The sequence below is a fragment of the Vibrio sp. TBV020 genome, from assembly GCF_046056895.1.
Taxonomy (GTDB): domain Bacteria; phylum Pseudomonadota; class Gammaproteobacteria; order Enterobacterales; family Vibrionaceae; genus Vibrio.
This window is the reverse complement of the sequence record NZ_JBEEAQ010000003.1, coordinates 2,940,605-2,998,275: the sequence shown is the minus strand read 5'-3', so window position 1 is coordinate 2,998,275 and position 57,671 is coordinate 2,940,605. Positions and strand designations below refer to the sequence as shown.

The 57,671-nt window shown below is 44.8% G+C and carries 50 protein-coding genes and 1 other annotated feature (2 of these 51 running past the window's edge); of the genes, 34 read left to right on the top strand and 16 right to left on the bottom strand.

What is annotated here, in order from left to right:
- Positions 1-908 carry the 5' portion of a tRNA-modifying protein YgfZ gene (gene ygfZ / locus AAFX28_RS21685; protein ID WP_408690618.1) on the bottom strand. The gene continues 61 nt to the left of window position 1, outside the view, so only the first 908 of its 969 coding nucleotides appear in the window; the start codon lies at positions 906-908; its stop codon lies off the left edge, out of view.
- A 201-nt stretch (positions 909-1,109) separates the two neighbouring features.
- On the opposite strand from ygfZ, the gene AAFX28_RS21680 reads away from it, so the two are divergent.
- Together AAFX28_RS21680 and AAFX28_RS21675 are read left to right on the top strand one after the other, a co-directional pair.
- The gene (locus AAFX28_RS21680) at positions 1,110-1,370 is read left to right on the top strand and encodes a succinate dehydrogenase assembly factor 2 (protein WP_408690617.1); all 261 of its coding nucleotides are present in this window, start codon (positions 1,110-1,112) and stop codon (positions 1,368-1,370) included.
- Positions 1,339-1,737, top strand: a complete 399-nt coding sequence (locus tag AAFX28_RS21675; protein WP_408690616.1) for a hypothetical protein — start codon at positions 1,339-1,341, stop codon at positions 1,735-1,737. The genes AAFX28_RS21680 and AAFX28_RS21675 overlap by 32 nt, the downstream gene beginning before the upstream one ends.
- A gap of 28 nt (positions 1,738-1,765) precedes the next feature.
- On the opposite strand, the gene nadB is transcribed toward AAFX28_RS21675, so the two are convergent.
- A complete protein-coding gene (gene nadB, locus AAFX28_RS21670) occupies positions 1,766-3,379 on the bottom strand; it encodes an L-aspartate oxidase (protein WP_408690615.1) in 1,614 nt (537 codons plus the stop codon).
- Positions 3,380-3,786: 407 nt separating this feature from the next.
- Here nadB and rpoE point away from each other — a divergent pair, with 407 nt between their 5' ends.
- The 11 genes from rpoE to acpS all read left to right on the top strand — a co-directional run bounded on the left by rpoE (position 3,787) and on the right by acpS (position 12,955).
- Positions 3,787-4,365 carry an RNA polymerase sigma factor RpoE gene (gene rpoE, locus AAFX28_RS21665; protein WP_004415624.1) on the top strand — a complete coding sequence of 193 codons (579 nt, stop codon included), beginning with the start codon at positions 3,787-3,789 and terminating at the stop codon, positions 4,363-4,365.
- A 25-nt stretch (positions 4,366-4,390) separates the two neighbouring features.
- Positions 4,391-5,005, top strand: coding sequence for an RseA family anti-sigma factor (locus AAFX28_RS21660; protein WP_408690614.1), 615 nt, complete (start codon positions 4,391-4,393; stop codon positions 5,003-5,005).
- Entirely contained in the window at positions 5,002-5,967 is a 966-nt protein-coding gene (gene rseB / locus AAFX28_RS21655; protein WP_408690613.1) for a sigma-E factor regulatory protein RseB, read from the top strand. Before AAFX28_RS21660 ends, rseB begins: the two co-directional genes overlap by 4 nt.
- Positions 5,964-6,434, top strand: a complete 471-nt coding sequence (locus AAFX28_RS21650; RefSeq protein ID WP_408690612.1) for a SoxR reducing system RseC family protein — start codon at positions 5,964-5,966, stop codon at positions 6,432-6,434. Before rseB ends, AAFX28_RS21650 begins: the two co-directional genes overlap by 4 nt.
- Positions 6,435-6,560: 126 nt before the next feature.
- Positions 6,561-8,354, top strand: a complete 1,794-nt coding sequence (lepA, locus tag AAFX28_RS21645; RefSeq protein WP_408690611.1) for a translation elongation factor 4 — start codon at positions 6,561-6,563, stop codon at positions 8,352-8,354.
- Positions 8,355-8,458: 104 nt separating this feature from the next.
- Positions 8,459-9,355, top strand: a complete 897-nt coding sequence (gene lepB / locus AAFX28_RS21640) for a signal peptidase I (RefSeq protein ID WP_408690610.1) — start codon at positions 8,459-8,461, stop codon at positions 9,353-9,355.
- A gap of 20 nt (positions 9,356-9,375) precedes the next feature.
- The gene (gene rnc, locus AAFX28_RS21635; RefSeq protein WP_004415613.1) at positions 9,376-10,053 is read left to right on the top strand and encodes a ribonuclease III; all 678 of its coding nucleotides are present in this window, start codon (positions 9,376-9,378) and stop codon (positions 10,051-10,053) included.
- Positions 10,046-11,023 carry a GTPase Era gene (gene era / locus AAFX28_RS21630; protein WP_408690609.1) on the top strand — a complete coding sequence of 326 codons (978 nt, stop codon included), beginning with the start codon at positions 10,046-10,048 and terminating at the stop codon, positions 11,021-11,023. Before rnc ends, era begins: the two co-directional genes overlap by 8 nt.
- Before the next feature lie 92 nt (positions 11,024-11,115).
- Positions 11,116-11,841 carry a DNA repair protein RecO gene (gene recO, locus AAFX28_RS21625; RefSeq protein ID WP_408690924.1) on the top strand — a complete coding sequence of 242 codons (726 nt, stop codon included), beginning with the start codon at positions 11,116-11,118 and terminating at the stop codon, positions 11,839-11,841.
- Positions 11,838-12,569, top strand: a complete 732-nt coding sequence (gene pdxJ / locus AAFX28_RS21620; RefSeq protein ID WP_408690608.1) for a pyridoxine 5'-phosphate synthase — start codon at positions 11,838-11,840, stop codon at positions 12,567-12,569. The genes recO and pdxJ overlap by 4 nt, the downstream gene beginning before the upstream one ends.
- Positions 12,570-12,574: 5 nt before the next feature.
- A complete protein-coding gene (acpS, locus tag AAFX28_RS21615; protein WP_408690607.1) occupies positions 12,575-12,955 on the top strand; it encodes a holo-ACP synthase in 381 nt (126 codons plus the stop codon).
- A 41-nt stretch (positions 12,956-12,996) separates the two neighbouring features.
- Here the strand turns inward: acpS and barA are convergent, their stop codons facing one another.
- Positions 12,997-15,786 carry a two-component sensor histidine kinase BarA gene (gene barA / locus AAFX28_RS21610; protein WP_408690606.1) on the bottom strand — a complete coding sequence of 930 codons (2,790 nt, stop codon included), beginning with the start codon at positions 15,784-15,786 and terminating at the stop codon, positions 12,997-12,999.
- 177 nt (positions 15,787-15,963) lie between these two features.
- On the opposite strand from barA, the gene rlmD reads away from it, so the two are divergent.
- The 5 genes from rlmD (at position 15,964) to eno (ending at position 23,854) form a co-directional block, all read left to right on the top strand.
- A complete protein-coding gene (gene rlmD / locus AAFX28_RS21605; protein WP_408690605.1) occupies positions 15,964-17,283 on the top strand; it encodes a 23S rRNA (uracil(1939)-C(5))-methyltransferase RlmD in 1,320 nt (439 codons plus the stop codon).
- Positions 17,284-17,356: 73 nt separating this feature from the next.
- Complete coding sequence (relA, locus tag AAFX28_RS21600) at positions 17,357-19,576, top strand: GTP diphosphokinase (protein ID WP_408690604.1); 2,220 nt, start codon at positions 17,357-17,359, stop codon at positions 19,574-19,576.
- Positions 19,577-19,878: 302 nt separating this feature from the next.
- A complete protein-coding gene (mazG, locus tag AAFX28_RS21595; RefSeq protein WP_408690603.1) occupies positions 19,879-20,691 on the top strand; it encodes a nucleoside triphosphate pyrophosphohydrolase in 813 nt (270 codons plus the stop codon).
- Positions 20,692-20,837: 146 nt separating this feature from the next.
- Positions 20,838-22,478 carry a CTP synthase gene (locus tag AAFX28_RS21590; protein ID WP_252028236.1) on the top strand — a complete coding sequence of 547 codons (1,641 nt, stop codon included), beginning with the start codon at positions 20,838-20,840 and terminating at the stop codon, positions 22,476-22,478.
- 77 nt (positions 22,479-22,555) lie between these two features.
- Positions 22,556-23,854 (top strand): phosphopyruvate hydratase, encoded by a 1,299-nt coding sequence (gene eno, locus AAFX28_RS21585; protein ID WP_408690602.1) that lies wholly within the window; start codon positions 22,556-22,558, stop codon positions 23,852-23,854.
- A 306-nt stretch (positions 23,855-24,160) separates the two neighbouring features.
- On the opposite strand, the gene AAFX28_RS21580 is transcribed toward eno, so the two are convergent.
- Positions 24,161-25,372 carry a multifunctional CCA addition/repair protein gene (locus tag AAFX28_RS21580; protein WP_408690923.1) on the bottom strand — a complete coding sequence of 404 codons (1,212 nt, stop codon included), beginning with the start codon at positions 25,370-25,372 and terminating at the stop codon, positions 24,161-24,163.
- 88 nt (positions 25,373-25,460) lie between these two features.
- Here AAFX28_RS21580 and AAFX28_RS21575 point away from each other — a divergent pair, with 88 nt between their 5' ends.
- On the top strand, positions 25,461-27,077 hold the full coding sequence (locus AAFX28_RS21575) for an AAA family ATPase (RefSeq protein WP_408690601.1): 1,617 nt from the start codon (positions 25,461-25,463) through the stop codon (positions 27,075-27,077).
- Positions 27,070-27,828 (top strand): general secretion pathway protein GspB, encoded by a 759-nt coding sequence (locus AAFX28_RS21570; RefSeq protein WP_408690600.1) that lies wholly within the window; start codon positions 27,070-27,072, stop codon positions 27,826-27,828. Before AAFX28_RS21575 ends, AAFX28_RS21570 begins: the two co-directional genes overlap by 8 nt.
- A gap of 83 nt (positions 27,829-27,911) precedes the next feature.
- Here the strand turns inward: AAFX28_RS21570 and AAFX28_RS21565 are convergent, their stop codons facing one another.
- The 3 genes from AAFX28_RS21565 to AAFX28_RS21555 form a co-directional block, all read right to left on the bottom strand.
- Positions 27,912-28,523 (bottom strand): TIGR04211 family SH3 domain-containing protein, encoded by a 612-nt coding sequence (locus AAFX28_RS21565; protein WP_408690599.1) that lies wholly within the window; start codon positions 28,521-28,523, stop codon positions 27,912-27,914.
- Between the two features lie 180 nt (positions 28,524-28,703).
- The gene (locus AAFX28_RS21560; protein ID WP_408690598.1) at positions 28,704-29,963 is read right to left on the bottom strand and encodes an inorganic phosphate transporter; all 1,260 of its coding nucleotides are present in this window, start codon (positions 29,961-29,963) and stop codon (positions 28,704-28,706) included.
- Positions 29,964-30,095: 132 nt separating this feature from the next.
- Positions 30,096-30,776, bottom strand: coding sequence for a TIGR00153 family protein (locus AAFX28_RS21555; RefSeq protein WP_053440248.1), 681 nt, complete (start codon positions 30,774-30,776; stop codon positions 30,096-30,098).
- Between the two features lie 206 nt (positions 30,777-30,982).
- Here AAFX28_RS21555 and AAFX28_RS21550 point away from each other — a divergent pair, with 206 nt between their 5' ends.
- Positions 30,983-32,500 carry a CYTH domain-containing protein gene (locus tag AAFX28_RS21550; protein WP_408690597.1) on the top strand — a complete coding sequence of 506 codons (1,518 nt, stop codon included), beginning with the start codon at positions 30,983-30,985 and terminating at the stop codon, positions 32,498-32,500.
- Positions 32,501-32,525: 25 nt separating this feature from the next.
- Here AAFX28_RS21550 and AAFX28_RS21545 read toward each other — a convergent pair whose 3' ends face one another.
- Positions 32,526-33,296: a potassium channel family protein gene (locus tag AAFX28_RS21545; RefSeq protein WP_408690596.1), complete on the bottom strand. Its 771-nt coding sequence runs from the start codon at positions 33,294-33,296 to the stop codon at positions 32,526-32,528.
- Positions 33,297-33,409: 113 nt separating this feature from the next.
- Here AAFX28_RS21545 and AAFX28_RS21540 point away from each other — a divergent pair, with 113 nt between their 5' ends.
- The 3 genes from AAFX28_RS21540 to hldE all read left to right on the top strand — a co-directional run bounded on the left by AAFX28_RS21540 (position 33,410) and on the right by hldE (position 39,108).
- On the top strand, positions 33,410-34,666 hold the full coding sequence (locus AAFX28_RS21540; RefSeq protein WP_408690595.1) for a methyl-accepting chemotaxis protein: 1,257 nt from the start codon (positions 33,410-33,412) through the stop codon (positions 34,664-34,666).
- A gap of 118 nt (positions 34,667-34,784) precedes the next feature.
- The gene (gene glnE / locus AAFX28_RS21535; RefSeq protein WP_408690594.1) at positions 34,785-37,625 is read left to right on the top strand and encodes a bifunctional [glutamate--ammonia ligase]-adenylyl-L-tyrosine phosphorylase/[glutamate--ammonia-ligase] adenylyltransferase; all 2,841 of its coding nucleotides are present in this window, start codon (positions 34,785-34,787) and stop codon (positions 37,623-37,625) included.
- Positions 37,626-37,677: 52 nt separating this feature from the next.
- The gene (gene hldE, locus AAFX28_RS21530) at positions 37,678-39,108 is read left to right on the top strand and encodes a bifunctional D-glycero-beta-D-manno-heptose-7-phosphate kinase/D-glycero-beta-D-manno-heptose 1-phosphate adenylyltransferase HldE (protein ID WP_408690593.1); all 1,431 of its coding nucleotides are present in this window, start codon (positions 37,678-37,680) and stop codon (positions 39,106-39,108) included.
- 107 nt (positions 39,109-39,215) lie between these two features.
- Here the strand turns inward: hldE and arcA are convergent, their stop codons facing one another.
- A complete protein-coding gene (gene arcA / locus AAFX28_RS21525; RefSeq protein WP_408690592.1) occupies positions 39,216-39,932 on the bottom strand; it encodes a two-component system response regulator ArcA in 717 nt (238 codons plus the stop codon).
- 327 nt (positions 39,933-40,259) lie between these two features.
- On the opposite strand from arcA, the gene AAFX28_RS21520 reads away from it, so the two are divergent.
- Positions 40,260-40,646 (top strand): DUF3293 domain-containing protein, encoded by a 387-nt coding sequence (locus AAFX28_RS21520; protein WP_408690591.1) that lies wholly within the window; start codon positions 40,260-40,262, stop codon positions 40,644-40,646.
- Between the two features lie 28 nt (positions 40,647-40,674).
- Complete coding sequence (locus AAFX28_RS21515; RefSeq protein WP_408690590.1) at positions 40,675-41,160, top strand: putative 4-hydroxy-4-methyl-2-oxoglutarate aldolase; 486 nt, start codon at positions 40,675-40,677, stop codon at positions 41,158-41,160.
- Here the strand turns inward: AAFX28_RS21515 and AAFX28_RS21510 are convergent.
- Positions 41,157-41,618, bottom strand: a complete 462-nt coding sequence (locus AAFX28_RS21510) for a hypothetical protein (RefSeq protein WP_408690589.1) — start codon at positions 41,616-41,618, stop codon at positions 41,157-41,159. The two genes, AAFX28_RS21515 and AAFX28_RS21510, sit on opposite strands and share 4 nt — an antisense overlap.
- A gap of 278 nt (positions 41,619-41,896) precedes the next feature.
- Positions 41,897-42,015, top strand: a sequence feature (Thr leader region).
- 29 nt (positions 42,016-42,044) lie between these two features.
- Between AAFX28_RS21510 and thrA the strand changes: the two genes are divergently transcribed.
- From thrA to thrC, 3 genes are read left to right on the top strand one after another with little or no spacing between them, the layout of a single operon-like run.
- Positions 42,045-44,504, top strand: a complete 2,460-nt coding sequence (thrA, locus tag AAFX28_RS21505; protein ID WP_408690588.1) for a bifunctional aspartate kinase/homoserine dehydrogenase I — start codon at positions 42,045-42,047, stop codon at positions 44,502-44,504.
- A 16-nt stretch (positions 44,505-44,520) separates the two neighbouring features.
- Entirely contained in the window at positions 44,521-45,477 is a 957-nt protein-coding gene (thrB, locus tag AAFX28_RS21500) for a homoserine kinase (RefSeq protein WP_408690922.1), read from the top strand.
- Positions 45,474-46,757, top strand: a complete 1,284-nt coding sequence (gene thrC, locus AAFX28_RS21495) for a threonine synthase (RefSeq protein ID WP_408690587.1) — start codon at positions 45,474-45,476, stop codon at positions 46,755-46,757. Before thrB ends, thrC begins: the two co-directional genes overlap by 4 nt.
- 228 nt (positions 46,758-46,985) lie before the next feature.
- Here the strand turns inward: thrC and AAFX28_RS21490 are convergent, their stop codons facing one another.
- From AAFX28_RS21490 to mtnN, 4 genes are all read right to left on the bottom strand, one after another.
- A complete protein-coding gene (locus AAFX28_RS21490) occupies positions 46,986-47,606 on the bottom strand; it encodes a TRIC cation channel family protein (RefSeq protein ID WP_408690586.1) in 621 nt (206 codons plus the stop codon).
- Positions 47,607-47,679: 73 nt separating this feature from the next.
- Positions 47,680-48,504 carry a vitamin B12 ABC transporter substrate-binding protein BtuF gene (gene btuF / locus AAFX28_RS21485; RefSeq protein ID WP_408690585.1) on the bottom strand — a complete coding sequence of 275 codons (825 nt, stop codon included), beginning with the start codon at positions 48,502-48,504 and terminating at the stop codon, positions 47,680-47,682.
- Positions 48,505-49,458: a cobalamin biosynthesis family protein gene (locus tag AAFX28_RS21480; protein ID WP_408690584.1), complete on the bottom strand. Its 954-nt coding sequence runs from the start codon at positions 49,456-49,458 to the stop codon at positions 48,505-48,507. It lies immediately after the preceding gene.
- A 27-nt stretch (positions 49,459-49,485) separates the two neighbouring features.
- Entirely contained in the window at positions 49,486-50,181 is a 696-nt protein-coding gene (gene mtnN / locus AAFX28_RS21475) for a 5'-methylthioadenosine/S-adenosylhomocysteine nucleosidase (RefSeq protein ID WP_408690583.1), read from the bottom strand.
- A 407-nt stretch (positions 50,182-50,588) separates the two neighbouring features.
- On the opposite strand from mtnN, the gene rpsO reads away from it, so the two are divergent.
- From rpsO to vmrA, 5 genes are all read left to right on the top strand, one after another.
- Entirely contained in the window at positions 50,589-50,858 is a 270-nt protein-coding gene (gene rpsO, locus AAFX28_RS21470) for a 30S ribosomal protein S15 (protein WP_134835425.1), read from the top strand.
- 324 nt (positions 50,859-51,182) lie between these two features.
- Complete coding sequence (pnp, locus tag AAFX28_RS21465) at positions 51,183-53,315, top strand: polyribonucleotide nucleotidyltransferase (protein WP_408690582.1); 2,133 nt, start codon at positions 51,183-51,185, stop codon at positions 53,313-53,315.
- A gap of 128 nt (positions 53,316-53,443) precedes the next feature.
- A complete protein-coding gene (gene nlpI, locus AAFX28_RS21460; RefSeq protein ID WP_408690581.1) occupies positions 53,444-54,361 on the top strand; it encodes a lipoprotein NlpI in 918 nt (305 codons plus the stop codon).
- A gap of 106 nt (positions 54,362-54,467) precedes the next feature.
- Positions 54,468-54,881, top strand: coding sequence for a MarR family winged helix-turn-helix transcriptional regulator (locus tag AAFX28_RS21455; protein ID WP_408690580.1), 414 nt, complete (start codon positions 54,468-54,470; stop codon positions 54,879-54,881).
- Positions 54,882-54,938: 57 nt separating this feature from the next.
- Entirely contained in the window at positions 54,939-56,285 is a 1,347-nt protein-coding gene (vmrA, locus tag AAFX28_RS21450) for a sodium-coupled multidrug efflux MATE transporter VmrA (protein WP_408690579.1), read from the top strand.
- Between the two features lie 59 nt (positions 56,286-56,344).
- Here vmrA and AAFX28_RS21445 read toward each other — a convergent pair whose 3' ends face one another.
- Both AAFX28_RS21445 and AAFX28_RS21440 read right to left on the bottom strand, forming a co-directional pair.
- Positions 56,345-57,223, bottom strand: coding sequence for a U32 family peptidase (locus AAFX28_RS21445; protein ID WP_408690578.1), 879 nt, complete (start codon positions 57,221-57,223; stop codon positions 56,345-56,347).
- A 34-nt stretch (positions 57,224-57,257) separates the two neighbouring features.
- Positions 57,258-57,671, bottom strand: the 3' end of a protein-coding gene (locus tag AAFX28_RS21440; RefSeq protein ID WP_408690577.1) for a peptidase U32 family protein. Its footprint extends 600 nt past the window's final position; the window shows 414 of its 1,014 coding nt (coding positions 601-1,014); the start codon falls outside the window, past its right edge — the gene reads right to left on this strand; the stop codon is at positions 57,258-57,260.

The following is a 57,671-nucleotide window of genomic DNA, read 5'->3' as shown; positions in this document are numbered from 1 at the left end:
GCTTTTAAGCGCAGTTGAACATCATCATCTAAGTTGTTTGGTAGCACAACTAACGCTAAGGCTACGTTATCTGTAAAACGGTAACTCGCAAGTAACTTACCTGCAGCACGCCAGTTTTCACCAACGGCACGTTCTAATTCTGCATTTTTTTCAATATCACTATCAGCGGTACCTTGAACAATAAACAGCGCACGCTTGTTCATACCACGATACTTTGCACGAGCAACGGTTTCTTGACCTGTATAGCAACCCTTAGTAAAGCTAATACCGTCAACTGCTTGGACGTTAATCGCTTGAGGGATATGCTCATTTTGCTGTTCGGCGTTAAGTAGAGGAGTCGCTGCTTTGATGTCATGCAGAGTCCATAACTCTTCAGACACTTTAGTCGCATTACTTGAAGAGATGATTTGCTCAGCGTTTTGCTCTGACACTAATAGTAACCAACGCTGGTCATCAATCTTAACTGCGCTCCCACCTTCAATAGTACGGACATCACCTGTATCGCTTGAAAGCGTATCAACAAACGCGTTTGCATTGTTGCCCATGACCCCTAAAGCGATATCGTTGCTTTTCGACATTTCGACTTTGGAAAAAATGGCATATTTCTTTAGCTCTGCAAGTTCTTTCTCGATAACAGATTTAGGCTGGAACATCGCGTAGCCACCATTATGGTGAAATAGGCGAAATACACTCCAAACTTTACCTTTGGCATCGCAGTGGGCACCAAATGTGGATGCTTGCTCACTCAGTGTCACCACATCACAAGTTACTTGGCCTTGTAGATATGACTTTTTATCGTCACCCGCCATTACGATTGCGCCCCAAGAAGTGAGTGGTGCAATTGCTAACTCAGGTGCTTTGTCAGTTGATGCTAAATGTAAAGGAGCAAAGTCTTTTTGCCAGTCCATGATCGTTACCTAATAGAATCTGAATAGACGTATGTTATCGCCTAATCCTATCGATAAACAACCTTTAGAGTTATGTGTCATTAAATCCCTTAATATCAGGGAAAATGTTGACCTTGCTCGGGAGTGTGACTGGCGTACTAGTTGCAAACCAATTTGCTTGTTACACTCGGCCAAAATCAACCGATTAGGTGAGGAATTAGAATGTATACCGCAGAAGAAAAAGCGCGTATCAAATGGGCGTGTCGTCGTGGAATGCTAGAACTCGACGTTGTAATCATGCCATTTTTTGAAGAGTGTTTTGAAAGCCTTAAAGATAATGAGCAACGAGACTTTGTGTCACTACTAGAGTGTGATGACCCAGACTTGTTTACGTGGATCATGGGCCATGGCCGTAGTGAGAACCTAGGTCACGCATCTATGGTTGATAAGATTGTCGCTCACAACCTCAGTAAAGTGCGTTAGGCTTTTCCTAACTCGCTCTTACCTTTCTTTACTGGCCAATTACTTCATTCTTATATTGGCCAGTTCATACGTTATCCTATCTGATTTGCCGCTTCTTGCTCTCTTCCCCATCATTTATCTATTAGTTAAGCTAACCCAAACAGAAGGGTTTCTCATACCGCCATTACTGGGGGATGTGACGTTCCGCTCCGCTAAAGAGTACCAGTTAAATGGCTCGACCATCGCGATTAAACAGGTTGTGTTTGCTGTTTTACCCTTAGGCTTGCTCATTATTCATGAAGATAACCGCAGAGTATTCTTGTGGCGTGATAGCGTTAACGATAAGCAGTATCGAGATTTAGTGGTGATGTTAAAAAGGGAGCACTAGGCCCCCTTTAGACGTACAGAACTGAACGCTATTTTAGTTTTTCTGGGACTAAAATAGTTGGATGACTTTCTTCGGCTAATTCCGGATAGTCGAGAGTATAATGAAGACCACGGCTCTCTTTTCTTTCCATCGCACAACGAACCATTAGTTCAGCTACCTGAAGTAAGTTACGCAACTCCAATAGATTGTTGGATACTTTAAAGTTGCTGTAATACTCCAGCGTCTCTTGCTGTAATAATTGGATTCGGCGCAGTGCACGTTCTAAGCGGCGATCCGTTCGCACAATTCCCATGTAGTCCCACATAAATAGACGCAATTCATGCCAGTTATGCTGAATGACGACTTCTTCGTCGGAGCAACTTACTTGGCTTTCGTCCCAAGCTGGTAGTGCTGGTGGTAAGGTCGCATTATCAAGGTTGGCGATAATGTCATTGGCAGCAGCCCAAGCATAAACAACGCACTCAAGGAGTGAATTTGACGCCATGCGGTTAGCACCATGCAATCCGGTGTAGCTCACTTCACCAATGGCATAGAGTTGAGATAAATCCGTTTGGCCTGTTTTATCGACCATGACACCACCACAGGTGTAGTGCGCCGCTGGGACAACAGGAATCGGCTCTTTAGTCATATCAATACCAAGATCGAGCAAACGAGTATTGATGGTCGGGAAGTGTTTCTCGATGAAGTCTGCCGGTTTGTGACTGATATCTAGGTACATGCAGTCTGCACCAAGGCGCTTCATCTCGAAGTCGATGGCGCGCGCAACGACATCGCGGGGAGCAAGTTCTTCACGCTCATCAAAGTCAGGCATAAATCGTGTACCGTCAGGACGACGAAGATAAGCGCCTTCTCCACGTAAAGCTTCCGTCAATAGGAAGTTTCGTGCTTCTGGGTGATACAGACAGGTTGGGTGGAACTGGTTGAACTCTAAGTTGGCAACACGACAGCCTGCGCGCCATGCCATAGCGATACCATCACCAGATGAGACATCAGGGTTTGAGGTGTATTGATACACCTTAGATGCACCGCCAGTAGCGAGAACAACATATTTTGCTCTTACTGTCTCAACGTTTTCATCATTGCGGTTCCAAATATAGGCACCAACAATCTTATTGCTATCGCCACCCACCTTATCTTCGGTGATAAGGTCAAGAGCATTATGGCGCTCCAGTACCGTGATATTAGGGTGATTGTGAACGTTATCTTGTAGCGATGTTTGCATGGCCATGCCGGTAGCATCTGCAGCATGGAGAATACGGCGGTGGCTATGTCCCCCTTCGCGTGTGAGATGATAACGAGGTGCTTCATCGCTATCATTTTCTTCACGGTCGAAAGGTACACCGCCATCGATTAACCACTGAACGCACTCTTTAGCGTTCTTGGCAATAAATTCAACGGTGTCTTGTTCACACAGGCCAGCACCAGCAATCAGGGTATCTTCTACATGAGACTCGATACTGTCTGACTCATCAAATACTGCTGCTATACCACCTTGTGCGTAGTAGGTTGCCCCTTCACTACGTGGTCCTTTGCTTAGTACGATGACTTTGCCGTGTTCTGCTACACGTAACGCTAACGATAGACCAGCTGCGCCACTACCCACCACTAACACATCACATTGATGTTCACGGTTTGCGTTCATAAAACTTTTAAATTCCCGAGTTAATTTGTACCACTGGCGGCTTACATCGTAAGAAACTCACCAGAGGCCACTGAGCGATCCCGCTCATAAATCTGTCATTGATTGAACAATGCGACTCTGAATATAAGAGAGTCAATCCACTATAGTACCATTGAGCGAGTTGCTTTGCATTGAGTGCAATTCTTCGTAAAGGGCATTGCTTTTCTTTACTCTCATCCTCACAATCTGAGCAAGAGGTAGATTTGACGCTTCATTGTGTAAAATAGTTTGAAGAAAGTTTGAACTTATATTTATTTACTAGGTCACAATAGTGCTCAAGTAAGCAGTGGTGTCAATACTACATTTTGCATAATTAATGCTCATGTCTGATAAGGCAAGGGCTAATAACAATAGGAGTACCCGCTCGAATGAACGAGCAGCTGACCGATCAAGTATTAATTGAGCGAGTTCAGAATGGGGATAAGCAAGCATTCAACTTATTGGTGACAAAGTACCAGAACAAAGTCTGCAACCTTATTTCTCGCTATGTGAATAATCCTGGTGATGTTCCCGATGTAGCGCAAGAAGCATTTATTAAGGCGTACCGAGCGATTCCAAGCTTTCGTGGTGAAAGTGCCTTCTATACTTGGTTATATCGGATTGCCGTTAATACTGCAAAAAACCATCTTGTGGCTCAAGGGCGTAGGCCGCCGGCACAAGATGTGGATACTGAAGATGCTGAATATTACGAAACGGGTAGTGCATTAAAAGAAATATCGAACCCTGAGAACTTAACGTTGTCCAACGAATTGAAACGTGTTGTTTTCAGTGCGATTGAAGCACTGCCTGATGACTTAAAAACCGCAATGACGTTGCGTGAGCTTGATGGCTTAAGCTACGAGGAAATTGCAGCGGTTATGGATTGCCCTGTAGGAACGGTACGTTCGCGTATCTTCCGAGCTCGTGAAGCGGTTGAGAAAAAGATCCAACCCCTTTTGCAACGCTAGACCAGTAACATTAATGGTGAAAATAATGGCTGACAAAGAGAAACTTTCAGCACTCATGGATGGAGAGTTGGTTGATAAAGCTCTGATTACAGAATTAGAGCAAGACCAAGAAAGCCTACAATCATGGCAAAACTACCATTTGATTGGTGATGTTATGCGTGGTGAGGCTCCGGAGAAACCGGAGTGGAATATTGCTGAAAGCGTAGCGTTAGCGCTCGAAGATGAGCCTGCGCACTCCACAGTAACTCAGTTAGAACAACATCGTCGTGTTGAGTCTCAACCAACACCGTCTCAAGCTCGTAAGCAAATGCCTGCGTGGTTGAGTCAGTTTGGTCAAGTCGCAATGGCTGCGTGTGTTTCATTGGCTGTGATCTTAGGTGTGCAACAGTATGGCGGCAGTGATCCAAGTGCGCCAGAAGCCGAGACGCTTCCAGTTTTACAGACGATTCCATTTTCTGGCAGCGCCGAGCCAGTTAGCTTAACGCGTTCTTCTGTTGAGCCGCAAAGCGCTAACGAAGTCAACGTTCAAGAACAACGTCGTCGTATAAATGCGATGCTGCGAGACTACGAATTACAACTACGCTTAAATAGTGATAATACTATTGAGCATAGCGATAATCCTGAAACGGTAGTTGAATGAAGAAATTTCTGATCAGTGCGCTGACACTGTTCAGTTTGAACACACCATTGGCCTTTGCAGAAGACAACGCTGCAGAGGCTTTGTTGTATCAAATGAACGAGGCAAGTCAGCATCTTAACTATGAACTGTCTTACATACTGATAAAGAAAAACAGTATCGAACCTTTGCTGTACCGCCATGCAGTATCTGATGATAAACAGCTCGCACACCTAGTGTACTTGAGTGGGCCAGTTCGTGAAGTGATTCGCCGAGGTGATGAGATAAGCTACCTTGAACCTGGTGTTGAACCTTTCACTATTGAATCTGGCAACATGGTTGCACCTACCATTCCGATGCTTAACTCCGACGTGAGTCAATTAAAAGAGTTTTACGACTTTGTTCAAGTTGGTCGTGCTCGTGAGGCCGGAGTTGCCTGTCAGGTTTTGAGAGTTGTACCAAAAGATGGTCAGCGTTATTCCTATGTCTTGTGGGTTGATGAAAACAGTAAACTGCCACTGCGTGCGGACTTGGTTGATCGTGATGGTGAAGTGTTAGAGCAATATCGAACCATCTCTTACAATGTGAATGAAAAAATTGAGCAGGCTTTGAGTGGTCTAAACCAAGCAAAACTGCCAGAAGTGCTCTCATTACCTAAAGGGCAAATCGAAAATGCACATTGGACGGTTTCGTGGGTTCCAAATGGTTTTGAGCCAAAAGAGCTCAATCGCTACCGTATGAATGACACCGAGCGTATGGTTGAAAGTCAGATGTATAGCGATGGCTTGTTTAGCTTCTCAGTCTATATCTCTCAAAGCGATAACTTGTCGTTAAAAGGCCAGTTGGTTCGTCAAGGGCGCCGAACCTTACATAGCTTTGTTCGGGGGGAGCATGAAATCTCTGTGATTGGTGATGTACCACCTGCGACAGCGAAACGTATTGCTCAATCTGTAAAATTTGCCAACTCTGCGAGTGATTCACAATGATGACCGCATTGGCAACAGTTGCTCACGTTAAACCTCTTTCAAAGGGGTTTGACGTTGAGTTAGCGTGCGAACAGCAAACCAGTTGCAGTAGCTGTTCTTCGCAAAAAAGTTGTGGAACGGGCATTGTTTCTAAAGCTGTTGGCAATAAGTCTCTGAGTTGGCACTTAAAGACGAACAAGTCAGTTAAACCAGGTCAGGTGGTCGAAATTGGCCTACCAGAAAAGAGCATTTTACAATCTGCGGCGGTTGTTTATCTTGTGCCACTTTTTGCTATGATCCTCGGGGCTTTCATTGCTCATTGGTGGATTGCGCCGCTTTTGGCAGCAGGAGAAGGCATCGTAATTCTATCTTCTGCCCTCGCAACGGCTGCGGGCATTTATCTCGCCAAGCGATTATCTGCACGATTAGAGCAGCAATCTTCTCAGCAAGTCATATTATTAAGGATATTGGGCGAACCAATTAGCTAGTGCGAAGCGGCTAGAAATTGGGTAGAATCTGCCAACTTGATTGAAATGCCGTCGCTCAGTGTATTGAACCAGAGCGAATAAACGGCTTTCTTGTCCCTATTTATAAGAGTTTAGTCACACCAAATCATGAAGCACATTCGTAACTTTTCGATTATCGCCCACATCGACCATGGTAAGTCGACCCTATCAGACCGTTTGATCCAAGTATGTGGTGGATTGAGCGACCGTGAAATGGCCGCACAGGTTTTAGACTCCATGGATCTAGAGCGTGAGCGTGGTATCACAATCAAATCACAGAGTGTGACGCTTAACTACACAGCAAAAGATGGTGAAACTTACCAACTAAACTTCATCGATACCCCAGGACACGTTGACTTCGCATACGAAGTTTCTCGTTCTCTAGCGGCGTGTGAAGGTGCTTTGCTTGTAGTCGATGCCGGCCAAGGTGTAGAGGCTCAAACTCTTGCTAACTGTTACACAGCAATCGAAATGGACCTAGAGGTTGTGCCAATCCTAAACAAGATTGACCTTCCTGCTGCGGATCCTGAGCGTGTATCAGAAGAAATTGAAGAAATCGTTGGTATCGATGCGATGGAAGCGACTCGTTGTAGTGCGAAGACAGGTATCGGTGTTGATGACGTTCTAGAAAACATTGTTTCTGCGATTCCAGCACCTGAAGGTGATCCAGAAGCGCCGCTACAAGCATTGATCATTGACTCATGGTTCGATAACTACTTGGGTGTTGTTTCTCTAGTTCGAATCAAGAACGGTGTTCTTAAGAAGAACGACAAGATCAAAGTAATGAGCACTGGTCAGGTTTGGGGTGTTGACCGTCTTGGTATCTTTACACCGAAGCAAGTCGATACAGATATTCTGCGTACTGGTGAAGTAGGCTGGGTTGTTTGTGGTATTAAAGACATTCTAGGGGCACCTGTAGGTGATACGCTAACACTGGCTAAAAACGGCAGCGAAGTTGCTCTACCAGGCTTTAAGAAAGTAAAACCTCAGGTATATGCAGGTCTATTCCCAGTATCTTCTGACGATTACGAAAGCTTCCGTGATGCACTAGGTAAACTAAGCCTGAATGACGCATCGCTATTCTACGAGCCAGAAAACTCAGCAGCGCTTGGTTTTGGTTTCCGTTGTGGCTTCCTTGGTATGCTGCACATGGAGATCATTCAAGAGCGTCTAGAGCGTGAGTACGATCTAGACCTGATCACAACAGCACCAACGGTAGTGTACGAAGTTGAAGAAACTAACGGTAACACACTGTACGTTGATAGCCCGGCTAAACTGCCAGCGGTTAATGACATCGAAGAAATTCGTGAGCCAATTGCTCGTTGTAACATCCTTGTGCCATCAGATTACTTAGGTAACGTAATCACACTATGTGTTGAGAAGCGTGGTGTTCAGGTTGATATGGTTTACCACGGTAACCAAGTTGCAGTGACTTACGATATTCCTATGGCAGAAGTAGTTCTAGATTTCTTCGACCGCCTGAAGTCTACGTCACGTGGTTACGCATCTCTTGACTACAACTTCCAGCGCTTTGAAGCATCGAACATGGTTCGTGTTGATGTACTTCTTAACGGTGATACGGTTGATGCCCTAGCGATGATTACGCACAAAGATCAGTCGCAAACTCGTGGCCGTCAGCTAGTAGAGAAGATGAAAGAGTTCATCCCACGTCAGATGTTTGATATTGCTATTCAGGCAGCGATCGGTAACCACATCATCGCACGTTCAACAGTGAAACAGCTGCGTAAGAACGTAATCGCGAAGTGTTACGGTGGTGACGTGAGTCGTAAGAAGAAGCTACTGAAGAAGCAGAAAGAAGGTAAGAAACGTATGAAGCAGATTGGTAACGTAGAGCTGCCTCAAGAAGCGTTCTTAGCTATCTTACACGTAGGTAAAGATTAGAGTTGAACCACTCTGATTCTGGTCTGTCATAAGACGTTAGATAATAAAACAAGTGAAAGGGTTTCGGCTCTTTCACTTTCGTATTTTTGAGATAAGGGAAGTCAATGGCGAATACATTTTCACTCATCCTTGTGATTGTTACTTTGGTAACGGGTATTGTTTGGGTGCTAGAAAAGTTGGTTTTTGCAAAGAAACGCCAAGAAAAATTGGCGGAAGTCGAAGCGCAAACCAATGGTTTAGATGCCGCTGTTCTTGAAAAAGTGAAGACTCAACCGTGGTGGATTGAAAATAGTGTCTCTATTTTCCCGGTGATCGCGGCTGTACTCGTATTGCGCTCTTTTATCTACGAACCGTTTCAGATTCCGTCTGGTTCTATGATGCCAACGCTGCTGGTCGGTGACTTCATCTTGGTAGAGAAGTACGCTTATGGCCTGAAAGACCCAGTGTGGCGTACGCAGCTGGTTGAAACAGGTAAACCTGAACGTGGTGATACCGTGGTATTTAAATACCCACCTCAGCCAAGCATCGATTACATCAAACGTGTGGTTGGTCTACCGGGTGATACGGTTCGCTATAACAGCAAAAAAGAAATCTGCATTCAGTCTGCTGGTGAAAACGTATGTAAACCAGTGAAACTATCGAATGTAGAAGAAAGCCAGTTTATCCAAAATGGTATCCCACTGATTCAGTTGGATGAGCAATTAAGTGAAACTGGACACCAAATCTTGGTAAACCCGCTACGTCGTGACCGTGTTGAGTTGTATCAACCGCGCAATGGCGTTAATGAGTGGGTTGTACCAGAAGGTCAGTACTTTGTGATGGGCGATAACCGTGACAATAGCGCTGACAGTCGCTACTGGGGCTTTGTTCCGGAAGCAAACCTTGTAGGTAAGGCAGTCGCTATTTGGGTTAGCTTCGAGTTTGAGCGTAGCGAAGATAGCGTATTACCTTCATGGATTCCAACTGGTGTGCGTTTTAACCGCATCGGTGGTATTCACTAATCAATCTATATCGAGAGAGCATGAATTCTCCTACACCAAAACTAGAGAAGAAGCTCGGCTATCAGTTCAATGATGCTGAGCTAATCAGTTTAGCGCTGACACACCGCAGCGCTAATGGAAAACATAACGAGCGTCTTGAGTTTCTGGGCGATTCAATTTTAAGTTTTGTCATTGCTGATGATCTTTATCACCGTTTCCCTAAGGTTAACGAAGGGGACATGAGCCGTATGCGTGCGACACTTGTTCGTGGTAATACGCTCGCTGAACTAGGTCGTGAATTCGAACTAGGAGATCACTTAAAATTAGGTCCAGGTGAATTAAAAAGTGGCGGTTTCCGTCGTGATTCAATTCTTGCCGACGCTGTGGAAGCCATCATTGGCGCTATCTACCTAGACAGCGACATTGAAGTAGTTCGTGGCATTATTCTTAGCTGGTACAAGACGCGCCTTGATGCAATCAAGCCGGGTGTATCGCAAAAAGATCCGAAGACTCGCCTTCAAGAGTTCCTTCAAGGTCGAAGAAAGCCACTACCTGCTTACACAGTGACTAATATTAAAGGTGAAGCACACAACCAAGAATTTACGGTTTCGTGCGAAGTGGCAGGTATTGGACAGCCTGTTATTGGTAAAGGCACCAGCCGCCGCAAGGCAGAACAAGCGGCTGCTGAATTAGCACTAGAGCAATTAACCAATGACTGATTCAACGGATAACAACGAATTTGATATTGATGCGTTTTTCTCATCAGGCGGCGAGCAAGCTACCTCACCAGAAAATCAGCATTGTGGTTTTGTCGCGATCGTTGGTCGCCCTAATGTAGGTAAATCGACCCTTCTAAACCGTATTTTGGGTCAGAAGATTTCGATTACTTCACGTAAGCCTCAAACAACTCGTCACCGCATTATGGGTGTTGATACTGAAGGCGATTACCAAGCGATTTTTGTCGATACTCCTGGTCTTCACATCGAAGAGAAGCGTGCGATTAACCGTCTGATGAACCGTGCAGCAAACTCATCTTTGAGTGATGTGAACCTTGTGTTCTTCTTAGTGGATGGTACACACTGGACCGCCGATGATGAGATGGTTCTGACTAAACTGCAGAAATCGAACTTCCCAGTGGTATTGTGTGTCAACAAGGTTGATAACGTACAAGATCGCAATGAAGTCATGCTTCACATGATGGATATGTCGAAGAAGATGGAATTCGTTGATGTTGTGCCAATCTCAGCGAAACACGGTAAGAATATTGATGTACTACGTAAACATGTACGTGAGCACTTACCTAAAGCGACGCATCACTTCCCAGAAGAGTACGTGACTGACCGTTCTCAGCGTTTTATGGCGTCAGAGATCGTACGTGAAAAGCTAATGCGTTTCACTGGTGAAGAATTGCCATACTCAGTAACGGTTGAGATCGAGCGTTTCGATTACAACCCTGAAACCGATGGTTTCCACATCAATGCCCTGATTCTTGTTGAACGTAATGGTCAGAAGAAGATGGTTATTGGTAAGGGCGGCGAAAAGATCAAGACGATTGGTCGTGAAGCGCGCCTAGATATGGAAGAGCTGTTTGGCCGCAAGGTTTACTTAGAAACTTGGGTTAAAGTGAAATCTGGTTGGGCAGACGATGAGCGTGCACTACGCTCTCTTGGCTATATCGACGATCTATAAGGTTTGCGAGGCTGGCGCTTCGCTCCGAATAAGACGAAATAAGGAGCCCTGTGGCTCCTTATTTTTTATGTAACATTAGTTTGGCAATCTCTATGTCCTCTGAAGGCTTACAGCGTTGTTTTGTTTTACACCGACGCCCTTACAGCGAATCGAGTTTAATTCTCGATGTGTTTAGTGAGGAGTATGGTCGTATTACCTTGATGTCAAAAGGTGCGCGGAGCAAACGCTCGAACTTGAAAGGTGCGCTTCAACCCTTTACCCCTCTATTGCTGAAATGGTCGGGTAACGGCTCGATGAAAACGCTGCGCCAAGCAGAACCGATCAGCTTGGGTTTGCCATTGACCGGCATAAACCTTTACTCGGGGATGTACGTCAATGAGTTAATTGGCCGTGTATTGATGGCGGAAGTCGCAATGCCTGCTCTGTTTCATGACTATTTGCACGCTCTAACTGAGTTAGCTCAGGCTGATAATCCAGAACCTGCACTAAGGCGGTTTGAGCTAGCATTGTTATCTGCCATGGGATATGGAGTGGATTTTTTACATTGTGCTGGCAGTGGAGAACCTATCGATCCCGGAATGACTTATCGTTATCGCGAACAGAAAGGCTTTATTGCGTCAGTACGTCATGACAATTTAACTTTTAAAGGCGATGAACTGATTGCCATCAGTGAACGTAGATTTACCACAAAAGAACAACTGAAAGCGGCAAAACGCTTTACACGTATAGCATTAAAGCCGTATCTTGGCGGCAAACCATTAAAAAGCAGGGAATTGTTTATGTCGATGATTCCCCGAGCACGGAGTATTGGAAAATGAGCTCAATCTACCTAGGTGTAAATATCGACCACATTGCAACGCTACGTAACGCGCGTGGTACTAAGTATCCTGATCCTGTACATGCAGCAGAAATTGCTGAGCGAGCAGGTGCCGACGGTATTACAATTCACCTGCGTGAAGACCGTCGCCATATTGTTGATCGTGATGTTCGTATCCTACGTGAGACGCTACAAACACGTATGAACCTAGAAATGGCGGTTACGGACGAGATGGTAGAGATTGCGCTGAAGACGAAACCAGAATACGTATGTCTTGTGCCAGAAAAACGTGAAGAACTGACTACAGAAGGCGGCCTTGATGTTGCTGGCCACTTAGAAAAGGTTAAAGCAGCGACTCAAACACTAACTGAAGCAGGCATCAAAGTATCGCTATTCATTGATGCAGACCGTGAGCAAATTGACGCAGTAAAAGCGTGTGGTGCACCATTTATTGAGCTGCACACAGGTCACTATGCAGACGCTGAAACTGAAGAAGATCAGCAAGACGAGCTGAAAAAGATTGCGGCTGGTGCAAGTTACGCTGCTGACCTTGGTATTACGGTTAACGCAGGTCACGGCCTGACTTACCACAACGTAGCACCAATCGCTGCCATTCCAGAAATTTTTGAATTAAACATTGGTCACTCGATCATTGGTCGTGCAGTGTTTGATGGCTTACATAAAGCGGTTGCTGATATGAAGGCCATCATGGTTGAAGCTCGTAAATAACTGTTATGGCAATTGTCGGTTTAGGAACAGACATAGCTGAGATTGAGCGAGTCGAAAAAGCGCTCGCTCGATCTGGTGAAGCATTTGCAAAGCGTATTTTGACCGACGTCGAATTTGAGATTTTTTCGGGGTTAAAGCAACAAGGGCGTTTTTTAGCTAAACGTTTTGCCGCGAAAGAGGCAGCTTCTAAAGCTTTGGGTACTGGTATTGCGCTGGGTGTCACCTTCCACGATTTTACCATTGTTAATGATGATCTTGGTGCACCAAAGTTGAGCTTGTCTAAAAAAGCATTGGAGATTGCTGAGCAAAGAGGGGTGACGAGTATTCACCTTTCTATTTCCGATGAGCGGCATTACGCAATGGCAACAGTGATATTAGAAAAATAGCGACTCGAGGTCGCTATTTTTTTGTCGGCAGTTAGCGCGTTTTAGCTGTTCAAATAGGGTTGTGCACTCGCGACTACTTTCTCCATTTCATCTTGAAGTTCGAAAAGCTCTGGTTCTATATCTTCAATACTCGAACCTGAACGCAATTCTTTTTCAATCGTTGCACAGACACTCTTCAGACGCGGGACACCGCAGTATGAACTGCTGCCGTGAAGTTTGTGAACATGGTGAATGAGTTGCTGGGTATCAAAGTGGTCATCCTCAAGGGCGCCTTCTACAATCGCATTCACCTCTGGAATATAGTCGACTAGCATTTGCAGCATATCTTGTGCGAGATCTTCTTTGTTGGCTGACTGCTTTAAGGCTGCTTGCCAATCGATGATCATATTGCTGTGACTATCTTGGCTGACAGCTTCCTCTTGATGTTCAATAACCGTAGGCGTACTCGATAGATCAAGTTTTTCAAGATCCTTTTCACTGGTATGAGGATTCCAGTGCATTAATACTTGCTGAAGTACGTGCTCTTCAATCGGTTTAGTGAGGTAGTCATCCATACCCGCAGCAAGTAGACGGTCACGTTCACCGCTCATTGCATGGGCCGTCACTGCAATCACTGGTGTCGCACTATTGAGCTCAGTCTGTTTGATCTTGCTACACGCTGTTACCCCATCCATATGAGGCATTTGAATATCCATTAGAATGATATCGAAATGCTGAACCTCAGCTTGTTTCACCGCATCAAGGCCATTGGTACAAGTGACAACTTTCTCAACTCGTTCGTGAAGAAGTGCGCTGATAAGTTTTAGGTTGGCTGGGTTATCATCGACCGCCATAACGGTTAATGGCAGTGTCTCATTGTGTTCACTTGGGCTTTCTAACAGTGGAGTGCTTTCTTGGTTAGCGGCAAGTGTTTGAAGCAGCTTTCTGCGTGATAGCGGCTTGGTAATACAGTGAATGTGATATTTCTGTATTAGATGGTCTGACAATGCAAGGGTTGTACTTGGTGTACCAACAACAACATGAGAAGCACAGCGCATAGCATGCTCAACCCATACTTGAACCGTTTCAATATCGTTTTCTTTATTCGGAGATAGGTTAAGTAGAACGTAGTCGTAGCTTTCCGACTCGTCAGGTAGAGACGAACGATACGTAACGATAAGGCCTTCTTGTACCAGTGTTTGTTGAATCACAGATGCAGCTTGCATGTTTGGCTCAACCAGAAGCAGAGAACGCTGCTGTAGAACTTGTGTCTCAATTAGATCGCTTACTGGCATATCAGTCGAGGATAGACGCAGAGTAAACCAGAACGTCGAGCCTTGGTGTAGTCGACTCGTCAGACTGATCTCACCACCCATCTGGCTGACCAGTTTCTGGGTGATAACCAAACCAAGACCGGTGCCACCGTAGCGGCGAGAAATACTTGCATCTGCTTGGCTAAATGCTTGGAATAGTTGAGACTGCTGACGTTCTGAAATACCGATACCTGTATCTCGCACCATGAATTGCAGTTCGACTGAATCTTCTTTTTGTGAACGAAGCTCAACACTAATATCGATATTGCCGCGTTCTGTAAATTTAATCGAGTTGCCTACTAAGTTGGTCAATACTTGCTGTATACGTAATGGGTCACCGACCAGTCCAGCAGGGATCTTCGGATCAATCTTAAGGGTTAATTCAAGCCCTTTTTCGTGTGCGCTGGTGGCTTGAAGGCTGACAACTTCTTCTAGCGAAGCTTGGAAATCAAACGGGATATTTTCTAGTGCTAGCTTACCTGCCTCAAGCTTAGAGAAGTCGAGAATGTCGTTGATGATATTCAGTAAGTTATTGGCTGAATTCTCAATCGTTTGCAGATAGTCGGTTTGGCTGTTGGTCAATGTAGTTTTGAGCATCTGACGGGTGAAGCCAATCACACCATTCAACGGAGTACGTAGCTCATGAGACATATTGGCTAAGAACTCAGACTTAACTCGAGCAGCCTCTTGAGCGCGTTTTTTCGCAATATCGAGCTCGACGTTTTGAATCTCTAGCTGTTCTAAGGTTTCTCGTAAATCAGACGTGGCTTGGTCGATACTATGTTGCATCTCCACATGGTATTCCGACAGGGACACAGCCATCGAGTTGATACCATTTTTCAGTGAGTCGAGCTCACCATGCATCTTGCCTTCAATTCGCACATCTAGGTGGCCACGACGAATTCGGTCTACCATGTTCTTCATATGAGAGATCGGGCGCGTTACGTCATGCATTAAGCGATGGGCAAACACAGCAGATAGCCCCAAACCAATCAGAAGTACAAGGAATGCTGAAAATATCTCTTGGTATTGTTGTAAGCGTAATGATGACAGGTCGAGCTCGATAGCCACATAACCTAGAGCAGGGTTGCTGCTTTGGCCTTTGATAGTCGCAACCAGTCCTGACTCTGCGATGACAGGTGCGCGCAGAATGAGTGTATTTTCTTGCAGTACTGAGCTGACTAATAAAGGAATCGGTTCATTTCTTGGAAAGGTCAGTAGCTCAAAATTAGGGTGGAAGTTCGAGGTAACAAACAGTTCGTGATTGTAGTCAAAGACGGCAATACTGCGCACAAATTTGGAATTCTTGCGGTGCGCATAGCTGATGATGCGACGGACCGATTCTCGGCTATTATTTTTAAGGCCGTCTTCACTGGCTATCGCTAAAGGCTCAATAATATTTAGGCCTGAATTAATCACCTGTTTTTCTAGGTCGTGATAGCGATTGAACGAGAAAAAGGCGCTGAGAAGCAGTCCGATAATTAGTGTTGGCGCTAAGGTAAGTGTAATAACACGGGCACGTAAGCCATATCTTGTCATTATTGTCTAAACATCGTGGTGTGGATATGGGAAAATAACTTCCAAAATAAAAGAAGCCGTCGAAATACTAAGCATAATCAACTCAGTCGGCTCAGACAATGATTCAGGCGTAAAAGCTGGGACATAAGCAACTTTTCGAGCAATAGGCCGTAAGGTCATAGAATATAGGCACATAGCATGGCGCGTTTTTTCCAACCAAAGAAGAAAACTCAACTCAATAGTAAGCATCAATCATTGACGATTGAGAAGTTGGATCATCATGGCGCAGGTATGGCTTATCAAAACAAGAAGCCTATCTTTATTGAAGGCGCATTGCCAGGTGAACAAGTTCTGGCTCAATTAACCGAGAGTAAGAGCAAATTTTCTCGAGCGAACTTGATTAAAGTTCAAAAACCAAGTGAACAGCGAATCGAGCCATTCTGTGCTTACTACCACGAGTGTGGTGGTTGTAATATGCAGCATTTAGGTATTGAGGCTCAGCAAGAATATAAACAGCAAACTCTGAGTCAATTGATGAGTAAATTTGCTGGCCAACGTATAGCACTAGAAGCGCCAATCGTTGGCGAACCTACAGGTTATCGCCGCCGCGCGCGAGTGAGCTTGAAGCTAAATAAGAAAACTCGTCAGCTAGAGTTTGGTTTTCGCAAGAAGCAGAGCAAAGATATTGTCACGGTGACACACTGTCCAGTGCTCGATAAAGACCTTGATGTATTGCTAGCTCCGCTTCATGAGCTATTGAGCGGTTTTGCTAACCAAGAGAACTTAGGTCACGTAGAGTTGGTCAAAGGTGATAACACTAAGGTGGTTGTTTTACGTCATCTAAAAGCATTGAGCGAAGCAGATCATCAAGCTTTGACGAAGTTTTCGGAAAACCATCAAACGACACTTTATTTGATGCCGGAAAGTGATCATCTTCACCGAGTTGTGGGTGAGTCTGCCAACTATACGGAAGCTGGTGTGACGATCCCATTTGAACCGAACAACTTTATTCAGGTCAATCAGAAGGTGAACCAGTCAATGGTGTCACAAGCGTTGGATTGGCTAGAGCTGAGTGACGAAGATCGAGTGCTTGACCTATTTTGTGGCTTAGGAAACTTTAGTTTACCAATGGCAAAGCAAGCGCAAAATGTTATTGGTGTGGAAGGTGTTGATGCCATGGTTGATAAAGCGTCGGACAATGCTAGTGTCAATGGCATTAGTAATGCGACTTTCTATCAGGCAAACCTTGAACAAGATTTCTCTGGTCAGCTTTGGGCACAGGAAAAATTTGATAAAATTCTACTCGACCCAGCAAGAGCAGGAGCAAGCGGTATCATTGAGCATATCTCTCAGTTGGGGGCATCGAGAGTTGTGTATGTCTCATGCAATCCTGCTACCCTAGCAAGGGATTCACAAAGCTTGCTAAATCAAGGATACAAGTTACAAAAATTAGGTATGCTCGATATGTTTCCGCATACCAGTCATTTAGAATCAATGGCGCTCTTTGTAAAGGATTAAACTAACTTGCTCTGTGTCTGAAAAAACAGATACAGACCAGGTCGAATATAAAAAGAATAACAGGACGAAAATAATGGTTGCGGTAAGAAGCGCACATTTAAACCAAGACGAACAGTTTGAGCTAGATAAGTGGATTGCTAGCCTAGAACAAGAACCTAAAGTTGCTAAGCGCCTTAAAGAGGTTTACCTACGTGGTGAAGCCGTTTTAGAAGGCAACGATCAAGGACCGCTATTATTATGGCGTGGCCGTGAAATGATCGAAATCCTAATTACCCTTTCGATGGATAAGGCGACTCTTGTTGCTGCCTTGCTCTTCCCGCTAGTCAGTAGCGGTGCCTACAACCGTGAACAGTTCGAAGAAGACTTCGGCAAAGAAACAATTAAGTTAATTGATGGCGTCGAAGAGATGGCGGCGTTAGGGCAACTTAACGTGACGACTGAAGGAAGCGCTGCTTCTGCTCAGGTTGATAATGTTCGCCGAATGCTTTTGGCTATGGTGGATGATTTCCGCTGTGTCATCATCAAACTGGCAGAGCGAATCGCCAATCTGGTTGAAGTTAAGCAAGCGCCAGAAGAGGTTCGCCAAGCGGCTGCAAAAGAGTGTGCCAATATTTATGCGCCACTCGCGAACCGCCTTGGTATTGGTCAGCTTAAATGGGAAATGGAAGATTACGCTTTCCGTTACCAGCAACCAGATACCTATAAGCAAATCGCTAAGCAGCTTTCTGAACGACGCATCGTACGTGAGCAGTACATCCAAGATTTTGTTGATGACTTAACTTCTGAGATGAAGGCATCGTCGATCAATGCAGAAGTGAGTGGACGTCCAAAACACATCTATAGTATTTGGCGCAAAATGCAGAAGAAGGGCTTAGCCTTTGATGAGCTGTTTGATGTGCGTGCGGTACGTATCATTGCTGACAAACTGCAAGATTGTTACGCTGCACTAGGTACAGTGCATACCAAATATAAACACCTACCTAGTGAGTTTGATGACTACGTCGCGAATCCAAAACCAAACGGTTACCAGTCGATTCACACCGTCATTTTAGGCCCTGAAGGCAAAACCATCGAAATCCAAATTCGCACCAAAGACATGCACGAAGACTCGGAGCTTGGTGTTGCTGCGCACTGGAAATACAAAGAAGGTGGCGGCGGTCGTAGTGGTTATGACGAGAAGATTACTTGGCTGCGTAAGCTACTGGATTGGCAAGAAGAAATGTCAGATTCAGGAGAAATGCTTGATGAGCTGCGCAGTCAGGTGTTTGATGATCGCGTCTATGCGTTTACGCCTCGCGGTGACGTGGTCGACTTGCCGATGGGCGCAACACCACTTGATTTCGCTTACCATATCCACTCTATGGTTGGTCACCGTTGTATCGGGGCCAAAGTGGCTGGCCGTATCGTTCCGTTTACTCACAAGTTGGCTATGGGCGATCAAGTTGAGATCATCACTGCCAAAGAACCAAACCCATCTCGTGATTGGTTAAACCCTACCACTGGCTTCGTTACCTCCAGCCGTGCACGCGCTAAGATTAATGCTTGGTTCCGTGCTCAAAGTCGTGAGAAGAACTTAGAAGCGGGTCGTGAGATTCTAGAACAAGAACTTGTCAAGATTGGTGCAACGCTTAAAGATGCAGAGCAATATGGTCTTAAGCGCTTCAATATGAACACCCCTGACGAGCTCTATGTAGGCGTTGGTAGTGGCGATTTACGTATTAATCAGATCATCAACCACATCAATGCCTTGGTAAACAAGCCAACAGCGGAAGAAGAAGATCAGCAAGCGTTAGAGAAGCTGAAAGAGGCTGGCAATAAAGCACCAGCACAAAGTCGCCCTAAGAAAGACGCGGTAGTTGTTGAAGGTGTTGATAACCTAATGACTCACCTTGCACGTTGCTGTCAGCCTATCCCTGGTGATGACATTGCTGGCTACATTACTCAAGGCCGTGGTATCTCAGTTCACCGTGCAGACTGTGAGCAGCTAGAAGAGCTAAGACATCACGCAGCTGAACGTATTATCGATACAGTCTGGGGCAGTGGTTTTGTTGGTTCTTACATCATCACGGTACGTGTAGAAGCGATGGAACGTGGCGGGTTATTAAAAGATATCACCACGCTATATGCTAACGAGAAAATTAAGATCACCAGCATGAAGAGTCGAGTCGATTACCGTACGCAAATGTCGATTATGGACTTTGATTTAGAGGTTACCAGTGTTGATATTTTAACGCGTGTCTCTAAACGTGTTGAGCAGATCAAGGATGTTATGAGCGTCAAGCGCCTAGGCTAACTTTCACGTCGTACTTGTCACTTTTACGGCGTTAACTGCGTTTTCTTGCTCCATCACATAGGCGAGCTATGCTCAGGAGTCGCAAAAACTTGTTGCCTTGTTAAAGTAACAATTACTTAGTGAAAGTGGAAAACAGTCATTCCCTATAGTGAGGGACGAACGTGATAGGGAATCTCTTCAAGTGATCAGAGAACCCCAACTTTTTCAGGTTTCATTTGTGAGGATGACAGATAAAAATTAAAGGTGAGTAGTTTTTACTGCTCACCTTTTTCTTTAGATAAAAAGATTTAAAGGAACAGAAGATGAGTCACCCAATTGAACAATTAGAACAGATTATGGCGCAGCTACGTGACCCAGAGAGGGGGTGCCCGTGGGATATCAAACAGAGTTTTGACACCATTGTGCCGTATACCATCGAAGAAACCTATGAGGTGGTGGATGCGATTCAAAAACGCGACTGGTCGAATCTCAAAGAAGAATTAGGTGATCTACTCTTCCAAGTCATCTTTTACAGCCAAATGGCGAAAGAGCAGGGCTTGTTTGATTTTTCGGAAGTGGTTGAAACCGTCAATGAAAAATTAACTCGACGTCATCCTCACGTGTTTTCTGATACCAAATTTGAGAATGACGAGCAGATTAATGCCAATTGGGAAGCGGAAAAAGCGAAAGAAAAAGCCAAAGTAGGCAAATCTGAAGAAAGTATTCTAGACTCAGTACCAGCTTCATTACCGGCGCTTTCACGTGCTACAAAAATACAGAAAAAATGTGCCAAATTTGGCTTTGATTGGGATTCGCTAGGGCCGGTTGTCGGCAAGGTTCAAGAAGAAATCGAAGAAGTGATGGAAGAGGCACTTCAAGTCTCAGTCGATGAGAAAAAAGTGGAACTGGAACTTGGTGATTTACTCTTTGCTACCGTAAATTTAGCGAGGCATTTAGGTAAAGATCCTGAAGTCGCATTAAGTAAAGCGAACTTAAAGTTTTCTAGACGATTTAAAGGTGTTGAAGCCATCGTCGCAGAGCAAGGTAAACAGTTAACGGATTTCAATCTAGAACAGTTAGATAGGTTCTGGGATGAAGTCAAAATGAAAGAAGCGCTGCAAAACAGAGACGAATAACTCGATACTCGAATTTGATTTGAAGCAAAAAATAAAAAATTGCAGTGTGATAGATTTCACGTTGTGGCGGTTAAGGGCTTCTGGTATATTTATATCCCGTCCAGAAGAAATCCATTTTCCCTCATTCAACCAATTTCAGGTTAAACATGACGACAAATTACATTTTTGTTACTGGCGGGGTTGTATCCTCTCTAGGTAAAGGTATTGCAGCAGCATCTCTTGCGGCTATTCTAGAAGCTCGTGGTCTTAAAGTGACTATGATGAAGCTTGACCCTTACATTAACGTTGACCCAGGCACAATGAGCCCTACTCAACACGGTGAGGTGTTCGTCACGGAAGATGGCGCTGAAACTGACCTTGACCTTGGTCACTATGAGCGTTTCATTCGCACCAAGATGACTAAGCGCAATAACTTCACTGCAGGTCGTGTTTACTCAGACGTTTTAGCAAAAGAGCGTCGCGGTGATTACCTAGGTGCAACTATCCAAGTAATCCCTCACATCACTAACTCTATCAAAGACCGCGTAATCGCAGGTTCTGAAGGCCACGACGTAGCTATCGTTGAAGTTGGTGGTACGGTTGGTGATATCGAATCTCTACCATTTATGGAAGCGATTCGTCAGCTAGCAGTTGAACTAGGCCGTGAGCGCGCAATGTTCATGCACCTAACTCTAGTTCCTTATCTAGCAGCAGCGGGTGAAGTGAAAACTAAACCGACTCAGCACTCTGTAAAAGAGCTACTGTCTATCGGTATCCAGCCAGACATCCTAGTTTGTCGTAGCGATCGTATGATCCCAGCGAACGAACGTAAGAAGATTGCTCTGTTCTGTAACGTTTCAGAAAAAGCAGTAATCTCTATGAAGGACGTAGATTCTATCTACAAGATCCCTCAGTTAATCAAATCTCAAGGTCTAGATGACCTAGTATGTACACGCTTTGGCATTACAGCTCCTGAAGCTGATCTGTCTGAGTGGGAACAAGTAATCTACGAAGAAGCGAACCCAACGGGTGAAGTGACTATCGGTATGGTTGGTAAGTACATTGAACTACCAGACGCATACAAGTCAGTGAACGAAGCACTGAAGCACGCAGGTCTTAAGAACCGTCTAAGCGTGAAGATCAAATACGTAGATTCTCAAGACGTTGAGTCAAAAGGTGAAGAAGCACTGGCTGACCTTGACGCAATCCTTGTTCCTGGTGGTTTTGGCGACCGTGGTGTTGAAGGTAAGATCCTTGCAGCAAAATACGCTCGTGAAAACAAAGTACCTTACTTAGGTATCTGTCTAGGCATGCAAGTAGCACTTATCGAATACGCGCGTAACGTTGCGGGTATGGAAGGTGCACACTCAACAGAATTTAACAAAGAGACGAAGTACCCAGTTGTTGGTCTAATCACTGAGTGGGTTGATGGTGAAGGTAAAGTTGAAGAACGTACTGAAACCTCTGACCTAGGTGGTACTATGCGTCTTGGTTCACAGCTATGTCACCTAGAGAAAGGTACTAAAGCTCGTGAACTATACGGTAACGCGACGATTCATGAACGTCACCGTCACCGTTACGAAGTGAACAATGTTCTTCGTCCACAGATTGAAAAAGCAGGCCTAAAAGTATCAGGTCTATCTGCAGACAAGAAACTGGTAGAAGTAATTGAGAACCCAGCTCACCCATGGTTTGTAGCGGCTCAGTTCCACCCAGAGTTCACTTCAACACCTCGCGATGGTCACCCACTATTTGCAGGTTTCGTGAAAGCGGCTGGTGAATACCAACGCGGCGAATTAGAGAAGTAAAGGATACGGGCAGTAGCGTTAGTAGTGCTGCTGCCCTTAATTTTGACATTATATATTCAACGAGAAGGAAACATTCAATGTCTAAGATCGTTAAAGTTCTAGGTCGTGAAATCATCGATTCACGTGGTAACCCAACTGTAGAAGCTGAAGTACACCTAGAAGGCGGTTTCGTAGGTATGGCTGCTGCTCCATCTGGCGCATCAACTGGTTCACGTGAAGCTCTTGAGCTACGTGACGGCGACAAAGCTCGTTTCCTAGGTAAAGGTGTTCTTAAAGCTGTTGAAGCTGTAAACGGCGAAATCGCTGAAGCTCTAGTTGGTAAAGACGCTAAAGACCAAGCTGCAATCGACGCAGTAATGATCGAGCTAGACGGTACTGAAAACAAGTCTAAGTTCGGTGCTAACGCAATCCTAGCTGTATCTCTAGCAAACGCTAAAGCTGCTGCAGCGGCTAAAGGCATGCCTCTATACGAGCACATTGCTGAACTAAACGGTACTGCTGGTCAGTTCTCTATGCCTCTACCAATGATGAACATCATCAACGGTGGTGAGCACGCAGACAACAACGTTGATATCCAAGAGTTCATGATCCAACCAGTTGGTGCTAAGACTCTTAAAGAAGGTCTACGTATCGGTGCTGAAGTATTCCACAACCTAGCTAAAGTTCTTAAGTCTAAAGGCTACAGCACTGCAGTTGGTGACGAAGGTGGTTTCGCTCCTAACCTTAAGTCTAACGCTGAAGCTCTAGAAGTTATCGCAGAAGCTGTTGCTGCTGCAGGTTACGAACTAGGTAAAGACGTTACTCTAGCTATGGACTGTGCTGCATCTGAGTTCTTCGACAAAGAAGCTGGCATCTACAACATGAAGGGCGAAGGTAAGACTTTCTCTTCTGAAGAGTTCAACCACTACCTAGCTGAGCTAGCTAACCAATTCCCAATCGTTTCTATCGAAGACGGTCTAGACGAGTCTGACTGGGATGGCTTCAAGCACCAAACTGAACTACTAGGTGACAAGCTTCAACTAGTAGGTGATGACCTATTCGTTACTAACACTAAGATCCTTGCTGAAGGTATCGAGAAAGGCGTAGCTAACTCTATCCTTATCAAGTTCAACCAAATCGGTTCTCTAACTGAGACTCTAGCTGCAATCAAGATGGCTAAAGACGCAGGTTACACAGCTGTAATCTCTCACCGTTCTGGCGAAACTGAAGATGCAACTATCGCTGACCTAGCGGTAGGTACTGCTGCAGGTCAAATCAAGACTGGTTCTATGAGCCGTTCTGACCGTGTTGCTAAGTACAACCAGCTAATCCGTATCGAAGAAGCTCTAGGCGCTAAAGCTCCTTTCAACGGTCTTAAAGAAGTTAAAGGTCAATAATTCACAACGAATTATTAGCTTAAAGCTTTAAAAAACGCCTCCGATTTCGGAGGCGTTTTTGTATCTGTTATTCCTTAGAGCGACGAAGGAGAGAGTAGGGAATCCCTTCAATTACTCAGTTCGCTTCAAGAGATCTCCAACTCATTCGTACCTCATTCTTGGGGATGACAAGAATTATTAAGGCTGTGTGACTCGTCATTCCATAGACTGACGAAGGAAGGAGTAGGGAATCTCCTCAAATATTCAGCTCGCTTCAAGAGATCCCCAACTCATTCGTTCCTCATTCTTGAGGATGACGACTGTCGATTAAGCTCCGCGAATAGCCTCAACTCTACGCTTTTCCATCTCAGTGCGAATATCCGCACCCTTAAAGCCATCCTTGATAATATCTTGCACATTTACTGCTAAAGCAGCCTGGTAAGCGTCAGTAAAGAGCTCTCTTTGCGGGTAATCAATCTCTTCATAACCTGTTCGACCACGACTATCGGCCATACAGCACAGCAGAATGTCTTCAAGTCGTTCTGGCTTGCGCCATACATCGAACTTATTAAGTACTTTGAGTTTTGTCTCAGGGCGAAGCTCAGCCGCTCTATGGATATTGGAGTGTTGCTCGCAGACTATTAGTGCGAGATCTCTGAACTCATTAGGCACTCGTACACGGTCGCAAAGCTTCTTAATTAACTTAAGCCCGGTGTGGCAGTGCATTTTGTGACTCGGCCATTCCGATTCAGGAGTGATGCCTTTACCTAGATCATGGACTTGAGAGGCAAAGCGCACAGGGAGAGAGTCACTGAGTTTCGCTGCTTGTTCAGCAACCATCAATGTGTGAATGCCAGTATCGATTTCTGGATGCCACTTTTCCGGTTGAGGCACGCCAAACAAAGCGTCTAGCTCAGGTAGAACAACCTTTAATGCTCCACATTCTCGAAGCACACTTAAGAAAGTCTGTGGGCTTCGGGTAGAGAGAGATTTATACCACTCTTGCCACACACGCTCTGGAGTTAAGTGAGTTAACTCGCCAGATTCTGAGATTTCACGCATCAAGCTCAGTGTTTCAGGTGCAACGGTAAAGCCGAGATGATCGAGCTTCGCAGCAAAGCGAGCAACACGTAGAACGCGTAAAGGATCTTCAGTAAATGCATCAGAAACATGACGTAGGACACGATCATGCAGATCTTGCTGGCCGTTAAAGGGATCGATGACATTTCCATCAGGATCTTGCGCCATGGCGTTGATAGTAAGATCTCGACGTAGTAGATCTTCTTCTAAGGTAACATCCGCTGCGAAGTAACACTCAAACCCTGTGTATCCCTGACCAACTTTTCGCTCTGTCCGAGCAAGAGCATGTTCTTCTTTTGTTTTTGGATGAAGGAAAACGGGGAAGTCTTTTCCGACAGCTGTGTAGCCTTTTTCTAGAAGTTTTTCAGGTGTGGACCCGACCACTACCCAGTCTTTGTCATAGACGTTAATATTTAGCAGTTGATCGCGGACTGCACCACCGACAAGGTATCTTTGCACCGAGTCATCCCTTTTCTTGATAATGCCATTGGCTAATAGTGCCAGCAATGGTACTTTTCTTAGCACTAAATTCCCAGAGACGAGAAGTATGTATCAACAACATTTTGCGCTGACAGAATTGCCATTTTCGATTGTGCCTAATTCTCGTTTTCTTTATCAAAGCCGTCGCCATAAAGAAGCGCTGTTTCAAATCCAAGCAGGATTGGGCGTGGGCGGTGGTTTCGCTATGCTGACTGGTGAGGTGGGCACAGGGAAAACCACCATTGCTAAATCCATATTGAAAACTTTAGCAGAGACAACGCGCGCAGGACTTATTCTTAATCCAACCTTTTCTAATATTGAGTTACTTGAAGCCGTTTGTGATGAATTTGATTTAGCCTATGAGCCGAATTCATCGTTGAAGCAGCTCAATCAACATATACATCAGTTTCTGTTGCACAATCACTCCAATGGCATTCAAACCTTACTCGTGATTGATGAAGCTCAGCATCTCTCGGCTGATGTATTAGAACAGTTGCGATTGTTGACCAACTTAGAAACGGAAAGCCAGAAACTTTTAAAGGTTCTATTGATTGGTCAGCCAGAGTTACAACAAAAGCTCAAGATGCCGCAGCTAAGGCAATTAGCTCAGCGTATGACAGGGCGTTACCATTTGCTGCCCCTCAATCAAGATGAAACTCGTGACTACATTAAGTTTCGTCTAACTCTCGCTGGTGGTTCTCCTGAGCTATTTTCTTCTCAATCGATAAAATATATAGCTCGGCAAACAAACGGGATTCCTCGTCTGATTAACCTAGTCTGTGATGCGAGCTTAAAGCAGAGTTACAGTTTAGGAGAGGCGAAACCTTCGAATGCGACAGTACAAGCAGCTTGTGATGATGTAATGAGCTTCCAGACGGGTTCTGTCCCTACCGTGAATGACAGAGCTGTTAAGTCGTCATCTAACCCTATGCTTGCATCGTTGATTATTGGTGGGTTACTTGCTGTAGGAGCGTATTGGTATACCCCTTCCCTTGTGACACCTTGGGTTGAGAGTTCAATTCAGCAGCAATACCCTCAAGTTGACAATGTGGAACAGCAGAAAACGGTTTTCAACAGCCAACTAAAAGAGGTGCTCAATCAGAGTATCAATCAAGAGGCGGCTCTGGCAGATTTGTATAAGGTTTGGGGATTTCGTGCATCTGTTCTTGATCAGTTATGCCTCAACAACAATGAATCTTTGTTTCGTTGCCAGTTAGCTGAAGCGACCTTGGATGAACTTGTCCAAGCCAATCGTCCTGTGCTGTTAACTTTAGATATTGATGGTCAATCGAGGTTTGCTACTTTGTATGCTGTATCGGATTCGCATGTGCAGTTACTTGTAGGGGGCAAGCTAGTTACCTTTGAACGCCAATGGCTTTCCTCAATATGGCAGGGGCAATACCGTTCAATTTGGCAAAGCGCGTGGAATGAAACCCTAAAACAAGGAATGGAAGGTGAATCGGTGGCCAAGCTAGATAAAGCACTTTCGAGAGTGTTAGGCGAGCCTGATTCAGAGAGCGTTCAGTTTGACTCTGATGTAAAACGTAAAGTAGAGCTTTTCCAACGTTGGCAAGGTTTGACTGTTGACGGAGTTGCTGGACAGAAAACCCTACAATTGTTAGAGCGACTATCGCAGCAAGATGCGCCGACATTAAATCAATTTAAGGAGAGCTCGAATGTCTAAAGTGATGCAAGCACTAGAAAACTCAGAGCGTCTTCATCAAGCGATCGAGCCATCTGCGAATTATGGTTTACAGGCTAGCCAAGCGGGTATCAAGCCAACTAGTAAATGGATCTGCGCTCTTGCCGTCGTTGCGCCATCGTTGATTGTAGCGGGGGGGATGGCCTATCAAACGTACCACGACTATCAGCAGCAATGGTTAGCTGATAATGTCTCTCAAACCATTATTGTTGACGTACCATTTGCTCTTGAAATACAAACCGCCCCTGCGTTTAGCGCACTACGTGATACCTATAAGGCGCCATCTGAGCCAAGTGAATTATCAATGATGGATCTTGCGCAAGAAGAAAGCATCATCGATTCGAAGATGTCACAAAGTGTTCAAAAGTCCAGTAAGGATGAGGATTTACTTAAGGGAATTGATCTATCAGGTTTGTCTCCGGAGCTTGCTCAGCGTTTTGAGTCGGCGATATCCAGCCAACCAAATAAGACCAAAACAGTGAGTCGTGATGCTAGTAACTTAGCGCAAGATGCAGAGCAATGGTATGGGAAACTGCCGCCATTGAACTTTCAAACCCACGTTTACTCAAGTCAAGAGAGCAAGCGATGGGTAAAGATTAATGGTACTGAGTATGGGCAAGGGGACTGGATTAATAATGAACTGCAATTAATCGCTATCGAGCAGCAGTCTTGCTTGGTCCGCTACCAAGGGGAGCTAATAGAAATCCCTGCCTTGTATGATTGGCAAGGCTAGTTCTGAAACGAAGCGTTATTTGAAATCATTCAGATATGAAAAAGGTCACTGCAAGGTGACCTTTTTTCGAATTCTATCTAGCGTTATGCCCAACCAGAAGGAGAGCGTTTTCTGCGTGGCATGATATGAGGAAGAATCAGACCAAGTAGAAGACCGATACCTGCAACGCCACCACCGTACATGAAGTACTTCAGAAGCAGATCATCTTTTTGTGTATCTAGCTTCGCGCGAAGTTTGCGGACTTCTTCTTGCGATGCAGATAGCTGCTGGCTCATCTCACTGTAGCCTTGCTCTAGATCGTGAATCTGATTATTACGAGTCTCAAGAGAATCAACTAGACCAGCTTTCTCTTGATCAGCGCTTGAGCGAGCATTTGCTAGTTTTTCTTTAACTTCAGAAAGCTCTTTTTCAAGCTTTGGTAGACGCAGCGCCATGCTTTCTTGGTTCGTTACAAAACGACTTTCAACCCAGCCTTTACGACCTTTGCTGTCCTGAACTTGAGTGTAACCACTATCTTTATTGGTGCTAAGCAGTTTTACTTTATCCCCTGCATCAACACTGCCGATAATGCGAAACTGGTTGCTAGGGCCAGAGTGCATGTAAGTGAATAGTTTATCTGAGATATAACGGTCTTGAGCGAATGCCGCAGGTACAGCTAGCATTGATGCTAAAACTAAGCAAACCAGTTTTTTCACGGTAAATCCTTTAACAGTCTAAAAGGGCAGAAAAGCCACAGCCCCAAATCTTGAATTTTTCTAAGGTCAAATAGTAAGTAGTTTCTAATCTGACTGCAACAAAGAAGGGAGGCTAAGCCTCCCTTTCTGCGGTTTTGAGTCAATAATGACAGTGAGTTAACATATCACTGTCATTGTTGATTAAACGAACATCGCTTGGATTGCGTAGAAGAATACGACAGCCAATAGGGCACCTGCTGGCAGTGTTACAATCCAAGAAGCAACGATATTACGTACAACACCTAGGTTAAGGGCTGCGATACCACGAGCAAAGCCAACACCTAGAACAGCACCAACCAGTGTTTGTGTCGTAGAGATAGGTAGACCAGTACCTGATGCAAGAACAACGGTACATGCTGTTGCTAGCTGAGCTGCAAAACCACGGCTTGGTGTTAGTTCAGTAATACCTGTACCAACTGTTGCCATTACTTTATGACCTAGAGTTGCTAGACCAACAACGATACCAAAACCACCTAGTGGCAGAATCCACCAAGCAATAGTGCTCTTGCCTGTGATTTCACCCATGTGCTCAACAGTAGAAACAACCGCTGATAGTGGACCAATCGCGTTTGCTACGTCATTTGAACCGTGAGCAAATGCCATCGCACACGCAGTGATTACCATTAGCACACTGAAGATACCTTCAACGCCAGCAAAACCATGGTCATCTTCGCGGCTTGCGAATTTCTTCTGAATGTAGAAATAACCACCCGCCATAACAAGCGCAGATACACCAGCAGCCCATGCCCAAGCTTCACCGTTTGAAAGGTGCAGACCAACGTGCTTAAGACCTTTTTTAATCGTTACCAGAGCAATAACCATAGTGGTGATGAACATGTACACAGGTACAAAGCGTTTTGCGTTGAATAGTGGCTTTTCAGTATCGAAGATCAGACGCTGTGCACTGACAAAGATAACGTAAGCAAAGAAACCAGAGATAACAGGGGTAATAATCCAGCTACCTACAATGCCTTGAACTGAGCCCCAGTCCACCGCTTCTGTACCAACAGATACACACGCAAAACCGATGATGGCACCGATGATTGAGTGAGTAGTCGATACAGGCCAGCCCATGTAAGACGCAAGCAATAGCCACGTACCAGCAGCAAGAAGTGCTGACATCATGCCGTACACAAGTACATCAGGTTGGTGAGCAAATAGGGACGTTTCGATTACCCCTTTACGGATGGTGTCAGTAACTTCACCACCTGCAAGGTATGCACCTGCAAATTCAAAGATCATTGCGATAATGATCGCTTGTTTTACAGTCAGTGCTTTAGAGCCTACTGAGGTGCCCATTGCGTTCGCAACGTCATTCGCACCAATACCAATAGCCATCAAGAAACCGAAAGCTGCTGCAATAATAATCAGGACAGTGCCGTAGTTAGCAAGGATATCCATCGTAATACCTAGTTGTTTGATAACAAGCGGAGCAAAAATTTAGCACGACAAAACCCCTTCAGCGCGTCAGTATTTATCGCCTATAAGGGGTGTGAACCAGTTAGATGCTCTTCGTTATTTGGTTAACTTATTTTATGAGCGAGACAACATTACTTCCAGACGCGCACCAACACGTTGCGCCTGATCAGCAATACCACCTACCCACTCTAGAATTTTGTAAAGGAACATCACATCAATCGGATTTAGATCGGCTTCGATTGTCATTAGTTGCTGACGAAGCTGAATCTGCATCGCGTCTGTGTCGTCCTCAATCACATCCAGTTGATGGATCATTTCAGCCACAAGTGTTACTTCACGGCCTTTAAATCCAGTTTCCAATAACTCATCAAGCTCATTGATAACTTTTTGCGCTTGCTCTGCTGCGTCTAGGCAACGTTTTACGTACGCAATGAAGTTTTCTTGAAGAGGTGCAGGGATAGTCAATTGACGGCCATACACGCGGCCAGCAATATCTTTTGCAAGGTTTGCGAGTTTGTCTTGCTGAGTCAGTAGTTCCAACATGTCACTACGGTCTACAGGCATAAACAAACCACGAGGAAGTTTAAGACGAATTTCGCGCTTTAATACGTCTGCTTCTTTCTCTAGGTGAGAAATCTGTGAACGGATCTCTGCTGCTTTCTCCCAATCACCCTTTGAACTTACTTCAAAGAAGTTAACTAGGTGTGAGCAACATTCATTCACACACACAACGTGGCGCTGCAAAGGTTTAATAGGGGACTTTGCAAATAACCCCATAATTGTATTTACTGGCATGGTCATTCAACCCAATTAATATAACCTAAAAACTAACATACACCATTTCATGGCGAAATGTTGAACGATGGCTATAAAGGCGCGCATGTTAACCCATTAAATCACTCATTTAAACTGTTTTAGATCATCATTGGGGCGATATTTCTTTCTTGCCGAGTAAGAAAATAGGCAATATCCTGTCTCTATCTGCTTTGAAAGGTATAACTATGGAAACCGAGATAGAACTGAAGTTTTTTGTTTCTCCCGATTTTTCAGAGACTTTACGTCAAAAAATCTCTGAAACCAAAGTACTTCAGCATAGCTGTCGAGAGCTTGGTAACACCTACTTTGATACGCCTGATAACTGGCTTCGCCAACATGATATCGGCATGCGTATTCGTCGTTTCGATGATGTCTTTGTTCAAACTGTGAAAACGTCCGGACGCGTTGTAGCGGGTTTACACCAAAGGCCAGAATACAACGCTGAGCACGTCGGTAACGATCCAGACCTAACGCTTCATCCTAGTGATATTTGGCCGACAGGTAAGGATGTTCAAACCCTCCAGTCAGAACTTCATCCATTATTCTCTACTAACTTTACCCGTGAACAGTGGTTGATAGGTATGCCAGATGGCAGCCAGGTAGAAGTTGCTTTTGACCAAGGCAAAGTTGAAGCGAATGGCAAAGAAGATCCTATTTGTGAAGTTGAGTTAGAGCTCAAGTCGGGTCAGACAGATGCGCTGTTTACATTGGCACGTAGTTTCTCTGAAGATGGAGGCATGCGCTTAGGTAATTTAAGTAAAGCAGCGAAAGGCTACCGACTTGCGATGGGTTATACAGGGGACGAAGTAAAACCGCTTTCTCTTGTGGATACCAAGAAAAAAGATAGCGTGGAATCGTGTTTTGTGAACTCGTTAGAGCACGCCCTTTCACATTGGCATTACCACGAACAGATCTATTCTGAGCGAGATTCCATCGAAGCTGTACATGAAATCAAGCATTCGATCAGTTACATTCGCCAGATTTTAACGGTATACGGCGGCGTTGTGCCACGTCGTGCTAGTGCTATTCTGCGCCAAGAACTCAAATGGTTAGAGCAAGACTTAGAGTGGTTGAATGATTACGACTACTTAGAGGATTTGCTTGATGACAAAGGCCACGCATTACGTAAGTTAGATGCGCGTAAGTTCTTGGTTAGTGAACTGAAGCTAATTGAAGAGCAGTTGCCAAGTCGTGAGCAAATCCTAGAGCTACTGAACTCTTCTCGTTATACTGGTTTGTTACTCGATTTGAGTCGTTGGATTCTCACTCGTGGTTGGCAACCATTTTTAGATGACAAATCACGTGAAAAAATGGCTCTTAATATAGAGCACTTCTCTGTGCAGCAGTTAGATCGCACTTGGGCTGAGTTAATGGAAGCTTTTCCGCCTGAACGCAACTTGACTAGTGAAGATTACATTGAGCAGCAGTACCGCTTGATGCGTAACCTTTATACAGGTGTGAGCTTCGCAAGTCTGTATGATTTTGATGAGCGTGACAGTTTCCGTTTGCCGTGGAGTGATTTACTGCATGGTACCGATGACCTGCTTAAGCTTAGAACATTAGCTAAGCTGGTGGATAAACTTGAAGGTGAAGAGCGAGAGCAACTTGAGCGCTGGCTAGCTCGTCAAGAAAGTTCGATTCTACATGCGATGGAGCAGACTCGTATCATCTGTATTGAAGCAGAGCCATATTGGCAAGATTAAGTCACTTAGTTATGAAACGGGAGCCTCAGGGCTCCCGTTTTTGGTTGTTATCGCTATTGCGCTCTAGTCTGTCTAATCGTCTCAATATCTCATCTTGTTTTTCGACGAGCTCTCTTAGCAGGCGTTCTTTATTTTCTGAACGGGTGGTTTGTACCTTTGATGGGGAGGTGATCATAGAAGTCACAAGCCCCGAGATCATACCAAATAAGCCAACACCACAGATAATTAGCCCTGCCGCTAAGGCTCGGCCTGCGTCCGTCACAGGGTAGTGATCGCCATAACCGACGGTAGAGATGGTGACTAATGCCCACCACATTGCATCGCCACCATCATGAATATTGCTTCCAGGCGCTTGCCCTTCGATAAACAGCATCATGCTGGAGCCTGCGGTCAATAGAACAACCATCACTAACAAGATAGAAGCCAGTGTGGTCTCATGTTTATTACGTAGTAATTGTCTGATAACCGTTCTGCTCGAGCGAATCACTAACACCACTCGCAAAATTGAAAATAGACGAGCATAGCGTAGAGGCTCGATCATCGGCAGACTAGCGACAAAGTCGATCCAATGTCGTTTCATAAATTGCACTCGATCTGCTGAGCGGATCAAATCTATGCTCAATTGTAGGATAAATATGCTACAGATTATAAAGTCCAAGCCGATAAGTACTTGTCGAGTTTCTGGGCGTAGTGGGAAAAACAATAAGCCTGAGATCACAAATAGCGCCATAAATGACAAGATTAGTGACAGTAAGCTCATCGGCTTGGTGTCGTCTTTGATATTATTCTTTTTCATACGAGGCTCGAAATAAATAACAGCTATCCTCAATATTATGAAGATAGCGGAGCTTAAGAGGCCTGATGCGAGTCAGGAGCCCTCAATATATAAGACTTAGTGGAGAAGTAACAATGACCAAACTGGCATTTAAACCATGGGAGCGAGTGATCACGGATATTCGCTTAGTCCCAAAGATGGTAATGCTGATGGTGTTCAGTACCATTCTGATCATCGCAAAGCAGTTGTGGGATGCGAGCACCTTTCATGATTCTCTATTAGCAGCAACACAAAATGCTCAGGTTGCTCAAGAGCACTATGAAGCGTATTTGGTTCAAGTTGCTTGGCAAACAGCATTGATGATTTTGGTCTTTGTTGTGCTTCTGTTGTTTGCAGCACGCATTATGCTTCGTCAGACGCAATATCTGAGTGACGCGATCAAAACAATGGCAGAAAAAGATCTGTCTGTTCCAATCGAAATGGCGTGTAAAGATGAATATGGTGATGTAGCTCGTGAGCTCGAAAAAACACGTGTTCAACTACAAGAGATGATCAAGCTGCAAGTTGACGCTTCTCAAGAATTGGCTGGACTAACTGAAGTTATGACGCTGAGTATGTCTGAAACCAAAGAATCTGCGCAGGAAGAGTTCAATGAAATTGATCAGCTTGCGACTGCAATGAGTGAAATGACGTCTACGGTACAAACTGTTGCTGATCATGCGCAAAATGCTTCAACGTTAACAGAAAACGCTTCAACTCAGGCAGCGACTGGCCAACGTTTTGTACAAGACACGGTTATGAAAATTAGCGAGCTATCGAAAGATATCTCAGCTTCTGCGCAAGCGGTTAATGAAGTAGAAGATAGCGTTGGCTCAATCGGTAGTGTTGTTAGTACGATTCAAGGAATCTCTGAGCAAACTAATCTACTTGCACTTAATGCAGCGATTGAAGCGGCACGTGCGGGTGAAGCTGGTCGAGGTTTCGCGGTTGTTGCTGACGAAGTGCGTAACCTAGCGCAACGCACTCAACAAGCAACCGTTGAGATTCAAGATATGATCTCTAAGCTGCAATCGAGTGCAAACTCTGCGGTAGAGCTAATGGAGAAAAGTGTTGTAGAGGCGGCCGAAGGTGTGGATCTTGTTACCAATGCGGGTAGTGAGTTAGATGGTATTGTTGGGCAAGTGAACCAAATTAACGATATGAACTTCCAGATCGCGACAGCCGCGGGTCAGCAAAGCAGTGTAGCTGAAGAGATGAACCAGAACCTAACCAATGTTCGAGAACTGGTTGAAGCATCAGTAACGGTAGTATCTGAACTATTGGAAACATCGGAAATCATGCAGCAAAACGCTGAAGAATTAGATAAGAAAATCACCTCATTTAGAGTCTAGATTCGCTAACTAGCTAGAATTAAACGCCCACTGCTTGATAGTGGGCGTTTTTTATTGGTTTAAGTCTGGTATAAATAGTCCATAACCTTTCAAAGGCTTATCGAAACAAGGAAGAATCATGCAACTGCCAGCTCGTCTCACGCCCATCTCCCAAACCGCAATTGAACCGTTAATAGAGTCGCAAGCTTTGGCTCATTGGTCGCAGCCGCTACTTGAACAGCTCGAATATGTCGCTGGACTCAGTCAGTTTGTTCTTGAAACGCTTAAGACGGATACACATCTTCAGCAACATTTACCTGAAATGCTCTCTGAGGCTGCTCGCTGTGATAAGTACCGAGAGCGATTGGCTGAGCAGCTAGCTACTTGTGATGATGAAATGCAAGGACATCGAGTATTACGTCAGTTTCGTAATCGAGAAATGGCCTACATAGCGTGGCGTGACTTTGTTGGTTCTTGGAGTCTTGAAGAGAGCTTGGCTCACCTTTCTCAGCTTGCGGAGGCGATGATCTTCGAAACCTATCAGTGGCAATATAAAGCGTGTTGTGAACTGTGGGGGACGCCAACCAATGACGCTGGTGAAGCTCAACCGATGCTGATTATTGGTATGGGCAAGCTTGGTGGTGGTGAGCTTAACTTTTCTTCCGATATCGATTTAATTTTTACCTACCCGGAAAACGGTGAAACTCAAGGTACACGTCGAAGTATTGCGAACGCTCAGTTCTTTACTCGCTTAGGCCAACGCATCATTAAAGCTCTTGATCAACAAACCTTTGATGGATTTTGTTATCGCGTTGATATGCGCCTGCGCCCTTTTGGTGATAGTGGACCATTAGTGATGAGCTACGCTGCGTTGGAAGATTATTACCAAGAGCAAGGACGAGACTGGGAACGCTATGCAATGATCAAAGCGCGCGTTATGGGACGTGAAATGTACCCAGAGTACCAAGAGCTACGTCAAATGCTGCGTCCATTCGTGTTCCGTCGCTATATCGACTTCAGTGCGATTCAATCGCTGCGTCGAATGAAATCAATGATCAGCAGTGAAGTTCGTCGTCGTGGTTTGAGTAATAACATTAAGCTGGGTGCTGGTGGTATTCGCGAAATTGAATTTATCGCTCAAGTGTTCCAGCTTATTCGTGGTGGTCGAGAGCCAAGTCTGCGTCAAAGAGGGCTGCTTGAGACTTTAAGCGCGATTGAAGAATTAGAGCAGCTGACAGCGCAAGAGACTGAGTATTTACGCCAAGCGTATAAATTTTTGCGTCGCCTAGAGAACTTGCTACAAGCGATGGCGGATAAACAAACTCAAACACTACCAGAGAGCGATATAGAGCAGCTCCAACTTGCTGTGGCGATGGGATACCAAGAGTGGAGTGAACTCATTGCTGATGTGCAAGCGCATATGGCTAATGTACATGCCGTATTTGCTGACTTGATTGGCGATGACGAAGAAGAGCAAGAAGACATCGCGAAACATTTTGTCGAACTATGGGATATGGCCGCTAAGCAAGATGTGCTTGAGCATATTCTTCAAACCGATATTCAAGCTAAGCAACCACAAATCATGGCTGAAACCATCATCCAGTTTAAAAAAGATCTTGCGAAAAAGACGTTAGGTCCGCGTGGTCGAGAAGTGCTGAATAGACTGATGCCGAAAGTCTTCTCTGCCATCTATGCTCATCAAGACGCTGAGTTTGGTTTGCCGCGAGTACTGCATTTGCTCCACAGAATTGTTACTCGAACCACATACCTTGAACTGCTTGATGAACACCAAGCTGCATTGACTCAGTTAGTTCGCCTATGTACCGCGAGCCCGATGATTTCAGAGCAACTCGGTCGTTACCCGATATTGTTGGATGAATTAATTGACCCGCAACAGCTGTACAACCCGATCCCATTGGAAAGCTATCAGAGTGAACTAAGGGATTTCCTAGCCCGCATTCCAGAAGATGATATGGAACAGCAGATGGAGGCGCTGCGCCAGTTTAAGCAAATTTGTATCTTACGCATCGCAGCGGCTGACATTGCAGGTGTATTACCTGTAATGAAAGTGAGTGACCACTTAACCTATTTAGCCGAAGCCATTGTTGAGTCGGTTGTTGGCCAAGCTTGGCTGCAAATGACAGAAAAATATGGTGTGCCTTCTCACTTGAAAGATAGAGAGGGTAAGGGATTTGCTGTTATAGGGTATGGCAAAGTCGGTGGTTGGGAGCTTGGCTATAATTCTGACCTTGATATTGTGTTTATGCACGATAGTCCAGTTCACGCCTACACTGATGGTAAGAAAGAGATCGATGCTCGTCAGTTTTACTTACGTCTAGCTCAACGTATTATTCATATTTTCTCGACCAGAACAGCGTCGGGGATTTTGTACGAAGTGGATACTCGCTTACGTCCATCTGGAGCGTCAGGGCTACTGGTGAGCCCAACCGATGCATTTGATGAGTATCAACGTCAAGATGCGTGGACTTGGGAACACCAAGCTCTAGTACGAGCGCGTATGATTTACGGAGATGAGCCTTTACAACAAGCATTTGCTAAGACTCGTCATGAAATCCTTACCTTGGACCGTGATGGCACTAAACTCATCAAAGATGTCTCGGAAATGCGTGTAAAAATGCGAGACCATTTGGGGGGTAAGAAAGCGGGGCGTTTTATGCTTAAGCAAGATCCTGGTGGGATTACGGATGTTGAATTTTTGGCTCAGTATCTGGTCTTACGCTTTAGTCATGAGAAGCCGAAGTTGACTCGTTGGAGTGACAACGTTCGTATTTTTGAATCCATGATGGCGCAAGGAATAATGGAAGAAGGTGCAGCCATGGCGCTGACACATGCCTATACCACCATGCGCGATCAAATCCACCACCGCAATTTGTTGAACTTAGATGCGGATGTGGCAGAAGAAAAACTCGTTGCTGAGCGCGAGCTGGTAACGAAACTATGGCACGAGTGGTTAGAATAACGCCGAAGCTTTATGCTAAACTCTTGCCCGAATTAGAATTTGGAGATCCACAATGAAGCCAATCCTACCTAACTACAGTGATTCTGGTGTGCTTATCATCGGTGACGTGATGCTAGATCGTTACTGGTATGGTCCAACCGGTCGCATTTCACCGGAAGCGCCAGTCCCTGTAGTCAAAGTAGAGAATAATGAAGAGCGTCCTGGTGGTGCTGCTAACGTAGCAATGAATATTGCTTCATTAGGCGGTCACGCTCATATTGTTGGTTTAACAGGGATTGATGAACCTGCCAAGGCACTGAATGAAACGCTTTCTGCACTGAAAGTGAAGTGTGATTTTGTTGGCTTACCAAACTACCCAACAATCACTAAGCTACGCGTGATGAGTCGTGGCCAGCAACTGATTCGCTTAGACTTTGAAGATAAGTTTGAAAATGTTGACGCTGAACTGATCTTAGACCGAATGGAGCAAGCACTACCTAAAGTAAAATCGGTAGTATTATCAGACTACGCAAAAGGTGCTCTAGAACACGTACAACAGTTTATTCAAAAAGCTCGTGCAGCAAATGTTCCAGTGTTTATTGATCCGAAAGGAGCTGACTTTGAGCGTTACCGTGGCGCGACACTGCTTACGCCAAACATGGCAGAGTTTGAGCTTGTCGTTGGTAAAGTGAAATCGGATGAAGAGCTTGTAGATAAAGGTCTTGCGCTAATCGAAGAGTTTGATTTCGAAGCGCTACTTGTGACACGCAGTGAGCACGGTATGACGTTACTACGTCGTGGTCAGGAACCATTCCATTTGCCGACGCAAGCGAAAGAAGTCTATGACGTTACCGGTGCCGGCGATACGGTCATCTCGGTACTAGCTGCTTCAGTAGCCGCAGGTAAGCCTCTTGACGAAGCGTGTGCGCTAGCGAATGCTGCAGCCGGCATTGTGGTTGGTAAACTGGGTACTTCGACACTATCTACTATCGAATTGGCTGAAGCTGTTCATGGTAGCCAAGATACAGACTATGGTGTCATTGGCGAGCAAGCTCTGATTGAAGCGGTGAAGAAAGCGCAAGCAAAAGGCGAGAAAGTAGTTATGACTAACGGCTGTTTCGACATTCTTCATGCAGGCCATGTGTCTTACCTAAACCATGCTGGCGAGCTTGGTGACCGTCTGATTGTTGCTGTTAACACTGATGAGTCAGTTAAGCGCCTTAAAGGCCCTGGTCGCCCAGTAAACCCAACAGATCGCCGTATGGCGGTATTGGCGGGGTTAGGTGCTGTTGATTGGGTTGTTCCTTTTGGTGAAGATACCCCTCAACGCTTAATCTCTGAAGTACTGCCTGACCTATTGGTTAAAGGCGGGGACTATAAGCCAGAAGAAATCGCTGGTGGCAAAGAAGTGATTGCCAATGGTGGTAAAGTTGAAGTGCTGAATTTCGAAGATGGTTGTTCAACTACTGAAATCATCGATGCGATTAAAGGTGGCCGAGGCTAACCCGAGTTAATCGATATAAATGGTCGCTAATGAGCGGCCATTTTTGTATCTACAATCTAGATATAAAAAATGGAGCCAAGTGGCTCCATTTTTTGATAAAGAGTGAATTACTCTTCTAGATCACCACAGAAGCGGTAGCCTTCACCGTGAATCGTTGCAATGATTTCTGGAGTACCAGACACTGATTCAAAGTGTTTACGAATACGACGGATTGTTACGTCTACTGTACGATCGTGTGGCTTAAGCTCACGGCCAGTCATTTTCTTCAGTAGATCTGCACGAGTCTGGATCTTGCCTGGGTTTTCACAGAAGTGAAGTAGGGCACGGAACTCAGAACGTGGCAGTTTGTAACCATCACCGCTTGGGCTTACAAGCGAGCGACTGTTGATATCTAAAACCCAACCGTTAAATACGTACTTCTCAACGCTACGCTTCTCTTCACTTACTACGCTTGCATTCATCGAGCGGTTTAGCAGGTTGCGAGCGCGGATAGTTAATTCACGTGGGTTGAACGGCTTAGTGATGTAATCATCTGCACCGATCTCTAGGCCAAGAATCTTATCAACTTCGTTGTCACGGCCTGTTAAGAACATTAGCGCAACGTTAGCTTGCTCACGCAATTCGCGAGCGAGTAGTAGACCATTCTTGCCAGGTAAGTTGATGTCCATAATAACCAAGTTCACTTGGTTGTCAGACAGCACCTGGTGCATCTCTTCACCGTCACTGGCCTCGAAAACAGCGTATCCCTCTGCTTCAAAAATACTCTTTAGAGTGTTACGAGTTACTTGCTCATCTTCAACAATAAGAATGTGCGGGGTTTGCATTGGCGGTACCTAAACTTGTGAAAAATTTGTGCTAATAGAATAAATTCTAGGCAAAAACATAACATACAGGTAATGTGATGTTGATAATAAACCAAAGGCTGTAAAAATACACTCTCTTTGATCGCCCGCCATCCATGGTGCTTCTTTTCTAAACTAGAGGTCCTAAATCCTCAGTATCCCATTAGTCTTTGAGGCGGATTTTATAATGTTAACAGCATGCTAACAACGTAGAACTATTAATTCCAATCACTTTGTTGATTTATATCAAGAGTTGGAATGTAACAAATATTAATAGTATCCATTAAATGTAAATTGATTGGAGGCGCAATGATTAACGATGAGCTATGGCAAGCTTATAGTGATCCCTATTTCCGTTTTCATACGCAACCAATAAGCCAAGAATTTGCCATTATCACCGCGTGGAATCCTGGTAGTGTTTGGCTACCTCAGGCTGATAATGACCTAAATAATCAACACTTAGAACAAGAAATAGACCATACTAGTTATAGTATTGTTCAGGTTGGCAATGAGACTTTTACGTGGAGTGAAGCGAGTTTTGCTGTCGAGTTCAGCTTAGAGCAGGCATTAATACTTGGACAAAAATACCGCCAAAATGCGATTTATTACGTACAAGGAGAGAGTTTGTTCTTGGTCTCTTGCTTAGAAAAACGTAACAAGGTCTTGCTGGGGAGATGGCGAGACCGATGTAAATAATGGATTTTTAGAAGCTCATGGAGGAAAAATGAAAGATATTACACCGGATATTTGTGACAAGCATGAAGATAAAGTGACGCTGCTAGCGCTGCCTCTTCATAGTTTCGGCCGCAAGCTAGCGTTTTACGGTGAAATTGTAACGGTGCGTTGCTATCACGATAATTCTAAAGTTAGAGAGATGCTCAGCCAAGATGGTACGGGCAAAGTTCTCGTTGTCGACGGTCATGGTTCTTGTCAAAGGGCTCTGCTTGGCGATCAGCTGGCAATTCTTGCGATTGATAACAATTGGGAAGGTGTCATTGTCAATGGTGCCGTCCGAGATGTCGCAATGATGGCTGAGATGGATTTAGGAATCAAAGCACTTGGCACGAATCCATTTAAGACAGAGAAGCGCGGCGCTGGGGAAGTGAATGTCACTTTAACTATCCATAACCAAATGATTCAGCCGGGTGATTACATTTACGCTGATTGGAATGGAGTGTTGATGTCTGCAGAATTGCTAGATTGGAGCTAAAAGCGAAAACCTAAACCAACCTCAACCCCTTTCTGCCACTCTTGATAATCGAGAGTGGCATGAATATCTAGGTTTTCTGTCAGCTTCATACGACTCGATACCTCAGCAGATAGGCGAGAATCTTTCCCTTCTTCAATGCTCTCTTCACTTGAGGAGTGCAACATACTTTGCACTGATACTCTTGGCGTTACTTGATAGCTCACACCACTCAGAAAGCCGGTTTCATTGATCTTATCGTTATTGTTTAAACGAGCACCGACATAAAGATCAATGTTATCGAATACATTATATGAATACCCCCCGTCGAGCTTCCACGAATCAAAGTCGCGTTGATCATTTTCACTAGATAAAAAGATCTTATGTGGAGAGTGTGATTGCTGAGAAGGAAGAGGTGGAAGCTCTGTAGCAAATAGTGGACAGGCGAAGGCAAGCGCTGACAGGCTTAGTATTAGTCTCATTGGCCGCTCCTTGCTTGTTTTTTGTCCACTGCGCTAGTAATTAAAGCATAAAACTTAGGAACTAGTTGCAACTTTTATATAGCAATTAGTTATTATGATATGTGCTTATGGTTTCATTGCTTGGTTAAATTAGTTTGTTACTTAAGTTTTATTTGTGAATGCGAGTAAAACGGAGTGTGAACAAAAAATAGTAACTTTTCATTGACGCAAGGATGAAAAATAAGGTAAACGTATGGGTAAGCAAACACATCGTTAAGATAAATATAGTATGCAGCATCAAAGCCTAGTAATGACCACAACCATTATTATTACCGACATCGCAATTGTTGGGGCAGGCTGCTAAGCGAAAGAAATTCAAGAAAAGGCCTGTATCCAACAAGATACAGGCCTTTTTTTATGCCGATTTAAAACATTTTGGAGGAAGGGATGCGAGTTTTAAAGTTTGGAGGTTCATCATTAGCGGATGCTGACCGTTTTTTACGAGCAGCAGATATCATCGCTAATAATGCACAGCAAGAAGAAGTGGCAGTTGTGCTTTCAGCACCAGGGAAAACCACAAACAAATTGGTAGCGGTGATTGAAGGGGCATTGAAGAACGGAGAAGCTGAGCTGCAAATTGCTGAGCTTGAAGATTCGTTCCGAGATCTCTTCCAAGATATCAAGCAGGTGCTACCAAACATTGATGGCAGTGGTTATGACAACCAGGTAAAAACCTCTTTAACACAGCTTCGCCAATTTGTTCATGGTGTTAATCTACTGGGTATGTGCCCTGACCATGTAAATGCGCGCATTATTAGTAAAGGTGAGCGTGTTTCTATCCAGTTAATGAAAGCGGTATTAGAAGCTAAAGGTCAGGCGGCTAGCCTCATTGACCCAGTTCAATACTTATTCGCTCGTGGCGAACACTTAGAAGCGATGGTCGATGTTGAAATTTCGACTCAGAACTTCCGTCAAAACCCTCTTCCTCAAGGTCATGTCAATATCATGCCTGGCTTTACGGCTGGTAATGAAGCTGGTGAGTTAGTAACACTTGGCCGAAATGGTTCTGACTATTCTGCAGCAGTACTTGCCGCGTGTCTGCGTGCCGATTGCTGCGAGATTTGGACAGACGTGGATGGCGTATACAACTGTGATCCTCGCCTTGTTGATGATGCGCGTTTATTGAAATCACTGAGCTACCAAGAAGCGATGGAGCTTTCTTACTTTGGCGCTTCAGTACTTCATCCCAAAACCATCGCTCCAATTGCTCAGTTCCACATTCCATGTCTGATCAAAAATAGCTTTAACCCTCAAGGTGCTGGCACCCTGATTGGTCAAGACACAGGTGAAGACAAACTTGCAATTAAAGGTATTACAACCTTAAGTGATCTGACGATGGTCAATGTGTCTGGTCCAGGTATGAAGGGCATGGTTGGCATGGCGAGTCGTGTATTCGGCGCAATGTCATCGGCAGGTGTCTCTATCGTTCTGATCACACAGTCCTCTTCTGAGTACAGCATCAGTTTCTGTATTGAAGCAGAAGACAAAGCGTTGGCAGAGCAAGCGTTGAGCGAGACGTTCGAACTTGAACTCAAAGATGGTTTACTTGAGCCGGTTGAGTTTATCAGTGATGTTGCCATTGTAACTCTAGTTGGTGATGGTATGCGCACTTCTCGCGGTGTTGCTTCACAATTCTTCTCGTCACTTGCTGAAGTGAACGTCAACATCGTAGCGATTGCTCAAGGTTCATCAGAGCGTGCAATCTCGGCAGTAATTCCTGAAGATAAGATCTCGGAAGCGATTAAGGCGTGTCATGAGAACCTATTTAACTCTAAACACTTCCTTGATGTATTTGTTGTCGGTGTTGGTGGTGTCGGTGGTGAATTGGTTGACCAAATTCAACGCCAACAAGTAAAACTGGCAGAAAAAGGCATAGTGCTACGCGTATGTGGTCTAGCAAACAGCAAAGGCTTACTGCTTGATAGCGAAGGGGTAACACTCGACCATTGGCGTGATCGTATGAAGGATGCGTCAGAAGAGTTTAGTTTAGCGCGTCTTATTTCTTTGGTTCAGCGTAACCACATTATTAACCCAGTATTAGTTGACTGTACATCAAGCGAAGTGATCGCTAACCAGTATGCAGACTTCTTAGCAGCTGGTTTCCACGTAGTGACTCCAAACAAGAAAGCGAATACAGCAAGCATGGCTTACTACCATCAGTTACGCGACGTTGCACGTAGCTCTCGCCGTAAACTGATGTACGAAACAACGGTTGGTGCAGGCCTTCCAGTTATCGAAAACCTACAGAACCTTATTGCTGCTGGTGATGAATTAGAGCGCTTTACTGGTATCTTATCTGGCTCGCTATCTTACATTTTCGGTAAGTTAGATGAAGGAATGACATTAAGCCAAGCGACTAATATTGCGAAAGATAACGGCTTTACTGAACCAGACCCTCGTGATGATCTATCAGGTATGGACGTAGCGCGTAAGCTACTTATCCTTGCTCGTGAAGCGGGAATGAATTTAGAGCTTGAAGACGTGATTGTTGACCAAGCGCTACCGCCGGGCTTTGATGACTCAGGCAGTGTAGAAGACTTTATGGCACGTCTACCTGAAGCGGATGCTTACTTTAAAGAGCAGTCAGCAAAAGCAGCAGAAGAAGGTAAAGTCTTGCGTTATGTCGGCGAAATCGCTGATGGTCAGTGTCGCGTGAGTGTTGCCGCTGTTGATGAAAATGATCCGATGTTCAAGATTAAAGATGGCGAGAACGCTTTGGCATTCTTTAGTCGTTACTACCAGCCAATCCCGCTTGTATTGCGTGGTTACGGTGCGGGTACTGAAGTAACGGCGGCAGGCGTATTCTCAGACGTGATGCGTACATTAGGTTGGAAGCTAGGAGTATAAGGATATGAGTCGTGGTATGGATGTAGTGGTTTATGCTCCAGCGTCAATTGGTAATGTCAGTGTCGGCTTTGATGTGCTGGGGGCGGCAGTGTCTCCAGTTGATGGCACTTTGCTTGGTGACCGAGTAAAGGTAACAGCAGGTGATGAACCATTTTCGCTTAAGACGGCTGGTCGTTTTGTCTCTAAGCTTCCGGACGATCCAAAAGAGAATATTGTTTACGATTGTTGGCGTGTTTTTGCTCGAGAGTTAGAAAAGAAAGGTGGCGCACTGCTTCCATTGGAGATGACCCTTGAAAAGAACATGCCAATCGGGTCTGGTTTGGGCTCAAGTGCATGTTCGATTGTTGCGGCTCTTGATGCATTAAACCGCTTTCATGGTGAGCCACTGAATGAAACGGAACTTCTTGCCCTTATGGGAGAAATGGAAGGTCAAATCTCTGGTGGAGTTCACTATGATAACGTTGCACCATGTTACCTAGGTGGGGTGCAACTGATGCTCGAAGAGCTTGGTATCATCAGCCAAGAAGTCCCATGTTTTGATGACTGGTATTGGGTCATGGCTTACCCTGGTATTAAGGTTTCTACTGCAGAAGCAAGAGAGATCCTACCATCTCAGTATCGTCGTCAGGATATCATTGCCCATGGTCGTCATTTAGCGGGCTTTATTCATGCTTGTCATTCGAATCAGCCTGAGCTAGCAGCCAAGATGATCAAAGACGTGATTGCTGAACCATATCGTGCGAAACTGCTACCTGGTTTCGCTGATGCTCGTCAGTATGCGGCGACCGCAGGCGCATTAGCTACCGGCATTTCTGGTAGCGGCCCAACACTATTTAGTATTTGTAAAGATAAAGATGTCGCTGAGCGAGTAGCTCGTTGGCTTGAACAAAACTACGTACAAAATGAAGAAGGATTCGTCCATGTTTGTCGTCTGAACAAACAAGGTTCGAACGTAACAGGAAGTGAGCTATGAAGCTGTACAACATAAAAGAAAATGACGAACAAGTTTCCTTTGGCCAAGCCGTGCGCCAAGGGTTAGGCCGTAATCAAGGTCTATTTTTCCCGCAAGAACTGCCTAAGTTTGACAATATTGATGCGCTACTTGCAGAAGATTTTGTTTCACGTAGTACCAAAATCTTGTCGGCACTTATTGGTGACGAACTAGCGGAAGAACAAGTAAATTCAATGGTTGATGCAGCATTCCAATTCCCTGCACCAATCAATAAAGTGAAAGATGGCGTTTACGCATTAGAGCTATTCCACGGTCCAACACTAGCGTTCAAAGATTTCGGTGGTCGCTTTATGGCTCAGTCGTTAGCGGCAGTATCCGATGGTGGGAAAATCACTATCCTTACTGCAACGTCTGGTGATACTGGTGCAGCTGTTGCCCATGCATTCTATGGGATGGAAGATATCAATGTAGTTATCTTGTATCCGAAAGGGAAAATCAGCCCACTGCAAGAAAAGCTATTCTGTACACTAGGTAAAAACATCCACACGGTTGCGATTGATGGCGACTTTGACGCGTGTCAGGCACTAGTGAAGCAAGCATTTGATGATGCCGCGCTACGTGAAGAGATTGGCCTAAATTCAGCAAACTCAATCAACATTTCCCGCCTAATGGCGCAGATCTGTTACTACTTTGAAGCGGCATCTCAGCTAAGCAAAGAAGAGCGTGAAAACTTAGTGGTTTCAGTACCAAGTGGTAACTTTGGTAACCTGACAGCTGGTCTTCTTGCAAAAGCACTGGGTCTTCCTGTGAAGCGCTTCATTGCTGCAACTAACGAAAATGATACGGTTCCTCGCTACTTAGAAACAGGTCAGTGGGATCCTAAACCAACGGTTGCAACAACATCGAACGCGATGGATGTAAGCCAACCAAATAACTGGCCACGTATCGAAGAGCTTTGTCAGATTAAGGGCTGGGGTTTAGATACGCTGGGTAAAGGCAAAGTATCTGACGAGCAAAGTGCTGAGTCTGTACGTGAACTTCATGCTCAAGGTTATCTATGTGAGCCACACGGTGCGATTGCATACCGCTTGCTTGATGAGCAGTTACAAGAAGGTGAAACAGGTCTATTCCTATGTACTGCGCATCCAGCGAAGTTCAAAGAAGTGGTGGATGAAATCCTTGAGTCTGACATTGAACTGCCTGGCCCATTAGCTAAGCATGCAGCGATGGAGCTTTTGTCTGAAGACCTTGCTAATGACTTTGACTTATTGAAACAAGTATTGCGTCGAGTGCAGAAGTAATCAGTACAGATTGAATATAAAAAAGGTCACTTCGGTGACCTTTTTTTAGTTTCTGTTGGTCGTAACTCGATTGTCATTCGTTGATCTAGAGCTTATGTCATCCTCAAGAGTGAGGAACGAACGAGTTGGGGAACTCTTATAGTTAGTCGATTCGCAAGTAGAGATTCCTTACTCACTCATTCTTCGTTCTAAGGAATGACAATCTAAGTAAACCTTTAATTAATTCGCTTAACGATTTAGGGCAAACGTCGGCAGAGACAAGTGCCAACGAATAGCACCTAGACGAATTAATAGGGTCGAGAATACGCCGGCTAAGAAAGCACTATCACTGTCGACGCCCATGGCGAGGGCAGTGGTATGGAATACGCCACCAATGATACAAGCTGTCGCATACACTTCACTTCTCAGTACCATTGGCACCTCTCTTGCCAATACATCACGGATAATGCCACCGCCACAGCCAGTAATGACGCCCATGATGACAGCAACTAGTGCTGAGTCTTGGTAAGCCATGGTCTTTTCAACGCCGATTCCAACGAATACCGCTAAGCCAATGGCGTCACATACCGGCAAGATCCACCATGCTAGGCGTTTTGGGCGTCTAACCACAATCATTGTGAGAAGGCAGGTGATGAGGATTGTCCAGAGGTAGTTGGTGTCGGTAATCCAAAACACAGGAGTAGCACCAAGGGCCATATCCCGAATGGTACCGCCACCAATGGCCGTCACGCTGCCTAAAACAGCAACGCCAAAGGGATCCATTTTTAATCGACCTGCAAGCAGGACACCTGAAATGGCAAATATTGCCGTACCGAACAAGTCGATAACGTAAAGCAGCATGGAGTCCATGACACTAAAATCTCTTACTAAAATTTGGGAACAAGAAATGAAGAGGAATTGTACGAGATATCGTGGTTAAACGTTAGCGTTTTTCCCTTATGGTCTCGAAATGCTCACAAACTTGCTCGATTGCTTTTAGAGTCCGTGGTGTAGGGCGGTTAATCCAATCTGAGTTGAGAGTCCACATATGGTTATTTTGAACAGCAGCTAGTTGGTCGTGCCACTTTTGCCACATCTCGCCATTCTCAATTGCATGTTGAGAAGTAAAGATGACATCAGGGTTTTGGATGATTACTTGTTCCATTCCCACTTGAGGGTAAGGCGCTGAACTGTGTTCAAAGATGTTTTCACCGCCACAGAAGCTAAAGACCTCACTTGGCCATTTTCCTTTCGCTAACGTGATGATGGGCTGTTCGCTCAATTGATAGAAATAGCGTACAGGAATCTCAGTATGGTACTTGGCCTTCAAGTCTTGCAGAGTTTGCCTAAAGTCGCTTGCTGCTTGTTTCCCTACGCTTGGTGTGTCTGAGTACTCACTAAGCTGTTCAATGTTATGAGCGATGTCTTCAAGAGAGTTAGTTTGAGAGTAGTAAATCTCAAACCCAAACTGTTCGAGTTTTTTGAGCTCCCCAATTGGGTTGCCAGATGGCCAAGCAATGATTAAGTCTGGTTGCAGAGCAATGATTCGCTCGATTTTAATGCCTTGGTAGTTGGAGACTTTTTCTATGTTTTTCGCTTGCTCAGGATAGTCACTGCGTTCACTTACCGCGATTAGCTTATTGCCAAGCCCCGCAGAAAAAGCGATTTCAGTAGCATGGGGCGCTAGACTAATCACGCGCTCGACAGGAGCTGCGCTTGCACCACAAGAAATAGCAAAAGGTAGAGTAACGAAGAATGACGGTCGCATTTAAAATCCTTGGTAAACCAGTCCCATGATAAGGCTTTGCACAACAATCCAAGCAAACATACGCCAAGCTAATAATTTTTGCACTTGGGCAACATGGATAGCCGATGGAGCGATGCGTCCCCCTAACTTTGCTCTGACTGCTTTGTGTTTGTTGTAGATTGCAGGGCCACCTAAAGAAAGCTCCAACTTCGCGCCTACCGAAACTAGTAACCAAGCGGGACCAGGTAATGGCCAAGATTTGGCTTGTTGCGAGATAAGCTGCGCAGTTTCTTTTGCTCGGTGTCCGACTATAACCATGATGGCAAAAAGTCGCATCGGGACAAAATCAAGCACCGCAACGGCGCGAACTGCTGGAACACCAAAAGGTGAAAACTGTTGTCTTGATGGTGACCAAGCTCGTGCCAGTTCAACACTCATTCGGTATAAGAAAGCCCCAATACCGCCACCAATGCCATACCAAAACAGTACGCCGACAACGTTACGCCCATAAGACATAATCAAAGTTTCAGAGCCTGCTTTGCCTAGGCCGAGTAATGACAGCGTGGATGTTGAACGATTGACGATAGGTTTGATCAGCATCTTAGCGTGTTCTTTATCTTCACGGGCCAGTGCCGCAACAAACTGCGCAGTAAACTTATCCGTGTTACGCCAATCAATCGCCAATAGTAAGAATGCCAACTCAAATAACTCTGGCTGCCAAACGAGAGGTTTCAATGCTATCAGTACAATGAGCATAGGTATTAACATCAATAACCAAGCTAATGTGCCCGAGATGATGCTTTGTGAGTAGTTAGCATTGTTGTTGACCTTGTCTGCTAACTGTTCAGCAAACTTATGCCATAGAATCGCAGGGTGCGCTTCACGAGGAAAAGGAAGAATTAAGTGGAATAATAGAGCGCCCCATAGAATAAGGAGTGCTCCATTTGAGTAGAATTGATTGAAGATATCTTCCATGATATTGCTTACTTTCCTTAAAAGGTTTTACTTAAGCAGTTCAACCATTTTAACGACCATTTCTGATGAGCTTTTTGCTGCTAGAGGCAAGAATTCATCGAAACTCATACCCGCCTCTTTATCTGCAACATCAGAGATAGCGCGTACAACAACAAATGGTACTTTGAATTGGTGACAAGTTTGAGCAACAGCAGATGCTTCCATCTCTACTGCAATAACAGAAGGGAAGTGCTTACGAATGAACTCTTGACGCTCAGCGCTTGCAATGAAGGCATCACCAGTACAAATCAAACCACGTACAGCGTGCTTATCTTCCATTTGCTCTAATGCTTTTTCAGCAACATCCATCAGTTTCTCATCAGCGATGAACGCTGCTGGCTGCTGAGCCATTTGACCGATTTCATAACCAAATGCAGTGACGTCAGCATCGTGGTGACGAACTTCAGTTGAGATGACAACATCACCCACGTTTAGGCTTGAATCAAAGCCGCCTGCAGAACCTGTGTTGATAACCACGTCTGGCTGGTACTCATCAAGTAGGATTGTTGTACCTACCGCTGCTGCTACTTTACCAATACCTGATTGAAGCAAAACGACCTCAACACCGTTGATCTGACCTGAAAAGTAAGTACAACCAGCTTTGCTAACTTCTTTACGGTTTTCAATTGCTTGTTTAAGGATGGAAACTTCTTGTTCCATTGCACCGATGATGCCGATTTTCATAGAGAATCCTGTTTATTCAAATAGGTAGGTTTTATTGGCCTAAGTGTAACAGAAAAGGGAAAGATGGGAACGGACAGCGTCCTTCGAACCTACCTTTGTCATTCCCTAGACTGACGAAGGAAGGAGTAGGGAATCTCATAAAGTATTCGCTCGCTGAAATAGATCCCCAATTCGCTCGTACCTTGCTTTCGAGGATGACAGCGATAAAGGGGAAGCATTTATAGCGACTTCTCCAGAAACGGTAGGATGAAGTCCGTTCTCGCATCCCACATCCATATCCTCCCGCGAAGCGTGCAAATAGCTATTGCTTAACCTTTATACATCCCATATAATTCGCGCTCCTCGTGTCGGCTGAATCAGAGATTGGCTGGCACAATGTTTAACTTACTCTTATTTAGGAGAGAATTATGTCTCTGAACGCAGAAACTAAAGCAGCAATCGTTGCAGAATACGCACGTGCTGAAGGCGATACAGGTTCACCAGAAGTACAAGTAGCACTACTAACTGCTTCTATCAACCACCTACAAGGTCACTTCAAAGCACACAAAGGCGATCACCACAGCCGTCGTGGTCTTCTACGTATGGTTTCTAGCCGTCGTAAGCTTCTAGACTACCTTAAAGGTAAAGATCTTGGTCGTTACCAAGAGCTAATCAAACGTCTAGGTCTACGTCGCTAATTAGCGACTGCATAGCAGTTTGTTAGGAAAGGGGCTTATAGCCCCTTTTTTGTTGCCCGTTACTTATTTTAGTTGCTATAGCTTAGCCAAATCACTTTTATACCGTTATACTACGCACGGTAAAAATCCCTGATTGGGATTTTCTACATAATTACTCATAGCGTTACAGTCAACCACGTCGACCAAAAGGTCGCGACTATTCAAAGTGAACTTGATAATAACGACAGTTCATTTTCACTAGTCGCGATTTGTAATGCCTTGAGTTTCAATCAATATCATCTGAGCACTATCTTATGATAGAAGGCTGAGAAACAAGGAATTTCCATGTTCGAAAAACCAGTTGTTAAAACGTTCCAGTACGGTAACCACACAGTTACTCTAGAAACTGGCGTTATCGCACGTCAAGCTACGGCTGCAGTTATGGTTACTATGGACGATACAGCAGTATTCGTTTCTGTAGTAGGTAAGAAAGAAGCGGTAGAAGGTCAAGACTTCTTCCCTCTAACAGTAAACTACCAAGAGCGTACTTACGCTGCAGGTAAAATCCCTGGTGGTTTCTTCAAGCGTGAAGGCCGTCCATCTGAAGGCGAAACACTAACGGCTCGTCTAATCGACCGTCCAATCCGTCCTCTATTCCCAGATGCGTTCAAAAACGAAGTTCAAGTTATCGCAACAGTTGTGTCTGTAAACCCAGACGTTCAACCTGACATCGTAACTATGATTGGTACTTCGGCTGCGCTTGCTATCTCTGGTATTCCATTCAATGGTCCTATCGGTGCTGCACGTGTTGGTCACATCGACGGTCAACTAGTTCTTAACCCAAGCAACACTGAACTAGAAACGTCTAAACTAGACCTAGTTGTTGCAGGTACTGAATCTGCAGTACTAATGGTTGAGTCTGAAGCTGACAACCTAACTGAAGAAGAAATGCTATCAGCGGTTGTTTACGGCCACGATCAACAGCAAGCGGTTATCAACGCAATCAACGAATTTAAAGCTGAAGTTGCTACTCCAGCTTGGGATTGGGTTGCTCCAGAAGAGAACACGACTCTTGTAAACAAGATTGCTGAGCTAGCTGAAGCGAAACTTGTTGAAGCTTACCAAATCACTGAGAAAATGGCGCGTTACGACCGTATCCACGCTATTGCTGGTGAAGTAAACGAAGTGCTACTTGCTGAAGACCCTGAAGCAAACACGAAAGAAATCCACACTATCTTCCACGATCTAGAGAAGACAGTTGTACGTCGTAGCATCATCGCGGGTAACCCACGTATCGATGGTCGTGAAAAAGACATGGTTCGTGCACTAGACGTACGTACTGGTGTTCTTCCACGTACTCACGGTTCATCACTATTCACTCGTGGTGAAACTCAGGCGCTTGTAACTGCGACTCTAGGTACGCAGCGCGATGCTCAAATCATCGACGAGCTAACTGGTGAGCGTAAAGATCACTTCCTACTACACTACAACTTCCCTCCATACTGTGTAGGTGAGACTGGTTTTGTAGGTTCTCCTAAGCGTCGTGAGATCGGCCACGGTAAACTAGCTAAGCGTGGTATTGCTGCAGTAATGCCATCTGTAGACGAGTTCCCATACACAGTACGTGTAGTATCAGAAATCACAGAATCTAACGGTTCTTCTTCAATGGCTTCTGTATGTGGTACGTCTCTAGCACTTATGGATGCTGGTGTTCCAATCAAGTCTTCTGTTGCGGGTATTGCAATGGGTCTAGTTAAAGAAGGCGACGATTTCGTTGTTCTTTCTGACATCCTTGGTGACGAAGATCACCTAGGTGACATGGACTTTAAAGTAGCAGGTACTAACACTGGTATCACTGCACTTCAGATGGATATCAAGATCGAAGGTATCACTAAAGAGATCATGCAAATTGCTCTTAACCAAGCGCAAGGTGCACGTAAGCACATCCTATCTGTAATGGATGAAGCTATCTCTGGTGCTCGTGAAGATATCTCTGAGTTCGCTCCGCGTATTCACACAATGAAGATCAGCGCTGAGAAGATCAAAGACGTTATCGGTAAAGGTGGTGCAGTTATCCGTGCTCTAACTGAAGAGACTGGTACAACTATCGAAATCGAAGACGACGGTACAATCAAGATTGCTGCAACTGAAGGTACAGCTGCGAAAGAAGCAATCCGTCGTATCGAAGAGATCACTGCAGAAGTTGAAGTGGGCCGTATCTACACAGGTAAAGTTGCTCGTCTAGCTGACTTTGGTGCATTCGTTACTATTCTTCCTGGTAAAGATGGTCTAGTACACATCTCTCAAATCGCTGATAAGCGCGTTGAGAAAGTGTCTGACTACCTAGCTGAAGGTCAAGAAGTTCAAGTTAAAGTTCTTGAAATCGACCGTCAGGGCCGTGTTCGTCTAAGCATGAAAGAAGCGGTAGAAAAGACTGAAGAAGCAGCAGCTGAAGAAAAACCAGCAACTGACGCATAATTTAGCCGCAATAGGCTAATGAGCGAATTAGCCTATTTTGCTAAAAGCATGTTATAAAGGGAGCATTACGCTCCCTTTTTTAATGTGGATAAGACTGAGAATTTACTCAGTGACAGGAGTATCTATACGTGAAATGGTTTCGAACAGCATCGCTTAGCCTTGCATTATTAGTTACTGCTGGTTGTGCTTCAACCTCCAATGACAGTGCTCAGTGGCTATACCCACCAATGGCTGTTCCTTTACAGGCAAGTGTGCAACAAGAAGTACAAATAGCTCGTTTATCACAGCTTTTACAGCGCCCTGATTTATCGAATGATGTTAGAGCCAAAATGCTCTACGAACGTGGCAACTATTACGATAGTGTTGGCTTACGTGACCTCGCGCGATTGGATTACAACCAGTCACTGGCTTTGAATCCAGCGCAGCCAGATCTATTCAATCTACTTGGTGTTTACTTTACTCAAGTTGGTGAGTTTGATGCAGCTTACGATGCTTTTGACTCAACATTAGAGTTAGCACCTGATAATACCTACGCAGCTCGTAACAGAGCGATCGCACTTTACTACGGCGATCGTATTGATCTTGCGCTTGAAGATATTCAAAAACACTACGATGAAGATCCTAGCGATCCATTTAGAGCTTTATGGCTCTACATTGTTAAGAGCGAAAAAGATCCCACTTTAGCACGTCAAGAGCTTGAGCAAAGGTATCAAGTCCGTGATGAGCAGTGGGGTTGGGTGCTGGTGGCCATCACTCTAGGTGAAGTCTCTGAAGACCAAGCGTTTAAAGCGATTCTTGCAGGGACAAGAGACAACACGGTACTAGCTCAGCGACTGACTGAGGCATACTTTTACTTAGGTAAACGCTACCAAGCAGAAGGTGATTTTGCGAGTGCTATTTCGCTGTATAAGTTGGCGATTTCGTTCAATGTGTTTGAATATGTCGAGCACCGTTACTCTTTCCTTGAGTTGAGTAGAATCTATAATCAAGTCAAAGCTGAGCACCTAGCCAAAGCTAAGCAAGCTAAAGCACAAAACGCTCAATAAGCATTATCCTACATAAAGAAAGCCGCTGTTCTCAGCGGTTTTTTGTTGCCTGTAATTTAAATATCGTTAAAATAGTTAGCCTTGCTAACTAAATGGTCAAAGCACAATGGCATTAGAAAAGAGCCTGATTGATTTGGAACGCTTTTGTGCCAAAGCGTGGCGTGTGTACGCCAAAGAAGATCCGCTTTCACATTTGAGCTTTAATGAATTTGATTATTTGAGAGTGATTCAACTTCACCCTGAAGGTATACGTATTACCGATTTGGCTGAAGAGCTTCAAGTAACCAAACCTTCAGCTTCAAACATGGTGGTTCGTTTGGAGAAAAAGGGCTTAGTGAAGCGCATAGCTTGTGCTGAAGATGCTCGTTCTAAACGCGTGCTATTAACCGAAGAGGTGATTGCTGAAATGTCGTTGGAACAAGTGGTGTACAAAGATATCTCACAACAGCTTATGCGAAAGTTGGATGCAAATGAAGTTCAGCAATTGAAAGCGCTATTAGATAAAGCGCTCGGAAACTAAACATATTTTTTATTATTTTATCTATTTAGTTAGCCTTGCTAACTATTGGTGGTAGTCATGCAAAACTCTATTTACAAACAGTTTTGGAAATACACAATTCCGACCGTAGCAGCGATGTTGGTTAACGGTTTATACCAAGTCGTAGATGGTATCTTTATTGGTCGTTATGTGGGAGCTGATGGATTAGCGGGAATTAACGTAGCTTGGCCTATTATTGGCTCGATACTCGGTATCGGTATGATGGTAGGTGTGGGCACTGGTGCGTTGTCGTCTATCAAGCAAGGTGAGCAAGACAGTGAAGGTGCAAAACGTATCCTTTCTACTGGCTTATTGCTTTTAGTTGCTTTGATGCCAATTGTCGCGACAACGTTGTTTTTCTTTGCCGATGATTTTATTCGTTGGCAAGGTGCAGAAGGTCGCGTTTATGAACTTGGCTTACAGTACCTACATATTTTAAGCATCGCCTGTGTATTCTCGCTAGGATCAATAGCAGTGCCGTTTTTGCTGCGTAATGATGATAGCCCAAACTTAGCGACGATCTTGATGGTGATTGGTGCAGTGATCAATATTGTGCTTGATTACCTCTTCATCGCTTGGCTTGGTTGGGAACTAAAAGGTGCTGCTATTGCTACTGCATTGGCGCAGATGGTCGTGACCATTCTTGGTGTCGGTTACTTCTTTACTTCAAGAGCTAAGATGCGCTTGTCGATGAATGACCTGAAGATGCAGTTTGATGTCGTCCCTAAAATTGTCATGATCGGTACATCGAGCTTCTTTATGTATGCGTATGGTTCAATGATGGTAGCGCTGCATAATGCGTTGTTCGCTCAATACGGTAGTGCGTTGTTGATAGGTGCTTATGCCATCTTGGGTTACATAGTGACGGTTTACTATTTGGTGGCAGAAGGTATTGCAAATGGTATGCAGCCTTTGGTGAGCTACAACCATGGCGCTCGCAATCAAGACAACATTCGTAAACTGTTGAAGGTGGCAATGGGGACTTCAGTGCTTGGTGGTGTCGCGTTTGTTGTGTTGATGAACATCTTCCCATACGAGTTTGTTTCTGTGTTTAACAATGCAGACCAAAACTTGATTGATGCAGCCGTTGTCGGTATCCGTCTGCACATGTTCGCGCTGTTCTTAGATGGTTTCTTAGTTGTTGCCGCGGCATACTATCAATCGGTGAACAAAGGCAGCAAAGCGATGTTCGTTACCATTGGTAATATGGCGATTCAATTGCCGTTCTTATTTATTATGCCAAAGCTATTGGGTGTGACAGGGATTTGGATTGCCTTCCCACTGTCTAACATTGCCTTGAGTTTGGTGGTAATGACTATGCTGTGGCGTGATATTAAAAAGCTAATGAATGAAAGTTCTGCCGAGCCAAGCATTCAAATGTCTTGAGCTAAAAAGCGAGGCTTAGTGCCTCGCTTTTATGTTGTTTTGAAAGTGGAGAAAAATGCTTAAATGTTTTTCACCTCTAGGCCTGCAAGTTGATGCCAGTAGCCATTGCATTGTCGACTTTCGATGATCGATGGATTGTTTCCTTGCTCGTTAGCACGGAACTTATCCATTTGTGAGAAAGTATCGATCCCTAGTGGGCTGAGGCGTACAACATCAACTAAACCATCCATACTTGGAAGATCATTGATTAGGTTATAGCAATAACCAGACTGAGTTTGAATACCGTTCAGGTTAAACACCTCTTGGCCTTCTTGGCTGCTAACTTGGATGCCAGTAGGGTATTTGATACAGCAAGTTTCACAATCATCTTTGGCTTTATCTTCAGCGCGGGCAGTAAAGCAGCGTGCTGAATAGGCTAATGGCAGGTAGCCGTGACTGAATACCTCTACCTCAAACTTACCTTTGATTCCTAACTCATCACATTGAGTAAGTACGTTACCTAACCATTCTCGTGATAGCTCGACGGGCATACACCAACGCGTCATCCCTTGCTTTAGGAATAGATTCAATGTGTGAGCATTGTATGTGTTGACCGCAGGACCAACCACAAAAGGCACTTTGTTTTCATGTGCTAATTGGATCGCAGAAACGTCATTGGCTTCAATTGCGAAGTCACCATTGTTGATGTACTTCTTCATCACGTTGACTTCACTTGGTGCCTCGAGCAGAGCCATAGTAGACAGGACAACTTGTTTACCGGCACTGCTGAGTTCTTTAGCAATATCAAACCAGTGAGCAGGTTTCATCTCACGACGTTTTGAACAGACACTTTCACCAAGGTAAACGATGTCAGCTGAACTACTTTTCGCTTGGTTGTAAAAGTCTTCAACGTCTTGCTTTGGCCAGAAGTAAAGTAATGGGCCTAATGCATATTTCATGTTGTTTTCCATCGTGTTCTTCACTATTTAGGCTCTATTGCCATTTACGGTGATAAGCACCGAGTGTGGTTTGAGCACCTTCCGATACATTCGCTAGTGCCGCATCCCAAGCTGGTTCAACTTGGTAACTTTCTGGATTGGCCAGGTAGCGGTCGATAGCAGCACGCCAAGTACGAGTTACTTGCTCTACATAAGCAGGACTGCGCTGACGGCCTTCGATTTTTACAGAAGCAACATTGGCAGCAAATAACTCTGGCAGCATAGATAGCGTATTCAAACTGGTAGGCTCTTCCAATGCGTGGTAAGCCTTGATTTGGTTTTCTAAATCTGCGGTGAAGCGACCTTTACATAGGGTTGGATAACCTGCGTTTTCCCCCTCACTGTAACGATCAATAAGAATGTCATTTAAGCGAGATTCTAACCCCTTGTCAGTCTCTTGCCAGCGTAC

What these genes read in the sequence shown, in the direction of transcription:
- AAFX28_RS21680 (WP_408690617.1), top strand. Translation starts at nt 1,110, where the DNA reads ATGTATACCGCAGAAGAAAAAGCGCGTATCAAATGGGCGTGTCGTCGT.
- nadB (WP_408690615.1), bottom strand. Translation starts at nt 3,379, where the DNA reads ATGAACGCAAACCGTGAACATCAATGTGATGTGTTAGTGGTGGGTAGT.
- rpoE (WP_004415624.1), top strand. Translation starts at nt 3,787, where the DNA reads ATGAACGAGCAGCTGACCGATCAAGTATTAATTGAGCGAGTTCAGAAT.
- AAFX28_RS21660 (WP_408690614.1), top strand. Translation starts at nt 4,391, where the DNA reads ATGGCTGACAAAGAGAAACTTTCAGCACTCATGGATGGAGAGTTGGTT.
- rseB (WP_408690613.1), top strand. Translation starts at nt 5,002, where the DNA reads ATGAAGAAATTTCTGATCAGTGCGCTGACACTGTTCAGTTTGAACACA.
- AAFX28_RS21650 (WP_408690612.1), top strand. Translation starts at nt 5,964, where the DNA reads ATGATGACCGCATTGGCAACAGTTGCTCACGTTAAACCTCTTTCAAAG.
- lepA (WP_408690611.1), top strand. Translation starts at nt 6,561, where the DNA reads ATGAAGCACATTCGTAACTTTTCGATTATCGCCCACATCGACCATGGT.
- lepB (WP_408690610.1), top strand. Translation starts at nt 8,459, where the DNA reads ATGGCGAATACATTTTCACTCATCCTTGTGATTGTTACTTTGGTAACG.
- rnc (WP_004415613.1), top strand. Translation starts at nt 9,376, where the DNA reads ATGAATTCTCCTACACCAAAACTAGAGAAGAAGCTCGGCTATCAGTTC.
- era (WP_408690609.1), top strand. Translation starts at nt 10,046, where the DNA reads ATGACTGATTCAACGGATAACAACGAATTTGATATTGATGCGTTTTTC.
- recO (WP_408690924.1), top strand. Translation starts at nt 11,116, where the DNA reads ATGTCCTCTGAAGGCTTACAGCGTTGTTTTGTTTTACACCGACGCCCT.
- pdxJ (WP_408690608.1), top strand. Translation starts at nt 11,838, where the DNA reads ATGAGCTCAATCTACCTAGGTGTAAATATCGACCACATTGCAACGCTA.
- acpS (WP_408690607.1), top strand. Translation starts at nt 12,575, where the DNA reads ATGGCAATTGTCGGTTTAGGAACAGACATAGCTGAGATTGAGCGAGTC.
- barA (WP_408690606.1), bottom strand. Translation starts at nt 15,786, where the DNA reads ATGACAAGATATGGCTTACGTGCCCGTGTTATTACACTTACCTTAGCG.
- rlmD (WP_408690605.1), top strand. Translation starts at nt 15,964, where the DNA reads ATGGCGCGTTTTTTCCAACCAAAGAAGAAAACTCAACTCAATAGTAAG.
- relA (WP_408690604.1), top strand. Translation starts at nt 17,357, where the DNA reads ATGGTTGCGGTAAGAAGCGCACATTTAAACCAAGACGAACAGTTTGAG.
- mazG (WP_408690603.1), top strand. Translation starts at nt 19,879, where the DNA reads ATGAGTCACCCAATTGAACAATTAGAACAGATTATGGCGCAGCTACGT.
- AAFX28_RS21590 (WP_252028236.1), top strand. Translation starts at nt 20,838, where the DNA reads ATGACGACAAATTACATTTTTGTTACTGGCGGGGTTGTATCCTCTCTA.
- eno (WP_408690602.1), top strand. Translation starts at nt 22,556, where the DNA reads ATGTCTAAGATCGTTAAAGTTCTAGGTCGTGAAATCATCGATTCACGT.
- AAFX28_RS21575 (WP_408690601.1), top strand. Translation starts at nt 25,461, where the DNA reads ATGTATCAACAACATTTTGCGCTGACAGAATTGCCATTTTCGATTGTG.
- AAFX28_RS21570 (WP_408690600.1), top strand. Translation starts at nt 27,070, where the DNA reads ATGTCTAAAGTGATGCAAGCACTAGAAAACTCAGAGCGTCTTCATCAA.
- AAFX28_RS21560 (WP_408690598.1), bottom strand. Translation starts at nt 29,963, where the DNA reads ATGGATATCCTTGCTAACTACGGCACTGTCCTGATTATTATTGCAGCA.
- AAFX28_RS21555 (WP_053440248.1), bottom strand. Translation starts at nt 30,776, where the DNA reads ATGCCAGTAAATACAATTATGGGGTTATTTGCAAAGTCCCCTATTAAA.
- AAFX28_RS21550 (WP_408690597.1), top strand. Translation starts at nt 30,983, where the DNA reads ATGGAAACCGAGATAGAACTGAAGTTTTTTGTTTCTCCCGATTTTTCA.
- AAFX28_RS21545 (WP_408690596.1), bottom strand. Translation starts at nt 33,296, where the DNA reads ATGAAAAAGAATAATATCAAAGACGACACCAAGCCGATGAGCTTACTG.
- AAFX28_RS21540 (WP_408690595.1), top strand. Translation starts at nt 33,410, where the DNA reads ATGACCAAACTGGCATTTAAACCATGGGAGCGAGTGATCACGGATATT.
- glnE (WP_408690594.1), top strand. Translation starts at nt 34,785, where the DNA reads ATGCAACTGCCAGCTCGTCTCACGCCCATCTCCCAAACCGCAATTGAA.
- hldE (WP_408690593.1), top strand. Translation starts at nt 37,678, where the DNA reads ATGAAGCCAATCCTACCTAACTACAGTGATTCTGGTGTGCTTATCATC.
- arcA (WP_408690592.1), bottom strand. Translation starts at nt 39,932, where the DNA reads ATGCAAACCCCGCACATTCTTATTGTTGAAGATGAGCAAGTAACTCGT.
- AAFX28_RS21520 (WP_408690591.1), top strand. Translation starts at nt 40,260, where the DNA reads ATGATTAACGATGAGCTATGGCAAGCTTATAGTGATCCCTATTTCCGT.
- AAFX28_RS21515 (WP_408690590.1), top strand. Translation starts at nt 40,675, where the DNA reads ATGAAAGATATTACACCGGATATTTGTGACAAGCATGAAGATAAAGTG.
- AAFX28_RS21510 (WP_408690589.1), bottom strand. Translation starts at nt 41,618, where the DNA reads ATGAGACTAATACTAAGCCTGTCAGCGCTTGCCTTCGCCTGTCCACTA.
- thrA (WP_408690588.1), top strand. Translation starts at nt 42,045, where the DNA reads ATGCGAGTTTTAAAGTTTGGAGGTTCATCATTAGCGGATGCTGACCGT.
- thrB (WP_408690922.1), top strand. Translation starts at nt 44,521, where the DNA reads ATGGATGTAGTGGTTTATGCTCCAGCGTCAATTGGTAATGTCAGTGTC.
- thrC (WP_408690587.1), top strand. Translation starts at nt 45,474, where the DNA reads ATGAAGCTGTACAACATAAAAGAAAATGACGAACAAGTTTCCTTTGGC.
- AAFX28_RS21490 (WP_408690586.1), bottom strand. Translation starts at nt 47,606, where the DNA reads ATGGACTCCATGCTGCTTTACGTTATCGACTTGTTCGGTACGGCAATA.
- btuF (WP_408690585.1), bottom strand. Translation starts at nt 48,504, where the DNA reads ATGCGACCGTCATTCTTCGTTACTCTACCTTTTGCTATTTCTTGTGGT.
- AAFX28_RS21480 (WP_408690584.1), bottom strand. Translation starts at nt 49,458, where the DNA reads ATGGAAGATATCTTCAATCAATTCTACTCAAATGGAGCACTCCTTATT.
- mtnN (WP_408690583.1), bottom strand. Translation starts at nt 50,181, where the DNA reads ATGAAAATCGGCATCATCGGTGCAATGGAACAAGAAGTTTCCATCCTT.
- rpsO (WP_134835425.1), top strand. Translation starts at nt 50,589, where the DNA reads ATGTCTCTGAACGCAGAAACTAAAGCAGCAATCGTTGCAGAATACGCA.
- pnp (WP_408690582.1), top strand. Translation starts at nt 51,183, where the DNA reads ATGTTCGAAAAACCAGTTGTTAAAACGTTCCAGTACGGTAACCACACA.
- AAFX28_RS21455 (WP_408690580.1), top strand. Translation starts at nt 54,468, where the DNA reads ATGGCATTAGAAAAGAGCCTGATTGATTTGGAACGCTTTTGTGCCAAA.
- vmrA (WP_408690579.1), top strand. Translation starts at nt 54,939, where the DNA reads ATGCAAAACTCTATTTACAAACAGTTTTGGAAATACACAATTCCGACC.
- AAFX28_RS21445 (WP_408690578.1), bottom strand. Translation starts at nt 57,223, where the DNA reads ATGAAATATGCATTAGGCCCATTACTTTACTTCTGGCCAAAGCAAGAC.